Here is a 57,029-nt window from a genome sequence, read left to right on the forward strand (position 1 = left end):
GTCCGCCACGACCGCGGCGTCCGGCTCGCGGGCCCCCAGCGCCCCTCGCGAGGTCTGGATCCGGCGGACGGCGAAGGCGATCGTGTCGCGGCTTCACTACGGCCTGCTGACGACGAGGCGCGGCGCGGTGACCGCCGTGGCGACGCGGGGCCGCACCGGGCGGGCAGGCGCAGGCGGGTGTGCTCCGGGCCGGTGCCGGCCCGGAGCACGCGCCCTACGCACGGAAGCCGGAGGGGCAGGCTCCGGTTCTGTGACGGTCTCCTGTGGTGTGGCCAGGACGGCCGCCAGTACCCGGGTGCGCAGTTCGCCGGGGGCGGGACGGGCGGCGGTGCGGCTGGTCTGTTCGCCGTCCGGCTGACGCTGCGGCCCGGCTGCGGATTGCTGCTCAAGGGGGCGGCAACAACGCCGGGTTGAGGTACGTTTCCACCGCATCGCTCTTTCGCGAGGGGGGCTCGTCCATGAGCGAGGGTCCTGGCAGTGCGGGAACCGGCGGCCCGCTGGGCGGCGGGGACGGCGGACGGCTGCTGGCGGGGCGCTACCGGCTGGTCGACCAAGTGGGCCGGGGCGGCATGGGTGTGGTGTGGCGGGCCCGGGACGAGGTGCTGGCCCGCGAGGTCGCCGTCAAGGAGGTACGGGCGCCGCGCGACCTGACGGGCCGCGAGGAGGAGTTGCTGTACACGCGGCTGGAGCGGGAGGGCCGGGCCGCGGCCCGTATCTCGCACCGCAACGTGGTGACCGTCTTCGACGTGGTGTCCGAGGGCGGGCGGCCGTGGATCGTCATGGAGCTGGTGCGCGGGCTGTCGCTGGCCGAGTCCCTGGGCGCGGAGGGCCCGATGGCGCCCGCCCGGGCCGCGGGCATCGGGGCGCAGGTACTGGCCGCGCTGCGGGTCGCGCACACGGCGGGCGTGCTGCACCGGGACGTGAAGCCGGGCAACGTCCTGCTGTCCAACGACGGCCGGGTGGTGCTGACCGACTTCGGCATCGCGCGGGTGGCGGGCTCCGCCGCGCTGACGCTGACCGGCGAGCTGGTGGGGTCACCGGAGTTCCTGGCGCCGGAGCGGGCGCTGGGCCGGCAGGCGGGTCCGGAGTCGGACCTGTGGTCGCTGGGCGTGACGCTGTACGCGGCGGTGGAGGGGCGTTCGCCGTTCCGCCAGGACACCCCGCTGTCGACCCTGCGCGCGGTGATCGACGAGGAGTTGGCGCCGCCCCGCCGTGCGGGCCCGCTGGCGCCCGTACTGGAAGGGCTGCTGCGCAAGGAGCCGCGGGAGCGCCTGGACGCGTCCGAGGCACAGGGAATGCTGGAGGCGGTGGCGGCCGGCGGTGCCACGCCCACGGTCGTGGTGCCGCCCGGTCAGCCGCCGACGGTCACCGCCGGCCACGCGGCCGCCGGGTACGGGTACGGGCCCGCGACGCCGACGCCCGCGCCGGGCCCACCTGCCGTAACGCCGGGCGGGGACACCACGACGACGACCGCGGTCGACCAGGAGGCCGAGCGGCGCCGGCGGCGCTCGGTCCGGCTGCTGCTGGCGGGGGCGTTGCTCGCCCTGCTGACGGCGGGCGGAGTGGCGTACGCGCTGCTGGACGACAGCGGTACACCGGACCGTACGCCGGGCAGCACGACGGGCGGCGGCTCCGGAGAGAGCACCGGCGACGACGGCGGAGGCGGCGGAACGGGCGGCGGGGCCTCCCCGGGGCAGTCGGCTTCCGGCGGCACGTCGTCCGCCACCACTCCCCCGGCCGCCACGTCTCCCGGCCGTACGTACCCCGGCACCACCTCGCCCGGCCACACCTACCCCACCACCCCTCCCCGTACGACCGGCCGGCCGCCGACGACCGGGCACCCCACCACCACCGCGCCGACCACGTCGGCTCCCACGACCTCCGCCGGCTCGGCCACGGGCGGGACCGCGGACGGCGGGCCGTTCGGCGGAGCGACCGGCACGGGTGGCGACGGCGGCCCGCGGACCTGACGACGGCGGCCCCCGCGCCCCCGGACGTGGAAGAAGCCCCACCCGGCGGGCGGGACTTCTCCTGAGGGGGGGGTGGGGACGGGTCAGGCGGCGGAGCCGAAGACGGGCAGGTAGCCCTTGGACTGGCCATTGGCGGTGGGGTGGTAGGAGTTCTCCACGGGGAGGGTCACACTGTGCAGCCAGGGGGCCGAGGAGCAGATCTCGTGCCCGGCGAAGGTCTTGTTGACGTCCGCGAAGGTGAAGCCGTGGTCGGCGGCGCGCTTGGCGGTGACGGCGTTGATGTCGTCGGCGGCGGCGTTGATCGCCGCGCGGGACTTCTCCGAGAGGCCGACGGAGCAGCCGCCGAGCTTGTAGAAGCGGGGGTAGCCGAGGACGACGACCCGGGCGGCGGGCGCCTTGTTGTCGATGGCGTCGTACACCTGGTCCAGCTTGGCGGGGAGGGTCTGTTTGACGTAGGCACGTGCCGTGGCGACGCGGTTCAGGCAGGCGGTCTCGCCCTGGAGGGCGCAGGTGGTCATGGTGTCGGCGAAGCCCGCGTCGTTGCCGCCGATGGTGATGCTCACCAGGTCCGTGCCGGAGTTGAGCGGGGCGAGCTGATTGGCCAGCACATCGCCCGTACGGGCGCCGGAACAGGCCGTGAAGTGGTAGGACGCGGGTTTGTGGGCGGCGGCCCACAGGGCCGGGTACGCCTTGGTGCTGCGCTTGCAGGAGCCGCTGCCGCTGTCGTAGCCGCCCGCCCCCACACCCGAGGAGTAGGAGTCGCCGAGGGCCACGTAGTCGGTGGCCTTCGGCCGGGGGGCGGACACGGCAGCACTCGCGCCGGAGAGCGCGAGCGCCGTGGTGACGAGGAACGCGGACGCCGTCGCCGCGCGTCGGGACAGTCTCATGGAACCTCCCTGAGCAGGATCTCTGCCATCCCTGATGTAGCAGGACCCATCCGGTACGGGAAGCGTTGACACGAATTCTCACGATCACGGGTGATCTCGATGGACGTGTCACGGCATCGCAATGACGCGTATATGACATACCCACATACCGACAGGCGCACCGGCCGGTGCGCCGGAACCCACCGCCGCGGCCGTCGGGCCGGGCCCGCCTCCGGTGCCCGGCGCCCCTTCCGCGCCACGTGGCGGACGGCGCCCAATCACGCTTCGGACATGGCCCGTTCACACCTTCTTCGTGTCTTGACGCCCCCGCGCCCCCTGCGCGACATTGAAGCCCGGCATCAGGCGGTTCTGGGGGGCAAAGCTGCCCATGCACATCAAGACCATCAACGGCAACACACCGGACGGCGGCAGAGCCGCCGGTGACGGGCCCGCGTACGGCGGTCCGGGAGGCGACGGTCCGGAAGGCCCGGCGCCGGACGCGGACGGCCGGGGCGGCGGTCGGCTGCGCGCGGACTCGGCCCCCGTACTGGCCGGAGCGGCCGTGGCCGTGGGAGGCGTGGGCGCCTTCCTGGCGCTCGCCGACATCGCCTCGCCGCTGCGCGCGCCCTGCACCCTCTTCTTCCTGGTGCTGGCGCCCGCCGCGGCCGCCGCCACCGCGCTGGGCCGGCTCGACCCGCTCAGCAGGGCCGTCGTCGCGGGGGCCGCGGCCGTCGCGGTGGACCTGCTGGTCGCCCAGGCCATGCTCGCGCTGCACATCTGGTCGGCGCGGGGCGGAGTGGTGGCCGTCGCCGTGCTCAGCGGCATCGTGTTCCTAGGGGTCAGCGTGCGGCGCCGGCGTAGCGGCGCCCGTGGACGGGGAAGTCGGACGAACTGACGTGGACATCAGCGTGTACCGCCCGGGTGAACTCAACGGCGCCGACCGGGCGGCGTGGAGCACGGTGCAGTCGCAGGCCCATCTGCTGGGCACACCCCAGTTGGCGAATCCTTTCCTCGCACCCGAGTTCGCCCTCGCCGTGGGCCGCTGCCGGCGCGGGGTGCGCATCGCGGTGATCCGGGAGGACGGCGAACCGGCCGCCTTCCTGCCCTTCCAGCGCTCGGCGCTGGGCGTCGGGCGAGCGATCGGGCTGGGGGTCTCCGACGCCCAGGGCCTGGTGCACCGGCCCGGCTTCCAGTGGGACTGCCGCGAACTGCTGCAGGCGTGCGGGCTGTCGGTGCTGGAGTTCGACCACCTGGTGGAGGGCCAGAAGCCGTTCGAGACGGCGCCGGTGCACAGCTTCCCCTCCCCCGTCATCGACCTGGACCAGGGGTACGAGGCGTACCTGGCGTGGCTGCTGGAGAACTCCCCGAAGTTCACCCGCCGGACCCGGACCAAGGGCCGCAAGCTGGGCCGGGACGTCGGTCCGCTGCGGTACGTGCACGATGAACGGGATCCGGCGGTGCTGCGCCGGCTGCTCGACTGGAAGTCGGCCCAGTACCGCAGGACGGGGCGGAGCGACCGCTTCGCCCACCCCTGGATCGTCCAGCTCGTCGACCAGCTCTTCCACACCCGTACCGGATCCTTCGCCGGCCTGCTGTCGGTGCTCTACGCGGGCGACACGCCGGTCGCCGCGCACTTCGGCATCCGCTCCGAGCGGGTGCTGTCCTGCTGGTTCCCCGCGTACGACCCGGCGTACGCGAAGTTCTCACCCGGCCTGGTGCTGCATCTGCACATGGCCGAGGGGGCCGCCGCCGAAGGGATCTCCTACATCGATCTGGGACGCGGTGAAAAACAGTACAAGGACTGTCTCAAGACGCGCGAACTCACGGTTTCCGAGGGATGGGTGTCACGGCACCGTCATCCGGTCGCGCTCTGCCATCGCGCACACCGGGTCCCGGTGCGGGCCTTGCGCAACACGGTCGTGTCCCGGCCGGAATTGTTCGGGCCGGCCGATCGCCTCCTCAAACGGATGGGCCGAATCCGGTCGCGCGGCTGATCAATGGACCGCTCCATATACGCCAATGACCCAGAACGGGATACGAGGTCGAGGTATTGCCATAGAGTCCCAGTCATCAATACCGTCGTACACCACCCGCACCGGCACGTCATGCAAGGCGGCTCCAGGGGAGGGCTCAAGCGGCCGCGACAGGGCCCGGGGCGGGGCGCGGTAGGGGGGTGCCGTGTCCGATCTTCACATGTCGAGAACCACCGCCGATCATCGGGACACGTGCCGCGCGGCCGGAAACACACATGCCAGCTCACCCTGTTCACCCGGCGAAAGACCTTTGCCGTCCTGAACGGGGTGTGAACCCCCCTTTCGAACCGGATACCCATCCGGGCCGCCCGGGGGTGGGCGGTCCACCGGACGAGAGGGAAAAAGACTCATGAGTTCATTTCTCCACTCCGCGGAAACGGATCCGAAGCCGTTGACGCCGGTGCGCGCGGAGGGGCAATACCGCCCCGTTTCCTCGCACCTGGCCATAGCTCCGCCGGTCAGTGTCGTGATACCCGCGATGAACGAGGCGGAGAATCTCCCGTACGTCTTCAAGACACTTCCGGAGTGGATACACGAAGTCGTCCTGGTGGACGGGAATTCCACCGACGACACGGTCGCGGTCGCCCGGGAACTGCGGCCGGACGTCAAGGTCGTCGAACAGCGTGGCAAGGGCAAGGGGGATGCCCTGATCAGCGGGTTCGCCGCCTGCACCGGCGACATCATCGTGATGGTCGACGCGGACGGCTCGGCGGACGGCGCCGAGATCGTCAGCTATGTCTCCGCGCTGGTGGGGGGCGCGGACTTCGCCAAGGGCTCGCGGTTCGCCAACGGCGGCGGCACCGACGACATGACGCCGGTGCGCAAGCTCGGCAACCGGGTGCTGACCACCGTGGTCAACGCCAAGTTCGGCGCCCGCTACACCGACCTGTGCTACGGCTACAACGCCTTCTGGCGGCACTGCCTGGACCGCATCGCCCTGGACTGCAACGGGTTCGAGGTCGAGACGCTGATGAACATCCGCGTGGTCAAGGCCGGTCTGAAGGTGCAGGAGATTCCCAGCCACGAGTACAACCGCATCCACGGCGTGAGCAACCTGCGGGCCGTACGGGACGGCTTCCGGGTCCTGAAGGTGATACTGCGCGAGCGCAGCACCCGCCACAAGCGCCCCGCCCGCCCGGCCGTGATCACGGGAGAGGCGTCTTGAGCGTCCGCGTCTCCGTGGTCGTCTGCGGATACACCGAGGACCGCTGGGACGACATCCTCGCCGCGGTGGCCTCGGTGCACGACCAGTCCCATCCGGCCCATGAGCTGCTGCTCGTGGTCGACCACAATCCGGTCCTGCTGGACCGGCTGAGGGAACGTTTCACGTCACCCGGGCCGAGCTGCCCGGTACGCGTACTGGCCAACGCCGGACCGCGCGGCCTGTCCGCCGGGCGCAACACCGGCGTCGCGGAGTCCACCGGCGAGGTGATCGCCTTCCTGGACGACGACGCGGTGGCCGAACGCGACTGGCTGCTGCACTTCGCCGAGGACTACGCCGATCCGCGGGTGCTGGCCGTCGGCGGCCGGACCGAACCGGTGTGGGCCTCCGGGCGCCGGCCGGACTGGTTCCCCGAGGAGTTCGACTGGGTGGTGGGCTGCGCGTACCGGGGCCTGTTCCCCGCCGGTACCGGCACCGGGGGCTCGCACACCGTCCGCGTCCGCAACGTCCTGGGCGGCAACGCCTCCTTCCGGCGGGAGGCGTTCGAGATCGCCGGCGGGTTCGCCACCGGCATCGGCCGGGACGCCGGGAAGCGGCCGCTGGGCTGCGAGGAGACCGAGCTGTGCATCCGGCTCGCCCGCGCCGTGCCGGACGCGGTGTTGCTGGTCGACGACCGGTCGGTGATCCACCACCGGGTGCCGGCGGACCGGGAGCGCTTCGCGTACTTCCGTTCCCGTACGTACGCGGAGGGCCTGTCCAAGGCGCTGGTGACGCGCAGCGTGGGCGCGCGGGAAGGGCTGTCGACGGAGCGGCGCTACGCGACCCGGGTGCTCCCGGCGGGCGTCGCGCGCGGCGTGCGCGACGCGCTGCTGCGGCGGCCCGGCGGTGCCGGCCGGGCGGGCGCGATCGTCGCGGGGGCGTCCGCCACCGCGTTCGGCTACGCGCTCGGCAGCCTGCGGGCGCGGCGCGACCGGCGGACGGTGGGTGACAGCGGCTTCGTGGTGGTGCCCGTGCCGGACGGGACGGGAGGTACGGCCCGGGAACCCGCGGGCCCGCACGAACCGCCCGGGGCGACGGCTCCCGCGACCTCCCGGGCGGGCGGCGGGTCCGCCGCCCCGGGGAACGAGGGGGCGGTGGCATGACCACACCGTGCACGGTGCCGATCCTGATGTACCACGCGATCGCGCACGCGCCCTCGCCCGCCGCGCTGGACCTGTCCGTGACACCGCGGGCGTTCGCCGAGCAGATGGCCGTACTGGACGACCGCGGCTTCACCCCGCTGACCACGGCACAACTGGGGACGGCGTGGCGGGGCGGCCGGCCGCTGCCCGAGCGGCCGGTGCTGATCACCTTCGACGACGGCTACGAGGGCGTGCACCGGCACGCCCTGCCCGTGCTGTCCGGACACGGGTTCGCGGCCACCCTGTTCGTCTCGACCGGCTGGCTGCGCGGCCCGTACGACACCGGGGGCGCCCTGGACACCATGCTGGACTGGGACCAGACGCGCGAACTGGCCGCCGCGGGCCTGGAGATCGGCGGCCACAGCCACACCCATCCGCAGCTCGACCAGGTGTCCGACGACCGCCTGTGGTTCGAGGTCACCCGCTGCAAGCACCTCGTCGCCGACGAACTGGGCGCTCCCCCGGTGTCGTTCGCCTATCCCTACGGCCACTCCAGCCGGCGGGTGCGGCGGGCGGTGCGCGGTGCGGGCTTCCGGCAGTCGCTGGCGGTGAACAACGCCCTGGCGGGCCGCTGCCAGGGCCCGTACGCGCTGACCCGGCTGACGGTACGGCGCGACACCGCCACCGAGGAGTTCGCGCGGCTGGTGGAGGGCCGGTCCGTCGGCCGGTACTTCGCCCGGGAGCGGGCGCTCACCAAGGGTTACGCCGTGGTCCGCAGGGCCCGTCAGGCGGCCAAGGCAGTGGGGAAGGTGCACGGAAGCCGTGTCTGACACGACCACCCGGACCGAGCGGCGCACGGAACGGGAACCGGCCGGGGGCGGGCGGCGACGCCTGTTCGGCGGCCTGGTTCCCGGCGGGAAGGGCGGCGGGGGCAGCCAGTTGTTCCGCAACGCCTACGCGCTGATGCTGAACACCGGCATCTCCGGGCTGCTCGGTCTGGGGTTCTGGCTGGTCGCGGCCCGGTACTACACGGAGTCCGCGGTCGGCCAGGGCTCGGCCGCCATCGCCGCGATGAAGCTGCTGGCGGGGCTGACCTCGCTGACGCTGACCGGCGCGCTGGCCCGCTACATCCCGATCGCGGGCCGGGCCACCGGACGGCTGGTCCTCCGTACGTACCTGGGCAGTTCGGTGGTCGTCGCGCTCGCCGCCACCGTCTTCCTCCTCACCCTGAACCTGTGGGGGCCCTCGTACCGCTTCCTGCACGGGCCCGTCCACGGGCTCGGCTTCGTCGTCGCGGTGATCGCCTGGTCGGTGCTGACCCTCCAGGACGGCGTGCTGACCGGGCTGCGCAGCGCGCTGTGGGTGCCGGTCGGCAACCTGGTCTTCTCGACGGTCAAGCTGGCGCTGCTGATCGCGTTCGCCGCGGCGATCCCGACGGCGGGCGTCTTCGTCTCGTGGGTCGCCGCCATCGGTATGTCCGTACTGCCGCTGGGCTGGCTGGTGTTCCGGCGGCTGGTGCCCCGGCACGTCAAGGCCACCGAACGCACCGCCCGGCCGCCGTCCTTGCGCGAGATGGGCCGCTTCCTGGCCGGCGACTACACGGGCTCGCTCTTCTCGCTGGCCGTCGTCTACCTGGTGCCGGTGCTGGTCGCCTCCCAGGTCAGCTCCGCCGACAACGCGTACTTCTACATCACCACCACCATCGGCGGCACGGTCAACCTGCTCGCCATCAACATGGGCGCCTCACTGACCGTGGAGGGTTCGCACGACCCGGCCCGGCTGGCCGAGAACACCCGGGCCGCGCTGCGCCGGATGGCCCGGATCATGATTCCGGTCTGTCTCTTCCTCTTCGTGTGCGCGCCGTACATCCTCGCCGTCTTCGGCCAGGGGTACGCGGACGCCGCCACCCCGCTGCTGCGCTGGTTCGCGGTGGGCGCCGCGCTGCGCGTCGTGATGGAGGTCTACTTCGCGGTGCTGCGCGCCCAGAGCCGTACGTCCGGACTGGCGTACATGCAGGGCCTGCTGTGCGTCCTGGTCCTCGGCCTGACGGTGCTGCTGCTGCCGCGGATGGGCCTGACCGGCGCGGGCGTCGCGGAGATCTCCAGCCTGACGGTGATCGTCTCGATCGCGTCCGTCAAGCTGTACCGCATCCTCAAGGGGCACCCCTCAGCGCCGCTGACGCGGGCACCGGCCGAGGGTCTGGCGCCGGACGGTGACCTGGCCGACCTGGCGGTCAACGGGGACCTGGGGGACGCGCGGGCGCCCGGCCCGGACGCCGCCGTACCGCTGGTGCCGGACCGCACGCGGGAGCCGGCGGACGGCGCGGTGCCGCACCGGCCCAGTTGGGCGCAGCGGACCCTGCGGGACGTGGACACGGTGCCGCTGGGGCTGCACGTGGACTTCGAGCACATGGAACGCAGGCCCGACGTCCGGCCGCCGGCGCCGTCCTGGGCGCAGGACGACGGCGACGGGGGTACGGAGCGGCCGGCGCCCGCCGGGCCCGTGGCGCCCGCAGCGCCCACGAAGATGTACCGGGCGGAACCGGCCGCGGCACCGAGGGCGCCGAAGGCGGACGAGCCGCCGCCGGACCGCTCCGGCCCGGCTCCGGACGCCCCCGCCCCGTCCGCCACCCCGCACCCCACCTCCGCTTCCCTCAAGGCCCGGCTCACGGCGCCCGGCCCGCTCGGCACCCGGCTCACGGCCCGGCTGGGCGACCGCCCCGACCTCGGCATCTGGGCGCTGCTGCTCGCCGCCCTCGCCCTGTTCTGGCTGCCGCTGCGCGGCATGGGCGACGCCGACCTGGACCGGATGGGCGGACTCGGCCTGATCAGCGTGCTGCCCGCGGCGACCCTGCTGGGCGCCGTCCTGCTCGTACTGGCCTTCGCCTCCGCCCTGTGGCTGTCCCGGCCGCGGCGTGCCCTGCTGGCGGCCGTACTGATCCTGACCGTGGTGGCCCTGCACGCGCTGCCCGCCGTCCTGGAGACCGAGCCGCGCTTCCCGACGGCCTGGCAGCATCTGGGCTTCCTGGACCACATCGACCGGACCGGCACCGCCGTGCCGGACCTGGACGCGCGCTGGAGCTGGCCCGGTTTCTTCGCGGCGGTGCAGTTCCTCGCCGAGGCGTGCGGCGTCACGGACTTCACCGAGGTGCTGCGCTGGTGGCCGCTGACCATCCAACTGCTGTACCTGGCGCCGGTTTTCCTGCTGCTGAAGTCCGTACGGGCGGGCTGGCGCGCGAAGTGGAGCGCGGCGTGGCTGTTCGCGCTGTGCGGCTGGGTCGGCCAGGACTACTTCTCCCCGCAGGGCTTCACGTACCTGCTCTATCTGGTCTTCGCGGCGGTCCTGCTGGTGTGGTTCCGCGATCCGCGGGTGCTGCGCGGCAAGCGCTGGCCCGGCGAGGCGGAGGTCGCGCCGGCCGGCCGGGGGCAGCGGGTGGCACTGCTGGCCGTACTGGCCCTGCTGTTCACGGCGTCCGTGGCGGGCCACCAGCTCACGCCGTTCGTGATGCTGGGTGTGCTGACCTTCCTGGTGCTGGTGCGCCGGACGTCCCTGTACGGGCTGCCGCTGCTGTTCGGTGTGGTGGTCGTGGTCTGGGTCGGCTTCCTCGCCGAGCCGTACTGGTCCGGGCACTTCGACGAGCTGTTCGGCGGCGTGGGCGGCATCGGCGGAAATGTCTCCTCGTCCGTCACCGGCCGGATCGGCACCGGCGACAGCACCCACAGGCTGGTGCTGTACAGCCGGGTGGCGCTGGCCGGCGGGGTGCTGGCGCTGGCCTGCTGGGGCGTGCTGCGGCGGCGCGCCGCCGGGTTCTCCGAACGGTCGCTGCTGGTGCTGACCTTCGTGCCGTTCCTCGCCTTCGGGATGCAGTCCTACGGCGGTGAGATGGCACTGCGGGTGTTCATGTTCGCGCTGCCCGGCGCCTGCGTCCTCGGCGCGCTCGCGCTGTTCCCGCGCGCCGCCGGCCCCCGCCGCGGCCTGGGCCCGCTCGCCGCCCTGCTGACCGGCGTGGTGCTGATGACCGGCTTCCTGGTGGCGCGCTGGGGCAACGAACCGTTCGAGCGCGTCCGGCCGGGCGAGGTCGCCGCGATGGACTACGTCTACGCGCACGACCGGCCCACCGCACGGCTGCTCTGGCCGTCCAACGACCCGGTCGACGACGTCACCCCGGCGCTGCCGTGGGGCGCCGAGGACATGGAACGGGTGCAGTACGTGCCCGTCCTCGCCCCGCGTGACCCGGTGCTGACCGACTCGGTCGTCGACGCGCTGCGCGACGCCGGGCCGCGCTCCTACTTCGTGGTCAACCGAGCCCAGGCGGAGTCGCTGCGCCTGGGCTCGGGGTACGCCGCCACCTGGGAGCAGCGGCTGCGTACCGCCCTGGACCAGCGCCCGGAGCTGCGCCGTGTGCTGGGCAACGAGCACGCGGCGCTGTACGAACTCAAGCAGCAGCCGCCGGGGCCGGTGGACGAGCCGGCTCCCGGCCCGGTCGGACCGCGCATCACGTGGACGTCGTGGTCGGTCGTCGGCGCGCTGGCGGCCGGTGCGCTGATCCTGCTGCTCGGGGCCCGTGAGGTGGTGCGGGTGGCGCTGCCGTCGAGCGTCCGCAAGCTGCGGTGGATGCAGAGTTCCTTCTGGTTCACCCTGCCGCTGATGCTGGTGTTCCTGGTCGCTCTCGTCCAGCGGTTCGTGACGATGTCGTGAGCCGCCGGGCGTCCGGCCGGGCCGTGCGCGGTGCCGGGCGCCCGGTGGCTCACGGCCGGGCGGCGGGCCTCAGGAGCGCTTCAGCCACTGGATCCCGTACGCGTCCAGGGTGACGCGCTGTCCGTCCACCGTCGTCCGGACAGGACGGTCACGGACGTTGACGACCAGGGCGTCCTCGTCGTCGGCCAGGACGCGGACGTCCGCCCGGCCGGCCGCGGCCACGTCGACCCGCTCGTAGGACGTACCGGGCGGGAACGCGCGGGAGAAGCGGGACAGCAGGTCCATCATGGGCAGTCGGCCGCCGCCGTCTTGGAGTTCGGTGCTGCGCCACAGGCAGCCGGGGCAGTCGGCGCCCTCGTTCTGCGGGTTCCAGTAGAAGCCGCTGGTGGCGCCGCCCTCGGCCATGGAGATCAGCGCGCTCGCCTGGGTGGCGGTGCGGCGCGGCTCGCTCCAGCCGCGCCGGTCGTCGTTGCGGTCGGCGACCTCGACGTACCACTCCGCCCACCACAGCGGCAGGCCGGTCGTCTTCCGCAGCCAGCGCCCGACGTCGGCGAACTTGCGGGTGGCGGTGAACGCGTCGGGCACGTACCGGTCGTCCTTGGTGTAGCTGGAGCCGTCCACGACGACGAAGTCCGCGCCCGCCTTGTGCTCGTTCCAGTACTCGACGGCGTCGACGGTGCGCCGGTCCAGGCTGCCCCATGGGCCCTTGACGTCGGAGGCGTAGGTGTCGTCGCCGGGCGCGTAGCTGTCCATGACCGCGTACGGGCCGCCCACCAGGTTGTTCCTGTCGGCCTTCTTCAGCTCCCGGTAGACCATGTTGTACAGGCGGGTGTAGCCCTCGTGGTCCCAGCGGTTGCGTGCCTCGTCGAAGAAGCCCTTCAGCTCGTTCCAGACGATGAAGTGCCGGATGTCCGGGTAGCGGCGGGCGATCGTGCCGGCCAGTGCGGCGAAGTCCGCGTAGTGCTCCGGGCTCGGCGCCTTCTCCAGCTCGCTCCAGTCCGTCTCGCCCGCCCTGCCGCCCTTCATCCAGTCCGGGGCGCAGCACAGCGTCAGTACGGGTGTGCCGCCGGTCCGGCGGATCAGGTCGACGCGGCTGTCCAGCTCCGTGAAGTCGTACTTCCCCGGGCTCGGTTCGGGGTTCTGCGCGCCCCAGCCCATGACGTGCTGGTTCTGCGGCATCGGGTCGGCGGACAGCAGCCGGTCGGCGCTCGCGGTGGCCTGCTCCTCGCCGCGGTCCGCGCTGTACTCGGTGTGGGTGAAGCCCCAGCCCACCTGTGCGGCGGGCGAGCCGGCGGCCCGTCCGCCGCGGCCGTCCTCCGGCGGGAACCCGCACATCGCCAGCGCCATGGCCAGCACCGCCACGCCCATCGCGAGCAGGGCGGTGGCCCGGGACCGGTTGCGGAATCTGCGGCCCCGCCCGCCGTCCGGCGCGCCCGACGGGTGCGGCGGCCGCGCCGCTCCCGTACCGCCGTGCCGGCCCCCACCGTGACGTTCCCCATGACGTCCCACAACGGGCCAGCCTAGCCAGCTTCGCGGGCCGGACGGCCGGTTTCCCGTGAAGTGCGCAGGGCCGGTCCGCCTGCGGCCGGACTTCTCGAAGAAAGAGCCGTTGACAGGGGAAATTCCGTGTACGCGTCGGGCGCTGTTGCCGGATCATGGTGGTCATGTGTGCCGACCGCGTCCAGCCGTCCCCCGCCGAGGAGTCCCTCCCGATCCGTCTGAACATGGACGACAGCGATTCGCCGTCCGATGTCGTCGACGCCCTGTTCCTGGGGCGGTTCGCCAGCGGCGAGCAGCCGTACGCGCGCAGCCGCTCGGTGGACCGGGTCAAATCCGGTCTGACGCTGCTGCCGCCCGGCGCCAAGGTGCTGCGCTCGGCCCGCGACGAGGACCGCAGCGCGACCCTCGCCGAGGGCGACGGCTTCACCCTGCTGGTGTCGCGGTGGAACCGCGGTGCCGACGTGACCGTCACGGCCACCACCGACGAGCTGGCCCAGAAGGTGCTGAGCCAGTCCGCCGACGGCGCGGAGGACGAGCCGGAGCCGCAGCCGGAGAACGTCTCGATGGGCTTCTGGTACCTCTCCCCCCGGCGCGGCCCGCACCGCACGACCCGGCAGATCTCCGCCGGCACGTGGGACGAGATCCGCCCCAACTACTCCACGCCGGTGGCCGAGGCCCTGGACCGGCTGATGAAGGTGGCCCCCGAAGAGATCTCCGGGCGGCTGCTGTTGCTGCACGGGCCGCCCGGTACGGGCAAGACCTCCGCGCTGCGCACCCTGGCCCGCTCCTGGCGCGACTGGTGCCAGGTCGACTGCGTCCTGGACCCGGAACGCCTCTTCAACGACATCGGCTACCTGATGGACATCGCCATCGGCGAGGACGACGCGGCGGGCAAGGGACGCTGGCGGCTGCTCCTGCTGGAGGACTGCGACGAACTGATCCGCGGCGAGGCCAAGCACACGGCGGGGCAGGCGCTGTCCCGGCTGCTGAACCTGACGGACGGGCTGCTGGGCCAGGGCCGCAACGTCCTGGTCGGGGTGACGACCAACGAGGACCTGGAGCGGATGCACCCCGCGGTGGTACGGCCCGGCCGCTGCCTGGCCCGTATCGAGGTGGGCCCGCTGAACCGCGCCGAAGCGGTGCGCTGGCTCGGCAAGGAGGACGGCATCGGCCGGGACGGGGCGACCCTGGCGGAGCTGTACGCGCTGCGCCGCGGCACCGGTCCCGCCGCGGTCCCGGCGCAGGACTCGGGCCCGGACGCGGGGCTGTACCTGTAGCGGCGGGGTGCCTGGGGCGGCGGGGCGTCTGTCGCGACGGGGGCGCCGGCCGGTCGACTGATCTGCCCAAAGCCCAGCGGCGCCCCGCGGCGGGGAGGACGATGGGAGACGCGGGGCGGCAACCCGGTGAAGACGCGGTGCGGTGGATGCGCCGGTACAGGAAAGGTTCCGGCATGAGTCAAGGAAGGCCGCGCGGCGGACCGGTCGGCTTGGACCCGCGCCATGTCGGCGTACTGCTGTGCCGGTGCGGCCAGGAGACGGTGAAGCTGCCGGGCCTCGACGAGGCGCTGTGCCTGCGCTGCTACGGGTCGGAACGGACGGCGTACGAGCGGCGGATGGCCAACGGCAACCATCGCGGAGTGGCGGCCGGCATCGCGGGCGACACCTGTATGGCGTGCGAAGGGGACGACGTGGACGCGGACGGCTGCCTGTGGTGGTGCAACCACTGCCATATCGTCACGCGCGTCGCCTACCCGGCCCCGTACCCCGGCCTGCCGCGGCCCAAGGGCCACCCCGCCTGGCTGCGCTGAGCGTCGCGCGGGGCACGGGCCGGGGTGGCGGGCGAGGGCCTACATGCCGGTCACACGGTGCCCTTCTCGTACGCCTGCTGGTCCCCGGGCCGTTCCCGTACGAGACAGAAGGGGTGTCCGGCCGGGTCGGCGTAGACCCGGAAGCCGTGCGGTCCGCCGTCGTGGGTGGCGTCGAGCAGGGTGCCGCCCGCGTCGAGCACCTGCCGGTGCGCGGTTTCCATGTCGTCCACGCCGAGGTCCAGGTGGGACTGCTGGGGGTGCTCCGGGTCCGGCCAGTGGGGCGGGCGGTGGCCGGGGGCGCGCTGGAAGGCGAGGACCGTGCCGCCTTCGGCGTGCAGGGTGACCCAGTCGTCGTCCGTGGTCCAGAGGGAAGTCGGGCGGTTGATCTCGCCGCCGAGCAGCTCGGCGTAGAAGCGGGCGAGCCGCATCGGGTCGGGGCAGTCCAGGGCGGTGCACTGGACGCGGGCGAGGGCGGTCATGCGTCGTCTCCGTAGGTCGCGCGCAGGGCGTCCGTGACAGCGGTGCGGGCGGCGGCGTGGTCCAGGCCGAGGCGGCGGGCGCGCCGGGCGTAGGAGGCGGCGGCCGCCGCCGCTTCCTTGTCGGCGGCCTCGCCGGCCGCCGCGATGAAGGTGCCGTTGCGTCCCCGCGTCTCGATCACGCCGTCCGTCTCCAGGGCCCGGTACGCCTTGGCGACGGTGTTGGCGGCCAGTCCGAGCTGTTCGGCGAGACCGCGTACGGTGGGCAGTTTGCGGCCGACCGGCAGTCCGCCGGCCCGCGCCTGACCGGCGATCTGGGCCCGGACCTGCTCGAACGGCGCGTCCGCCGCGTCCGGGTCGATGGTCAGCCGCAGGGGCGGCGCTTGCTGGACGGCCACGGTGGCGCTCCTGGTACGGGGGTTGCGAGAGTCGCAGGGGTGGGTCGCCCCCATTGTGCGCCAGCGGTGCCCGCCGTGTCCGCAGGGCCGCACATGTCGTGCCGGACGCGCACCGGTCCCCGGCCCGCGGGAGCTGTTCCGGAACGGCCGTGCGGTGGCGTCCCGCCCGGAGATATTCGGAGGCGGCGTCCGGGCGGTGGGCGTACCGTCCCGCTGATGACTATCACCGTGCGGCCCTTCCACCGCTCCGATGCCCGGGACGTCAGCGAGGTGCGGCGCCGGGTGCTGCCCTACGGGATCTCGACGCCGCAGTCCGTCGCCTGGGAGGTCGCCGAGGCGCCTGCCGCCCGGCGGTTGAAGGTGCTCGTCGCGGAGGCCGGCGGCCGGGTCGTCGGCGTGGTGAAGGCGAGTGTCCGGCACGACAGCAGTACGGCCGGGCAGGGCGTCGTCGCGCCGCTGGTGGATCCCGGCTACCGCGGGCTGGGCACGGGCCGCGCCCTGCTCGACGCGGCGGAGGAGCACCTGGCCGGTCTCGGTGCCACCCATCTGCACGCCTACCCGCAGGACGACCCCCGCTCGCTGGCTTTCGCCGAACGCCGCGGCTACCGCCGCCTGCGCGTGGCCCGCTACCTCCGCCTCGACCTCGCCCACGCCGCCCTGCCACCGCTGCCCGCGAGCCTTCCGCCCGGTACGGAGCTGCGTACCGCCGCCGACTTCGGCGCCGATCCCCGCCCGCTGTTCGCGGCGGACGCCGAGGTCACGGCGGACGAGCCGGACGACCTGACCGTCGACGCGATGACGTACGAGGACTGGATCGTCCACACCTGGGAGCACCCGGACACCGACCTGGACCTGACGACGGTGGTGACGGTCGACGGCGAGGTCGCGGCGTTCAGCCTGGCCGTCACGGACGGGCAGGGCCGCTACGGCTCGGAGATGACCGGCACCCGCCGCGCCTACCGGGCCCGGGGGCTGGCCAGGCTGGCCAAGACCGACTCCCTGCGCCGGGCCCGGGACGCCTGCTGCACGGAGGCGTTCACGTCCAACGACGCCGAGAACGCCCCGATGCTCGCCGTCAACGCCGCGCTGGGCTACCGCCCGTTCGCCGCCGAGTGGCACTGCGTCCGCGCACTGCGCCGCGCGCGCCCCACGGGTGCGCCCGCCGATGCCCCTTCGCCCGTGTAGTGGAAGGCCGGCGGCGGGTGCATGAGGAAGTCGTGGTGCGAGATGTTCCAGGCGTACGCGCCGGCCAGTGCGAAGGCGACCCGGTCTCCGGCCCGCAGGTGGGCGACGGGAACCCGGCGCGCCAGGACGTCCTTGGGGGTGCACAACTGCCCGGCGAGGGTGACCTCCTGCCCGTGTGCGCCCGGGCGCGGCCAGGGGCGGGTCCACTCGTCGACGGGCAGGACGACGAAGGGGTGGTCGTGTCCTTTGGCCACCGGGGTGCGCAGGTGGTGGGTTCCTCCGCGCAGTACGGCGAAGGCTTCGCCGTGGCTGTGCTTGACGTCCAGGACTTCGGTCACGTACCAGCCGCAGTAGGCGGTCAGTGCCCGGCCCGGCTCGATGCGCAGGGTGAACTCGGGGTAGCGGTCGGCCAGCTCGGCGAGCCCGGTGCCGTACTCCGTCCAGTCGAAGCGGGTGTCCGGGCGCGTGTAGTCGACGGCCATGCCGCCGCCGAGGCCGACCTCGCAGAGGGAGTGGCCGTGCCGGGCGGCGAAGTGCCGGGCCCATTCGGTGATGCGGGCGGCGAGGGCGAGCTGGGCGGGCGCTTCCAGGCCGCTGGCCAGGTGGGCGTGGATGCCGCGCAGCCGTAGCGGCCCGTCGCAGAGCAGCGGCAGGCAGTGTTCCGCGCGCGCCGGGTCGAGGCCGAAGGGGGTGGCCCGGCCGCCCATCGCGAGCGCGGCGCCTGCCGTCACGCCCGCGCCGAGCGGCAGGTTGACGCGGAGGAGCACGTCGGCGGTCCGGCCGGTCTCCCCGGCGAGGGCGGAGAGCATCCGCAGTTCGTGCTCGCTCTCCAGGTGGAAGCGTTCGACGCCCAGGTCGAGGGCGGCGCGCAGTTCCGCTTCCGTCTTGCCCGGCCCGCCGAAGGCCAGCGGCAGCGCGGGCACGGCCGCGCGCACATGGGCGGCCTCGCCCGCCGAGGAGACCTCGCAGCCGTCGGTGTACGGGGCCAGGGTCCGCAGCAGACGCGGGTCCGGGTTGGCCTTGGCCGCGTAGTACAGCTCGACGGCGGGCGGCAGCGCGGCCCGTACGGAGGCCGCGTGGGCGTCCAGGTCGGCCAGGTCGTAGACGTAGGCGGGCAGCGGTCCGTCGAGTGCGCTGCCGGGGCCCGGGTGTCCGGCCGTGAGGAGGTCCACCTGGCGCGCGGCCAGCTCGGTGATCATGAGGTGCTCCGGGGGCGGGGAAAGGCGGCGCGGGATGCGGCCCGGGATGCGGCGCGCGTGCGGGGCGCTGCCAGGCCGTCGGACACCGTACCGTTCGCCGTGCCGGGGCCGACGGGCGAGGTGATGTGCACGTACCCCGCCTCCCGGTCCGCCGCGCGTCCCCACCGGGTCAGCAGGTTGGCCTTGGCAGGCAGGGGCGCGCCGGCCAGCAGGGCACGCAGTTCGGCCGGTTCGCCGTGTGCGGCGCTCCGTTCGCGCAGCACTCCGCGTACGGCGCGCCACAGTTCGCCCTCCAGCCCCGGGTGCCGGTCGGCGACGGCGGCGGCCAGCTCGGCGAGGTGGTTGACCAGCAGGCAGTAGACGACCCGGTCCCAGCCGCGCTGCGGCGCGTAGACGAGGGGACGGGCCACGTCCTGCGGCAGACTGCCGAGGAACGCGGTGTGCGGGCCGGGCAGCAGCTTGGTGCCCTCCAGGTCGCGGAGGAGTGCCTGGACGGGCATGCCGAGGGCGTCGACACCGAGGACGACGTTCTGGAGGTGCGGTTCGAGGACCACTCCGTGGTCGAAGTAGGCGGCCAGCACGGGCGGGACGAGCAGCGAGAGGTACGCGTCCCACCAGCCCAGCGCCGCCACCGGGTCGGCACCGCGCAGCAGCTCGCCGAACTGGGCGTCGCTCGACGGGTGTTCGTCGGCGACGGCGGCGGCCAGCAGCGGGGTGACGCCGGGCCGCAGCCGCGCGCCCAGTCCTTCCCTGACGATGACGCCGAGCCCTTCGGCCAGCTCCCGGTCGCCCATGTCGACGGTGCGGTAGCCGGGCTCCCGCAGCAGGTCGCAGCCGGGGAAGCGGGCGGTGAGGGCGGTGGCGACGGGTTCCAGGTGGCGGGTGAGGGCGACGGCGCCGCGCAGTTCGTAGTCGGCGTTCTTGCGTACGCAGTTGGTGATGCGGGTGTTGAGGCTGAACTTGAGGAAGTTCCGGCCGTCGTAGAGCGTGCGGACGGACGCGGTGGGCGCGAAGGCGTCGCCGCGCTCCCCCAGGTCGAGCACGTCGCCGCGCCGTACGGCGTCCCGCAGGGCGGGGTGCGCCCGGAGCATGGCGTACTGCCAGGGGTGGGCGGGCAGCAGCCGGTAGCCGTCGGGCACCTCGCCCTGCCGGTCCAGCGCGGTCAGGGCTGCGGGGGTGGCGGCCTCCTCGCGGATCCGGTCGGCGCGTACGGCGAGGTGGCGCAGCGGGAAGCGGGCCCCGGCCTCGGGCGCGTAGCGGGCCCAGTCGGCGGCGCTGCCGGTGCGGGACTTGGGCGTCGGGTGGAAGCGGTGGCCGAACAGCAGCGACTGTTCGGAGCGCACGTAACGGGCGTGCGGACCGGTGTCCCGGCTGCCCGCCCGGCCGGGGGCGGTGGCGTGTTCCAGGGCGGCGGTGACACCCGCGTGGCTCGCCGCGACCTGCGCCCGGAACTCCTCGTTCCGTACGCCCGTCCGCAGCTCCAGCTCCCGCTGCGCGCACGCGGCCAGTTCCTCCCAGCCCAGTTCGTGCCAGCCGCCGTCGCACCACCGCCCGGCCGGGCCGGTGAAGCGGTGCGCCCCGGTGAGCGAGATGCGGCGCAGGCCGACCCGCAGGAGTTCGCCGCAGCGCGGCAGCCGGAGCAGCAGGTGCGTACCGGCCACGGCGGTCTGCCGTTCCGGGCCGCAGACCTCGCGCAGCAGGCAGTTCAGGAGGGTGTGGGCCACGGGCTCGTCGGCCGTGAGCGGGACCGTGCGGCCGTCCGTGCCGGTGGTGCGGTAGGGGGCGAGGGGCATTGCGGGGACTCCAACAGGGGGGGTGGGGAGCGGATGCCTGGGGGGGGCTGGGCCGGGCCGTGGGGGGCTCCGGGGCCTTCGGGCCCGGAAGCCCGGGGTCCTCGGGCCCGGAACGCGTCAGCGGGCCCGGACGGGCGTCACGCGGGGCGGCACGGAACCGGGGAAGCGGTCACCGGCCCGGCGCCAGGTAGTTCGGCCCGGTGACGTAGAACTTGTTGATGTCCGACGCCCCCGACCGGCGTTTCGACAGCAGGCTGCCGGCCGTGACCATGGCCTTGACCGGCAGCCGGTCGGCGTCCAGGACGCGGTGGCGCAGCACGGCGGCGGCAGCTCCGGGTGCGGCCTCCAGCCGGTCGACGGCCTCCGTGAGCCGCGCTCTGAGCTGCCCGAGCAGGACCGGCAGCGGCGCGCGGCCGAGCCGGGCCAGTTCGAAGGCGAGGGCCCCGGCGCACAGGTGGACGGTGATGGTGGCGAAGACGTCGGCCACCGGGGCGTCACCGCCCACCAGGATGCGCCGGTCGTCGAATCCGCACAGGTCGGCGGCGTCCCCGCCCAGGACGGCGGCCAGCCGTACGGTGTTCACCCGCGGCCCGTCGTTGTCCTTGAGCAGCAGCCGCAGACGCGGGCGTCCGGCCACCTCGTCCAGGACGAGGGAGGTGTTCTGCTGGTGCGACTCCAGCGCGATGCCGTACGCGAAGAGGGTGGTGTGCCAGTCCAGGAGGAGTGTCAGGTAGGCGTCGAGGAGGGCGAGCAGGTCGCCGCCGTAGAAGCGGCGGGCGAGGTCGTCGGCGACCAGTGAGCCGTCCGGCATCCGGGCGGCGAGCGCGGCCAGCGGCACCACCCGGGCGCCGCGCAGCCCGCTGGACCCGCGCAGGCCGCGCAGGCTCCGCGCCCCCTTCAGCCCGTCGGCGCTGCCGCACACCGCCGCCGTGCCGCCACTGCCCTTGGGGAAGCGGCGCACCAGGGTGGCCAGCAGGTCGTGTCCGGCGTCCAGATGGGTGGTCTCGTCGGCGAGCAGCACGGTCTCGGCGAAGCGCGGGTGCCGGTCGACGACGGTCTCCAGCAGCCGCTGGCCCACCGCGCCGTCCACGAGCGTGCCGGGTTTCATGCCGCGCCGGTTGAGGCGGCCCAGGGTGGCGGTGGCGAGCGGGAGTTTGAGGTGGGTGTACGGGTCGTCGGTGACGGCGACGGTCCGCATCGACAGGGTGGGCCGTACCCGCAGCCAGGCGCGGTCGGCGAGCCGCGCGCCGTCTTCGAGGCCGCGGGCGCGCAGCGCTTCGGCCAGCGGGCCTTCGGCGGTGAGCGGGTGGACGGGCAGGGCGAGATGGCTGCCGTCCAGCCGGGGCAGGCCCAGGTCACCGGGGGCGGGCCACCAGGCGGGCAGCGCCGCCGGGTCGCCGTTGACGGCCTCGCGCGGGAGGGCCAGCCAGCGCAGCGCGAAGCCGGGGGCGAACTCCGGCGCGTAGGCGCGGATCTGGGTCTCGTCCAGGCCGAGGCGGGCCCGGCCGGTGGGGTAGACGGGGTGGTCGCGGTACGCGGCGAGCGTGTCGTAGTCGAGTGCGCCGCCGGGGCCGCACCAGGCGCGGTCGCCGTCGTACGCGCCGGCCGCCGCGCCGCGGGCTCCGCCGGCCGTCGCGCCGTTGTTCCCGCCGTACGCGCCGCCGCCCGCGTGCGGGCCGAGGCGGGCGATCACCGCCGCGCGCTCGGCGGCCTGCATCCGGGCGGTGGCCAGCGCCTGGTGGCACTCGCCGGTGAAGGCGTCGAAGCCCGGCCGGTCCTCGGGCGCCACGGCGGTGCGCAGCACGCCCATGATGCCGTCCACCCCGGTCACCCGCGTGCCGTCGGCGCGCGCCAGCTCTCCCCTGCTGGCGGCGGTCTCGCACTGGAAGCCGTCGGCCTCGACCGGGACCAGGACCGGCCCGTCCGGGAGGCCCAGCCGCAGCCAGTCGCCGTCCGGGCGGCGCACCGTCCCCGCGCGGCGGCGCAGCCCGTACGCGTCCTCGCGCAGCAGCGCGCTCAGCACGCGCCGCATCAGGTCCTCTTCCGCTCCGCCCGGCGCGGCCCCACCCTCCGGGGCCACTCCTCCCGTCGCCCCCCGCAGTGTGTCCGGTACGCCGTCTCCCGCCACCGCCGTCACGGCACGATCTCCCAACAGTGTGCGGCCAGGAACTCCCGTACGGCCGCGTCGATACGCCCTTCGTCGCGGCCGGTCGCCCGCAGCACCCCGAGGAAGTCCCGGTTGGTGCGGTACAGCGGGTGCCGCTCGCCCGTCTCACGTAAGGGCCGGTAGTCGAGGCGGACGCCGTCCGCCTCCTGTACGTGCGCCTCCGGCGCGGCCTTCAGCGTTCCGTCCCGGTCGGCGCACACGTACTCCATGCGCACCCTTGTGCCGCGCCGCACGGCCAGGGCGTCCGGCAGCGGCTCCCCCAGGTGCGTACGGAGGATCAGCTCGAAGAGCGGGAGGTCCAGGGCTTCGGCGAGGGCGAGGTCGCACCGGTCGCCGATGGCCCGGTAGTTGACCTCGATGATCCGGGCCCGGCCGCCCTGGTCCACGTACTCGGTGTGGCAGGCGCCGAATCCGACACCCAGCGCGTGCAATTGCTCCAGCACCTGGCGGGTGCAGGGGCCGGGCGGTTCGGGGAGCAGGGTCAGCCGCTCCTCGATGAAGTGCGGCGGCGAGGTGTCCGTGCGGAACGAGGCCATCGGGTGCAGTACGTGACCGTCGCCGAGGGTCTCCAGAGTGTGCAGCGGGCCGTCCAGGTACTCCTCCAGGACCAGCGCGGCGCCGGGCCGCCGTGCCCGGATCTCGCCGCACCGCGCGGCCAGTTCCGCGTCGTCCGCCACCAGGAAGACGTCCTCGCCGGCCACCCCTTCGCGCGGCTTGAGCACACAGGGGTACGGGACGCCGTGCCCGGCCGGGGCGTCGCCCGGCGCCAGTTCGGCGGAGTTGACGGTGTCCAGCCCGGCGGCGGCCAGGCCGCGCCGCAGTTCGGCCTTGTTCTTCGTACGGAGCGCGGCCCGCCAGTCCTTACCGGGCAGTCCGGAGTACTCGGCGGCCAGGGCTGCCTGGGCCTGGAGGTGGTCACTGTTGGTGAAAACCGCGGCAGGAGCCCCAACCCGCCCCGTCTGCGCGGAGGTTCGCGCGATCACGGCGCGGAAGTCCTGCACGTCGCACGGTACGATCTCCAGCCTGCCGGGCAGCGCTCCCGCCGACGGCCCGTCCCCGCACCGTTCGCGCGTGTACCGCTCGTACGCCGCGCGGTGGGCGTCCGGCTGGTCGGTCAGCAGCGTCACGGCGAGGCCGAGGCGGGCCGCGGCCGGCAGGAAACCTTCCGTGACGGAGTCGGTGGGGTTGCGGGCCAGGAGGATCAGGCCCGCACAGGCGTCGTTCGGGGTTGCGGCCTCGTTCACCCGCGCAAGATTAGGTTAGGCATACCTAACCTTGTCAACTCGTGGCGTCCGCCGCCGTGTCGCCCCCTCCGCCTGCCCCTCCCCCGCACCGCCCCGCCCCCGCTGCCACCCTCGCGCCCCCTCACCCCGGCCCCGGACGCCCCTGGCCTTAATCCCTCCTCAGCTCTTTCTTAAGCCGGCCATAAAGATCACCGCGAACCGGCTTCCGGACCGAAATGCGCTGCTCAGCGGGGTTAGCGTGCTGATCGCACCGCCCGGACCGAGCGTTCGTGCGGTGCCGCTCCCCCGATCCGACGAAGGAGACCCCCACGATGACCGCTCGCCGCACGGCAGCCGGGATCGCGCTGACCGGCATCGCCCCGCTGGCGCTCACCGCGCTCACCGCGACCCCGGCCGTCGCCCACGGCTCGATGACCGACCCGGTCAGCCGGATCTCCGCCTGCTTCGCCGAGGGCCCCGAGCACCCGAAGTCCGCGGCCTGCAAGGCGATGGTCGCGGCCGGCGGCACCCAGGCCCTGTACGACTGGAACGGCGTACGGGACGGCAACGCGGGCGGCCGGTCCAAGAAGCGCATCCCGGACGGCAAACTGTGCAGCGCCAACGCCCCCGAGTACAAGGGCCTGGACCTGCCGCGGGCCGACTGGCCGGCCACGAACCTCAAGGCCGGCAACCACACCTTCCGGTACAAGGCGACCGCCCCGCACCGCGGCTCCTTCGAGCTGTACATCACCAAGGACGGCTACGACCCCGCCAAGCCGCTCAAGTGGTCGGACCTGGAGGCGAAACCGTTCGCCAAGGTCACCAACCCCCCGCTGACCAGCGGCGACTACGTCTTCGGCGGCAAGGTGCCCGCCAAGACCGGCCGCCACCTGATCTACAGCATCTGGCAGCGCTCGGACAGCCCCGAGGCGTTCTACACCTGCTCCGACGTCGTCTTCGGCAAGGGCGGTACGAGCGGCGGCGCGGCGGCCTCGGCCCCGGCCGCCGCGGCGCCGGGCGACCAGCAGATCGCCGCCGAGGCGAGCAAGTCGACCATCGACCACACGCACCACGGCAGTCACGGCGCACACGGCGACGCCCAGGCTGCCGGGGACACCGGCAAGGCATCGGACACCTCCACGGGGAACGCGGCGCACCCCGACGGCGGCGCGGCCAAGGAGGTGGACCCGAAGCAGGCCGGTGCCCAGCAGGCGGCCGGCAGCCACCTCGCGGAGACCGGCGGCGACAGCTCGACCGCACCGATGGCCGTCGGCGGCGCGGCCGTCCTGGCGCTGGGCGCCTCGGTCCTGTTCGCGAGCACCCGCCGCAAGGCGGCCCGACAGCGCGGCTGACCCGCACACTTCCTCCCCAGGGCCCTTCCCCCCACACAGGGCCCGACTCTGTGAGGCCATCCCCCACTGGCCCCGCAGGCCCCGCGAGGCCATCCCCCACTGGCCTCGCGGGGCCCCCACACCGGCGCCGCCGCCCCCTTTTCCTTCACCTCAGGGGGCGGCGGCGCCTCGCGCGCCCCGCTGCCGCGCCGCACTCCCCTGTGGTGCGGCGTGACAGCACGGCAGGCGCGCGCGGCCGTGGCGCTTCCCACGTCGTGTCATCTCTCAGCGACGGGCGGCCCTGCGGAGATTCCCGTTCCGCCGGAGGAATCCCGGAAATTCGCCGCTTCAGGCGGTTGTCAGTGGTGTCCCGTACAGTCACGGGAGTTGACCTTGACGACGAGGAGAGCAGCGTGACGACGAAGGAGTGGGCAGGGGCCGACGGGGCCCGGCAGGTCACGGAGGTCGTGTCCGAGCGCGAGTTGCGGGAGTTGGTCGGTGAGCCGAGCGACCACGCGCTGTACAAGGTGCGCGACCGGCTGCACGACCTCGACCGGCAGTGGCTGGCGAGCTCGCCGTTCTGCTACGTCGCCACCTCGGACGCCGAGGGCCGGTGCGACGTCTCCCCCAAGGGCGACCCCGCCGGTTTCACGACGGTGCTGGACGACACCACGATCGCGATACCGGACCGCCCCGGCAACAAGCGCGTGGACGGCTTCCGCAACATCCTCGCCAACCCGCGGGTCGGACTGAACTACGTCCTCCCGGGCCGCGGCGACACCCTGCGCATCAACGGCCGCGCCCGCATCCTGCGCGACGCCCCGTTCTTCGACGCCATGGTCGTCCGGGGCAACCGCCCCCGGCTGGTGCTGCTCGTCGAGATAGACGAGGTCTTCTACCACTGCTCCAAGGCGTTCCTGCGCTCCCGGATGTGGCAGCCGGAGAGCTGGCGGCCCGACGCGCTGCCCTCACGGGCCCGCATGGCCAAGGATGTCGAGGTCCCCGACATCCCGCTGGAGCAACTGGAGGAGCACTACGGCCCGCGGTACGCGGAGCGGCTGTACGGCTGAGCGAGCTTCGCCGCGGGCCGGGCCGCCGCCTCGCCGAAGCGCTCCCGCGCCCGGTCCACGGCGGCCTCGATGCGGCGCGCCTTGTCCTCGGCCGGGTCGAACGTCAGTTGCCGGGCGGCGTGTTCGGCGCGGCACAGGTCCTCCGCCCGCAGCGACACGGACCGTACGCGGGCCCGTTGCAGCCCGAGTGCCGCGTGCAGTGTGTACGCCGCGTCCGTCAGCGCGGGCCCGTGCGCGGTCGGTTCGGGCAGCCGCCGGGTGCGCGTCGTCGTGGAACGGTCGGCGTAGCGGACGGTGAGGGTGAGCGCGCGGGCCGCCCGGCCGCTGCCGCGCAGCCTGGCGCCGAGGTCGTCCGCGAGCGAGAGCAGCGCGCGCCGCCGCCGGTCCGGGTCCAGTTCGTCGTGTGCGAAGCGGTGTTCGGCGCCGATCGAGCGGGCGGCGGCGTTCGGGGTGACCGGGCTCGGGTCGATCCCGCGGGCCTTGTCGTACACCGCCCGGCCCGCCTTCGCGCCGAGGATGCGCTGGAGGGTCGCGGGCGGCGCGGCGGCGATCCGGCCGACGCTGTCCAGCCCGTACGCGCACAGGGCGCGTGCGGTCGCCGGCCCGACGCCGTGCAGGGCGGCGGCCGGTTTGCGGTCGAGGAAGTCCGCGACGGCGTCCCCGGGGACCCGGCGCACCTCGCCGGGCGCGGCACCCTGCGCCGCCATCCGCGCGAGCAGCGGGTTGCCGGCGACACCGATGGTGCACCGCACCCCGTACCAGGCCAGCGCCCGCAGCCGGATCAGCTCGGCGATGCCGGCGGCGTCCCGTTCGAAGTAGCGCAGCGCTCCCCGTACGTCGGCCAGCGCGGCGTCCGGCGGCAGCGCCTCGATCACCGGCGTGAACTGGCCCAGCAGCCGCAGGAGTTGTTCGTAGGTCTCCTCGCCGGGCGGGGCTTCCCGGTCTCCGTCCGTGCCGCCGTCACCGGCGGCGCGGAACCGTACGTACAGCATCTCGGCAGGAGCCCCGGCCCCGGCGGGCGTCCCGCTCCGGCCGGTCATCCCGCGCTCCCCGGGCTGGCGTGCCACAGCTTGCGTCCGGTGGCGGTGCCTTCGCCCGCCGGGCGGAGGTCGGCCCAGGGGTGCAGCTCGTAGCCGGTCTCCAGCCGGATGGTACGGCCGGCCGGTGCGGCCGCCGGGTCCGCTCCGGACGCGGCGGCCGGAGCCCGGTCCGCCGCCCAGGTCGCCTCGACCGCCGCCGAGCCCGCGCGGCCCGGTTCGCTGTGCACCCGGCGCGGCACCCCGCCGTCGACCGGCCCGCCACCCGCCGGCCCGGCCGGTTCCGCCGCCGTCCGGCTCTCTTCGGCGAGGCGCGCGGTGACCGCTTCCAGCCCGCCCTCGCGGCGCAGTTCGGCCAGCTCGGCGAGGTTCCAGGCGGCGGCGCCGACCACGCTGAAGCTGCGCGGCCCGCGCCGCTGGACCGTGCCCCGTACGAGCAGCAGCCAGGAGTGGAAGACGGTGTGCGCGCACGCCTCGTGCGAATCGTCGAAGAAGGCGCAGTCGACCAGGCCCGTGCTGTCGTCGAGGGTGGTGAAGATGACCCGGCGGCCGGAGCGGATCGGCGGGGTCTGGGTGGCCGCCTTGGCCCCGGCGACCAGCACCGTCTCCCCGTCCGCGGCGTCCCGCAGCCGCTTGGCGGGCAGCGCGCCCAGCTCCGCGAGGAACTCCCGGTGGTCGCTCATCAGGTGCCGGGTGGTGTCCATGCCGAGGACGCCCAGTTCGGCACTGAGCCTTTCGACGTCGGTCAGGTCGGGCAGCCCGGCCGGTTCGACCGCCTCGACGGGCGCGGCGGCACCGTCCCCCGCGTCCAGGGGCAGTTGCCCCTCGGCCACGCCCCGCCGGCGGCCGTGCAGTTCGGCCAGGTGCAGCAGCAGGTCGCGCCGGTTGGCGCCGAAGGCGTCCAGCGCGCCCACGCGCGCGAGGCGTTCGGCCACCGGGCGGCTGGGGCGGGCCCGCTGCCACAGGTCGGGGAGCGAGGAGTAGGGCTGCCCGTCCTCGATGCGCCGGGCCTCGGCCTCGCTCATGCCGTGCACGTCGGCGAGGGCGAGCCGCAGGCCCCAGACCGCGGGGGCGGCTCCGTCTCCGGACCTGGCGGCCGGACCACCCCCGTCCCCCACATCCGCACCCGCACCCGCACCCGCACCCGCACCCGCACTACCGGACACCAGTTCGATTCGATGAGCGACCGCCGACCGGTTCACGTCCAGCGGCAGCACCGGCACCCCACGCCGCCGCGCGTCCGCCAGCAGCAGCCGCTTCGGGTACATCCCCGGGTCGTGGGTGAGCAGCCCGGCGTAGAAGGCCGCCGGGTGGTGCGCCTTGAGCCAGGCGGACTGATACGTCGGCACCGCGAAGGCGACCGCGTGCGCCTTGCAGAAGCCGTACGAGCCGAACGCCTCGACGATCTCCCAGGTGCGTTCGATCACCTCGGGGGTGTACCCCCGCCGCCCGGTCCGCTCCACGAACCAGGCGCGCACCTGCCCCTGCACCTCCGGCTTGGACAGCGCGCGCCGCTTCTCGTCCGCCTCGCCCCGGTCGCAGCCGGTCATGATCCGCAGGATTTCGATGATCTGCTCGTGGAAGACGACCACACCGTAGGTCTCGCTCAGCGGCCCCTCCAGGTCCGGGTGCGGGTAGCGGGCGGGCCTGCGGCCGTGCCGGGCCTCGATGAAGGGCCGCACCATGTCGGCCGAGACCGGCCCGGGGCGGAACAGCGAGATGTCGACCACCAGGTCGTGAAAGGTGGCGGGCTGGAGCCGGCCGACCAGGTCGCGCTGGCCGGGCGACTCGATCTGGAAGCAGCCGAGCGTCTCGGTGGAGCGGATCAGGCCGTACGTGGCGGGGTCGCCGGGCGGCACCTGCGCCGGGTCGTCGAGGTCGACGCTGCGGCCGGTGGCCCGCCCGATCTCGGCGGTCGCGTGCGCCATCGCGGACTGCATCCGTACACCCAGCACGTCCAGTTTGAGCAGCCCCATCTCCTCCACGTCCTCCTTGTCGAACTGCGACATCGGCAGCGGGGAGCCGCCCACGCCGTCACGGTGGGGGATCTCGCTGCGGGTCGGTACGACGGGGGTGCGGTCCAGCAGCGAGGCGTCCGAGAGCAGCACTCCGCACGGGTGCATGGCGATACCGCGCGGCAGCGCGTCCAGCGCCTCGACCAGGTCCCACATCGGCCCGTACCGGTCCGCGTCCACGCCGCGCAGCTCCGGCAGCTCGGCGAGGGCCGCGCGGGCGTCGCGCGCCCGGATGTGCGGGAAGGCCTTGGCCAGCCGGTCCACCTCGGCCGGGTCCATGCCCAGGGCGGCGCCCACGTCCCGTACGGCGTGCCGGACCCGGTAGGTCTCGGGCATGGCGACGGTGGCGACCCGCTCGGTGCCGAACCGGTCGAAGATCGCGCGGTAGACCTCCAGGCGGCGCGCGGACTCCACGTCGATGTCGATGTCGGGCAGCACCGCGCGGCGCTTGGACAGGAAGCGCTCCATCAGCAGCCGCTGTTCGACCGGGTCGGCGTGTGCGATGCCCAGCAGGTGGTTGACCAGCGAGCCCGCGCCGGAGCCACGCGCGGTGACCCGGATGCCGAGGCCCCTGGTGTCCTCGACGACCTGGGCGACGGTGAGGAAGTACGAGGCGAAGCCGTGGTGTTCGATGATGTCCAGTTCGTGCTCCATCCGCTCCCAGTACGCACGGCGCCGGTCGTAGCCGCGCAGCACCATCCCGGCGGCGCAGCGGGAGCGCAGCACCCGTCCGGCGGTGCGGCGCGCGGCGCCGACCAGGCGGGGTTCGGGGAAGTGCACGGTGCCCAGCCCGATGTCGTCCTCCGGATCGACCCGGCACCGCGCGGCCGTCTCCTCGGTCATCTCCAGCAGCCGCTGCGCGGTGCCGCGCCCGAGGCCGGCCGCCTCGGCGACCCGCTCGGCGGCGCGGGCCATCGCGTTCGCGTCCTTGAGCCACCGTTCGCCGCTGTCCCGGGCCTCCGGGCGGTGCCGGTCCACCGGCACCAGGCGGCGGGCGGAGTCCAGGACGTCGGCGACCGGGCCCTGGCCGGGGTCGGCGTAGCGGACGGCGTTGGTCAGTACGGCCCGGACACCGTGTTCGACGGCGAAGCCGAGGGTACGGGCGGCGAGGCGCAGCGAGCCGGGTCCGGTGCCGGTACGGCCGTGGTCGACGACCTCCAGGCGCAGCGCGTCGCCGAACAGTTCGCGCCAGGGGGCGAGGAGCCGGGCGGCGCGGTCGGGGCGCCCGGCGGCCAGCGCACGGCCGGGTTCGGAGTCGGGCCCGAGCAGGACGGTGACCGCGTCCGGCGCCCCGGCGCGCACCGCTTCGGTGAGGGCGGCCCAGGTCAGGACGGGCCGGGTCGAATCGCCCGGCAGGGAGGCCGCGTGCGCGGCCGAGACCAGGCGGCACAGCACGGCCCATCCGGCGGCGCCGTCCCGGGCCAGGAAGACGGCGCGGGCCGCCGACTCGTCGACGAACGCGCCGCCGCGCACCGGACCGCGCCGCCGGGCCGCCCCCGGGGCGGCGCCCGGTACCGTACGGCCGTCCTCGGGCGGGGCCACCGCCAGCTCGGTGCCGAACAGTGGACGGACGCCGGCCGAGGCCGCCGCCTTGGCGAAGCGGACGGCTCCGGCCAGGCCGTCCCGGTCGGTCAGCGCGAGGGCGTCCATGCCGCGCTCGGCGGCGCGCTCGGCGAGCCGTTCCGGGTGGGCGGCGCCGTACCGCAGGGAGAACCCCGAGGCGGTGTGCAGATGCGTGAACCGTGGCATCCGCGCCTCCTGCCGCTCGTACACCCCCTGACCGTTGCTGCGTCCCCCGTCGCGGTTCCACCATAACTCTTTTCTCGAACAACCGTACGAAATTCGAACAGGGCCCACCTCCGTCCGCTCCGAACGCGCCGCCGCCCCGATCAGCTCGCCCGGCCTGCAAAGATCCGTAATACGCCGGAAGATATGGGGCAAAAGGTCTGGGAACGAGAGACCTACCTGAGAACGAAAGACCCACTCGGCACGGCAGGGCGAGGGAGCGGCGCATGGCCACGGCGGACGACGGCACCCGCGGCATCCGGGACCAGGACACCCGGGACAGGAGCTTCCTCGAGGAGGTGAAGGACGCGATCTCGGGGCGGGCCGCCCTGCTGATGATCGGCGTACTGGCCCTGACGGCCCTGTTCATCGCCTCGTACGCGGGCGCCTTCCACTCTCCGAAGCCGAAGGACGTACCGCTCGCGGTCGTCGCGCCCCAGCAGATGAGCGGACGGCTCGTCGAACGGCTCGACAAGCTGCCGGGCTCCCCGCTCGACCCTCGTACGGCCTCCTCCGAGGCGGACGCGGCGCGGCAGATCAAGGAGCGGGACATCGACGGCGCACTGATCGTCGACCCGCGCGGCACCACCGACAAGCTGCTGGTGGCCAGCGGTTCCGGGGCCTCGCTCTCCCAGGCCGTCGAACAGGTCGTCACCCAGGCCGAGAAGGCGCAGAAACGCACCGTACAGGTCCAGGACATCGCCCCCGCCGACAAGGACGACACCCGCGGCCTGTCCTCGTTCTACCTGGTGGTCGGCTGGTGCGTGGGCGGCTACCTGTGCGCCGCGATCCTCGCGATCAGCTTCGGCGCCCGCCCCGTCAACCTCAAGCGGGCGGTCATCCGGCTGGGCGCGCTCGCCGTCTACTCGATCCTCACCGGCCTGGCCGGCGCCGTCGTCATCGGCCCCGTCCTGGGAGCCATGCCCGGCAGCCTGTACGGACTGTGGGGCCTCGGCGCGCTGATCGTGTTCGCGGTGGGCGCCACCACCTTCGCCTTCCAGGCGATCGCCGGGATCATCGGCATCGGCCTGACCATCCTCGTGGTGGTGATCGCCGGCAATCCCAGCGCGGGCGGCGCCTACCCGTACCCCCTGCTGCCGGACTTCTGGCGCGTGATCGGCCCCGCGCTGCCGCCCGGGGCGGGTACCTGGGTGGCCCGCTCCATCGCGTACTTCCACGGCAACGCGGTGACCGGCCCCCTCCTGGTGCTCTCCGCATGGGCCGTCGCCGGTACCGCCCTGACCCTGATCTTCTCCGCCCTCACCAAGGGCCGGACGGTGATCAACCGCAGCGAGGTGCGGCAGTGACGGCGGAACGCTTCCGGACGGGGCGGACGGAGTGCGTGATCATGCGTCGTCGGATCTGATTGCCGCGCTCAGCGCCTGCACGGCGTCACGGTATCGGTTCCGGTCGAACCGAAATGGGCCGAACGCCGTGTAGTCGCGTTCCGGGCGGTGGGATTGCTCGAAGGAGTCCCAGATCACGAGATCACCCGTCACGGTGATGCGGGCCGTGAGCGGCCAGCAGCCCGGCTCGCCGCATTCACAGCCGAGCAGGAGTGTCATCCCCCATGTATCGGCGGATCGCCCATGGAAGTGGTCTTCCATCGGACCGTACGGGAAAAGCTGCGGGAAAATACCACCGTAGGCATCGCCTGCGGGCTGCATCCCGGCTCCGGTCTCGAACCTGTCGATCAGGTCGGTGAGCGGCATTCCGTCGATGCAGGGGATGACCTCGAGCCCGTCGCCGTAATCGTCGCGGCGCTGACAGTCGAACCGGATCTCATTGCTGGTCATCCCCTGATTGTCCCAGCGCCCCCACTACGTGAAGGACGGCCACCGATCGGCGGCCCGCTCGGCCCCAGCGAGTACGGAAAAGCCCCCGCGTCTCACATGTGCGTACCACCGTCGATACGTATCTCCGTACCGGTGATGAACGCGCCGTCCTCGGAAGCCAGCATCGCGATGACGCCCGCGACCGTCTCCGGGGGTGCGAAGCCCTCACCGATGGCCGGCAGCAGCTTTCCGAACAGGCTCATGTCGGCGTCTGCCGGCAGGCCCGGGTCGTCGGTCATGCCGGAGCGCACCGACCCCGGCGCCACACACACCGCGCGCAGCCCCTGCTTGGCGTACTCGCTCGCGATGGCGTGTGTCATGGACTGGATGCCACCCTTGCTGGCCGCGTACGCCGCCATGTAGGGGTGCGCGAACGCGGCGGAGGTGGAGCTGAAGTTGACCACCACCGGCGCCCGGCCGCGCAGCAGCGCGGGCAGTGCCTCGCGGATCATCAGGAAGGTGCCGGTCAGGTTGACCGCGATGATCCGGTTGAAGGCGTCCAGGCTGGTCTCGTGGGTGTGTGAGGCGCGCAGGATCCCCGCGGCGTTGACCAGGGCGTCCAGTCCGCCGAGTTCCTCCACCGCGGCGGCGACGCCCGCGCGCGCCGCGGTCTCGTCCGCGATGTCCAGGACCGCGGTGCTCAGCCGGTCGCCGTGACCGTCCGCCGCGGCCCGTTCGGCGGTGGCCTTCAGCCCGGCTTCGCTGATGTCGGCGGCCACCACCCGGCCGCCTTCGGCCAGGATCCGGTGGACGGTGGCCTGCCCGATGCCCGATCCGGCTCCGGTGATCAGCACGCGGCGTCCGTCGAAGCGCTCCATGTGGCTCTCTCCTGCCTTCGGTGTCCGCGTCCGCCGCGGACGACACCGGCACCGTACGCCCAGGTGGCACAATGTGCCACATCGGCATGGAGTGCCACTTCGACGTACGGGCGACGTAAGCTCGCCCCATGCCCACCGCACCCCTGCCGCCCGCCGCCGCCTCCCTGACCGAGCGGCGCAAGGCGGAGACCCAGTTGGAGATCGCGCGTACCGCGGCGGCCCTGTTCGCCGAGCGGGGCAGCGCCGTCACCGCCGACGACATCGCCCGGTCCGCCGGTGTCGCCCTGCGCACCTTCTACCGGTACTTCCGCACCAAGGAGGACGCGGTCGCGCCGCTGCTGGCCGTCGGCGTACGGCAGTGGCTCGCGGACCTGCGCCGACTGGCGGCGGAGGCGGAGACGCAGGAGGACGGCCGGTCCGTACGGGACGTGCTGGAGCGGGCGGCCCGGCAGGCGCTGACGCCGTCCGACGAGCGGGCCGCCGAGGCACTGCGGTGGACCCGCGGACTGCTGCGGGTGATGCGGGACGATCCGGCGCTGCGTTCGGTCTGGCACCGGGTGCACCACGACTGCGAGGAGGCGCTGATCCCCGTCCTCGCCGGGCTGACGGACGGCGGTCCGGCGGAGGTGCGGCTCGCGGCGGCGGCCGCGAACACCGCGATGCGGGTCGCGGTGGAGACATGGGCGGCGGACGAGGCGCCGGAAGGGCGGGCGGACGACCCTGCCGAACTGGTGGTGCGGGGCATGCGCGCGCTGACGGCCGGCCTGTCCGGGCTGGACCGGCGCCGGACATGACACTGCCGCCGGGCCCGTGAAGGACCCGGCGGCAGTCTTACGGGACGAGCCTTGCCGACGCGCCTACAGCGCGCGCTCCAGCCGCTCCGCCACCAGCTTGGTGAAGCGTGCCGGGTCGCTCAGTTCGCCGCCCTCGGCGAGCAGCGCCATGCCGTGCAGCAGTTCGGCCGTACCGGCGAGGTCCGCGTCGTCGGGACGCTCGGCCTGGGCCTTGCGCAGCCCCTCGACCAGCGGGTGGCCCGGGTTGAGCTCCAGGATGCGCTTGGCCTCGGGCAGTTCCTGGCCCATGGCGCGGTACATGTTCCGCAGCGCCGGGGTCACGTCGTCGGTGTCCGAGACGACGCAGGCGGGCGAGACGGTCAGCCGGGAGGACAGCCGCACCTCCTTGACCTCGTCGCCGAGGCGCTCCGTCATCCAGGACAGCAGCCCGGCGAAGTCCTCCTGCCGCTTGGCCCGCTCGGCCTTGTCCTCCTCGGACTCCTCCTTCGCGAGGTCCGCCTCGCCCTTGGCGATCGACCGCAGCTCCTTGCCGTCGAACTCGGGGACGGTCTCGACCCACACCTCGTCGACCGGGTCGGTCAGCAGCAGCACCTCGTAGCCCTTGTCCCGGAAGGCCTCCATGTGCGGCGAGTTCTCGATGGCGGTGCGGGACTCGCCGGTCATGAAGTAGATGTGCTCCTGGCCCTCCTTCATGCGCTCGACGTACTGCTGGAGGGTGGCCGGCTTCTCCTGGTCGTGGGTGGTGGGGAACGAGGCGATGCGCAGGATGGCGTCGCGGTTCTCGTGGTCGCTGAGCAGGCCCTCCTTGACGACCCGGCCGAACTCGCCCCAGAACGTGGCGTAGTTCTCCGGACGCTGCGTCATCATCTCCTTGACGGTGGACAGCACCTTCTTCACCAGCCTGCGGTGCATGAGCTGGATCTGGCGGTCCTGCTGGAGGATCTCGCGGGAGACGTTGAGCGAGAGGTCCTGGGCGTCGACGACACCCTTGACGAAGCGCAGGTACTCGGGCAGCAGCGCTTCGCAGTGGTCCATGATGAAGACGCGCTTGACGTAGAGCTGCACCCCGCGCCGGTGCTCGCGCGCGAACAGGTCCTGGGGCGCGCGGGACGGCAGGAACAGCAGCGCCTGGTACTCGAACGTGCCTTCCGCCTGCATCCGGAGGGTTTCGAGCGGGTCGGACCAGTCGTGGCTGATGTGCTTGTACAGCTCGTGGTACTCCTCGTCGCTCACATCGTCCCGGGAGCGCGCCCACAGCGCCTTCATCGAGTTGAGCGTCTCGGGCTCGGACGCCTTGCCGTCCTCGGCGTCCTCCCCCTGTTCCTCGGCCGCCGGGGCCTCGGGGGCCATCCGGACCGGCCAGGTGATGAAGTCGGAGTACCGCTTGACGATCTCCCTGATCTTCCAGCGGGAGGTGTAGTCGAAGAGCTGGTCCTCCTGGTCCACCGGCTTGAGCCGCAGGGTCACCGCGGTGCCCTGCGGCGCGTCCTCGACCGGCTCGACGGTGTACGTGCCCTCGCCGGTCGACGACCAGCGGGTGCCCTCGCTCTGGCCGGCGCGGCGGGTGACCAGCGTGACCTCGTCGGCCACCATGAACGCGGCGTAGAAGCCGACGCCGAACTGGCCGATCAGCCCCTCGGCGGTGGCCGCGTCCTTGGCCTGCTTCAGTTCCTGGAGGAACTTCGCGGTGCCGGAGTTGGCGATCGTCCCGATGAGCTGGACCACCTCGTCGTGCGACATGCCGATGCCGTTGTCGCGGACGGTCAGCGTCCGGGCCTCACCATCGGTCTCGATGGCGATGTGGAGGTCGGAGACATCGGCGTCGAGCGACTCGTCGCGCAGCGCTTCGAGGCGCAGCTTGTCCAACGCGTCGGAGGCGTTGGAGATCAGCTCGCGCAGAAAAACGTCCTTGTTCGAGTAGATCGAGTGGATCATCATCTGCAGGAGCTGGCGTGCTTCTACCTGGAACTCGAACGTCTCGGTCGGCATATGTGTCAATTCCTTCTTTGTGTCACCAGGTGGCGGACCGTCCTGAGAACTGTAGATGAGCCGGTCAGGAGCTACGCGCGCTTCCCCTGCACAGCCCGTACGGGCAGCGGCGCGGACCGCCGTGCGAGCCGCGGTACGGGCGACGGTCCGCACGGTGGGCGCGGACCGACCCTCGCGCGCCGACCGACGCCTCCTCACGCCCCGCCACGCCCCCGACACACTCCGTCGGCACCACACTTCGGCCATTAGCGGCGAACCCCCACGAGCCCCCTGCACCCCCATGAACAACGGGAGTTGGCCGCTTTTCGCCGCGCACCCGACCCGGCCGGAACCCCACGCCCCCGACGTTCTGGCTGACCGCGCGGCATAGCACACATCACGTACCGAAACGCCCGTCACATCACTTCACGCCACCACACAGCGTTTTCAACCAACGACTGGAAGTCACCGATCGATGTGCTTTCCTGTCGCGCCTCGGCCAGACTCCTCACCGTCCGGCATACGAGACGACAACCGAAGGAGAGTTCGAAAATGCGGTACATCACTGGGGGGATCGCGCTCGGCGCGGCGCTCGTGCTCGGCGGCCTGGCCACCACGGCCCAGGCGCAGCCCGCGACGCCGAAGAGCCTGTACGCACCCTCGGAGTTGGTCCTCACCGTGGGGTACGGGGACAACGCCGCTACGGCCTCCATCCAGCGCGCCGTGTCGCTGAGCTGTAGCTCGTCCGGAACCGGTACGCACCCGATGGCGCGTGCCGCCTGCGCTCAGCTGCGCACCGCGAACGGCGACTTCGACGCGATCACCAAGTCCGCGGCGGACCGTATGTGCACCAAGGAGTGGAACCCCGTCACGGTCACCGCGAACGGTGTCTGGCAGGGACGCCGCGTCACCTACGAGCACACCTTCGCCAACCCCTGCACGATGGAGGGCGGCAAGGGGCTGGTCTTCGAGTTCTGACGGCCCCGACCGGGCGGTGACCCGCTGAAACGGTGCGGCCACCCTCTCGCCGCGCAGGCCGGCCGGCCCCCGGGCATCTTCACGGATGCCCGGGGGCCGGCCGCTGCCGTTGCTCCGCGCGCGGCCCGCGCACCGTGCCGCCGCCCCGCCCCCTCCACGGGACGGCAGCACGGAAGCCCTCGCACCACCCGCCGGAACGGCACGGCGCGCGGCTCACCGGCTGCTCGCCGGATTCTTTTCGGCCACGGGGCTGATGCCTCATTAGAGCCAGCCGCAACGGGCTTGGCAAATCCGTTCCGACCGTCGAACGGGAAAAGCCGGAAGTGCATTTCGGCAAAGGACTCCCGACTTCCTGAAGTCGTCGCGCACCGCACCGACGAAACACCCCCATACCGGACATTTGGCGGTCGCTTTCCGAGAATGCGGCCGCCTTGAGAGGTGCCTCACACCCCTTCGAATGGGCGGGTCACATGACATTCGCGTCAACATTTCAACGGGTCGCACATCGTCACGAAAACGATTCCCTGGGCGCTGGGGCTCACTGCCGCCGGAAGCCCCGGCACCGGGTGCCGTACGCCGCCCGACCTACACCCATCGGACCGGCAGTATTTACGCAGCCTTCTTTCCTATTCTTTTGCCGACCGCCGGCGGCGCGTCCACACCGTCCGTACGCACCGTCGGAAAACGGCAAACGTCCCCCGGCGGCAATTGCCGCCGGGGGACGTTCCGCTACCGAATGGCCGCGCTCAGGACACCGATCGCACGATCGGCCGGTGGCACGGCCGGCCGTCAGCCGATCTCCGCGCCGACCGCCTTCAGGGCCGCCGGGACCGGCTGGAAGTAGGTCTCGCCGCCCGAAGAGCAGTTGCCGCTGCCGCCCGAGGTCAGGCCCAGCGCGGAATCGCCGGCGTACAGCGCGCCGCCGCTGTCGCCGGGCTCGGCGCAGACATCGGTCTGGATCAGCCCTTCGACCGTTCCCTCCTGGTAGTTGACGCTCGCGTTGAGCGCCTTGACCGTGCCGTCGTGCACCTGGGTGGTGCTGCCGCTGCGCGTGACCTTCTGGCCGACGGTCGCCTCGGCGGCCTTGGTGATCTTCTGCGGGCTGCCGCCGTAGGTGTTCACCTCGCTCGGGTGCGCGATGTCCGCGGTGTACTTGGCGATGGCGTAGTCACTGCCCGGGAACTTGGAGTCCTCGGTGCTCGCGATCTCCTGGCCGCCCTGCTTGTCCGACCACGACTTGACGGCGTTGCCGCAGTGCCCGGCGGTCAGGAAGTAGGGCTGGCCGCCCTTGGTGACGTTGAAGCCGAGCGAGCAGCGGGAGCTGCTGCCCCAGATCGCGTCACCGCCGGCGATGAACGGGGTGAACGCGCTCTTGCTGTGCCGGAGCGTGGCCTTGCTGCCCAGGCTCTTGACGACCTTGTTCAGTTTGTCGAGCTTCGCGCCCGAGACCGTGCGGTCGGCGGTGACGACGACCTTGTTGGTCCGCGGGTCCATCGCCCAGGCCGTACCGGGGATGGTGGCCTGCCGCTTGAGCGTCTGCCGGGCCGCGTCGAGCTGGGCGAGGCTGTGCCGGACCATTCTGGCCTCGGCGCCCTGGGCCCGTACGGCGTCGGCCGCCGCCCGGTCCACGACGTTGACGACCAGCTTCTTCGCCGCCGCGTCGTAGTACGAACCGGCCGCGTGGCCGCTGAGCTGGGACGCGAGCGCGGTGGCCGCGGCGGGGGTGAGCTGCTTCGCGGTCGGCCCGTCCGCCGCGTTGGCGTTGGCCAGGGTGAGCGTCGCGGTGGCCGCGAGGGCCAGCGCGCCCGCGCCGGCCAGGACTGCGCGCCGCTGAGTATTCCGTCGGTGCTTCAACTCAAAGCCTCCCGTGGGGGGACGGGCAGCGGTATGTGGGGGGCCGCGTGCCCGGAGGGTGTTGAGGAACAGACACGGAACGGGAGTTGCCCGCGCAGCCTGCCGCAGGAAGTCGCGTCCATGCCAATGCGCGGTTTCGAGTATTCCGATTAACGGGGCTCGCGCACAAGAACGAGATCCGGTCTGGAGAACGGAACGCGCCCGACCGGTCGTTCGTCCCGCGTTCCGATATCCGCGCACGTCGTTTCCCTGGGCGGACACCAAACGAACACTTTGGAGTGGTACGGAACGGGCCTCGGGCGCGGTCTACACCTGTCTGAAAACCGACGCTCCAGGCCGGACTTCACCCACCGGCACCGGAACGCCGCACCGGAGATTCAGCCCAGCGGGGGACTTCCTTCGCACACCAGGACAGCTCTTCCACCTCCGGGAACCGCCGCTCCCGTGTCAGGGGAGCTGCTCCGCCTCCGGCAACTCCTCCAGCCCGGCCGCCGCTTCGGCACCCGGCGCGGTTCCGGACAGCGGGGCGGACTGCGGCGCGGATTGCGGCGCGGATTGCGGGGCCGTCGGGGACGCGGACGGCGGCCCGGCCGCCGCCCCACTCCGCTCGTACGCCTCCGTCCGGGCCTGCGCCTGGAGGCCGGAGCGCTCCAGGAAGCGCAGCAGCTCCACCGGGAACGGCAGCACCAGCGTGGAGTTCTTCTCGGCGGCGACCGCCACCACCGTTTGCAGGAGCCGCAGTTGCAGCGCGGCGGGCTGGTCGGACATCGCCTGGGCCGCCTCGGCCAGCTTCTTGGACGCCTGGAGTTCGGCGTCGGCGTTGATGACCCGGGCCCGCCGGTCGCGGGTGGCCTCCGCCTGGCGGGCCATCGACCGCTTCATGGTCTCCGGCAGCGACACGTCCTTGATCTCCACCCGGTCGATCTGCACGCCCCAGCCCAGCGCCGGGCTGTCGATCATCACTTCCAGCCCCTGGTTGAGCTTCTCCCGGTTGGAGAGCAGGTCGTCGAGGTCGCTCTTGCCGATGATGGAACGCAGTGAGGTCTGGGCGACCTGGGAGACCGCGAAGCGGTAGTCCTCGACCTTGACCACCGCGTCGGCGGCGTCCACGACCTTGAAGTAGACCACCGCGTCCACCCGTACCGTCACGTTGTCGTGGGTGATGCCCTCCTGGGCGGGCACCGGCATCGTGACGATCTGCATGTTGACCTTACGCATCCGGTCGACACCTGGGACGATCATGGTGAAGCCCGGCTCGCGTGCGGCCGGCATCAGTTTGCCCAGCCGCAGGACGACGCCCCGCTCGTACTGCTTGACCACCCGCGCCGCCGCCGACACGTACAGCGCGCCCGCCGAAGCCAGCGCGATCCCGGCCGCCACCAGTTCCTCGACCATCACGGCCCCCTGCCGTATGCGCCCATGTCCGAGTTCGGGCGTCCTCACCACGGTATGACCGGCCCCGGGAACGGTCGAGGGTGCGCGTCGGCCTTGCCCGCGCGCCGCCGACGGGCCCCCGACCGCGGGTGCGGACGGGGGCCCGGGAGCTGCCGGCTGCGTGGGGGTGCGTGTGCGGAGGCCGTCCGGGCGCGGTGCGCCGGGACCGGACGGCTCCGGGCGTCAGTAGATGCTGACCCCGTACGCGCTGATCGCTTCGGTGACCGGCTGGAAGTACGTGGTGCCGCCGGAGGAGCAGTTGCCGCTGCCGCCGGAGGTCAGGCCGAGCGCCGTGCTCCCGGCGTACAGGGGGCCGCCGCTGTCGCCGGGCTCGGCGCACACGGTGGTCTTGATCATGCCGTAGACGACGTCGCCGTTGCCGTAGTTGACGGTGGCGTTCAGGCCGGTGACCTTGCCGCTGTGGGTGCCGGTGGTGGAGCCGCGGCGGGTGACGTTCTGGCCGACGGTCGCGTTGCCGGCCTTGGTGATGTCCTGGCCGCCGACCGTGCCCTCGTGCGGAACACCGGTGTTGCTGTACCGGACCAGGCCGTAGTCGTTGACGGGGAAGCTGGAACCGGCGGTCGGGCCGATGCTCGTGCTGTGCGAGGAGTTGGTGTACCAGGGCGGGTTGCCGTCGGTGCAGTGGCCCGCCGTCAGCAGGTAGTACGTGCTGCCCTTCTTGACGTTGAAGCCGAGGGAGCAGCGCCAGCTGGTCGCGTAGATGGCGTCGCCGCCGGAGATCAGCTTGCGCAGCACGCCGGGTATGCGCTCCACCTTCAGCGCACCGGCGTTGGCACCCGCGGCCTGCTTGATCTTGTCGAGCTGGGCCGGGGTCACCCGGCTGTCGGCCTGGACGACCACCTTGCCGGTCTTCGGGTCGACGACCCAGGCGGTGCCCGCGACGTCCGCGGAGCGTACGGCGTCGCTCACGGCGGCGAGCTGGGACGCGCTGAACGTGGTGGGCGGGGCGGGTTCGCCCGCGTGGGCGGTCGGCAGGGCCATGGCGCCGATCGCGGCCAGCCCGGACGCGACGGCGATCAGCCGTCCGCGTCTCGCGATGCCGCTCCGGGGGGTAGTGCGCTCGAACCTCACTGCTACCTCCGAGGGGATCGGAAGAACCTGCCGGCGGGCAGGTCCGTGTGACGCTGCCCGGCGGGCCCGCGGAACTCCGCACGTCCTTCCGGTGCGGGCCCCGGACAGCGCTGCTCGGGAGTTTCGAGGGCCCGGCCCGCCCGCGCAAGGGTGCCTTTCGGACGCCCGCCCGAAGCCCGTACGCACACACGTCCGGCAGCAACTCTCGCTGCCGGGACGGTGGTTGACCCCCTCGGTCCGGGTTTCGACGGTTCAGCGCACGATGCGGTTCCGCTCCCCCGCGCGCAGCGCGAAGGGCAGGGTGTTGCCGGGCGGCGGGAAGGGGCAGATGAAGTGGTCGGCGAAGGCGCAGGGCGGCAGCAGGGTGCGGTTGAGGTCCACCGGCACGGTGCCGTCGGCCGCGGGGGCCGGCGTGCGCAGGAAGCGGAAGCGGTAGCTGTCCGTGCCGCTGGTGGCGTCGGCGAGGACGGCCCACAGGCTGCCGTCGGCCTCGACCGCGACCTGGAGGGTGTGCTCGTCGCCGTCGAGGGTGAAGGCGAGTTCACCGGCGAGGCCCAGGCCCCGTTCCCGCCCGTCGGCGTTGGCCACCTGGACCGTGCGCCCCGCGCCGTACGGCCGGAACAGCCCGGGGCGCACCCAGCGCTCGTCGTAGGGGAAGACGTCGATGCCGCCGAAGGCGCGCCGGGCCGCGGAGCCGGGGTCGAAGATCCGTACGGCCCATTCCCCGTCGCGGCGCAGCACCGGCAGCCGACGGCCGTCGTGCGCGACCCGGGCGGTCGCGGGGGTGCCGTCCGCGCCGAGCCGTACGGTGCCGGCCGGCGGCGCCCCGTCGACGGTCAGCCCGTCGGCGGCGGCCGCGCGCAGGAGCACCGCGTCGCCGCCCGCGCTCCAGTGGCCCGGTACGCCGTCGAGGCGGCCGTCGGGGAAGTCGGCGAGCCAGTGCGTGGCGGTCAGGGCGAGCGGGCCGTACGGGAGGGCGATCTCGGCGGCGCGCTGCTCGTGCCAGGTCTGCCAGTGCTGCTCGGCCTGGGTGCCGGTGCTGCTCGTGGTGCTCATACGGTCAGTCCTTCCCTACGGGACGTACCGGGTCCGGCAGCCCCAAGTGAGAGCGCAGGGTCGTGCCCGCGTATTCCGTCCGCAGCACGCCGCGCTCCTGGAGCAGCGGCACCACCCGGTCGACGAAGTCGTCCAGACCGCCGGGGGTCAGGTGCGGTACGAGGATGAAGCCGTCCGCGGCACGGGCCGCCACGTAGGCGGCCATCTCCTCGGCGACGGCGGCGGGCGTGCCGACGAAGGACTGCCGCCCGGTCGTCTCGATCACGGTCTCCCGGATGGACAGGCCCTTGGCCTCGGACAGCGCCCGCCAGCGGTCGGCGACCGCCTTCGGGTCGGCGATCCGGACGCGGCCCTGGGCGAGCTGGGAGCCGGGGTCCGGGTCGATGTCCGGCAGCGGCCCGTCCGGGTCGTACCCGGACAGGTCGACGCCCCAGACCTGTTCCAGGGCCAGCAGGGCGTTCTGCGGCGAGACCTGCTGCCGGCGGATCGTGGCGGCCCGCTCCTGGGCGTCGGCCGCGGTGTCGCCGAGGACGAAGGTGACGCCGGGCATGATCTTCAGGGAGTCGGCGGTACGGCCGTGGGCGGCCAGCCGGCCTTTGACGTCGGCGTAGAACTCCTGGCCGGCCGCGAGGGTGCTGTGCCGGGTGAAGACCACGTCGGCGGTGGCGGCGGCGAAGGCGCGGCCCTCCGCGGAGTCGCCCGCCTGGATGACGACGGGGTGGCCCTGCGGGCTGCGCGGGAGGGTGAAGGCGCCCCGGACGCGGAAGTGCGGGCCCTGGTGGGTGACCGGCCGCGGCACGCCCCCGGCCGTCCAGGAGTCCCACAGTTCGCGGGCGATGGCGACGAACTCGGCGGCGCGGGTGTAGCGGTCGGCGTGGTCGAGGTAGCCGCCGCGGCGGAAGTTCTCGCCGGTGAACGCGTCGGAGGTGGTGACCACGTTCCAGGCGGCGCGGCCGGCGCTGAGGTGGTCCAGGGTCGCCAGCCGCCGGGCGAGCTCGTAGGGCTCGTTGAAGGTGGTGTTGACGGTGGCGGCCAGGCCCAGCCGGTCGGTGACGGCCGCCAGCGCGTTCAGTACGGTGATCGACTCCGGGCGGCCCAGCACGTCGAGGTCGTGGATGCGTCCCTTGTGCTCGCGCAGCCGCAGCCCCTCGGCGAGGAAGAAGAAGTCGAAGCGCCCGCGCTCGGCGGTACGGGCGAGGTGCTCGAAGGAGGCGAAGTCGATCTGCGAGCCGGCCCCCGGGTCGTCCCAGACGGTGGTGTTGTTGACGCCGGGGAAGTGGGCCGCCAGGTGCAGGCGCCGGAGGCCGGGCGCGACGGTCGCGACGGGCGCCGCGGGGGTGGGCGCCGTACGCGTCGATGTACTGGACCCGGTCACGAGGAGACCTTCCGGGCCGGGGCGTAGCGGTTGGCCGGGCGCGGCAGGCCGAGGTGCTCGCGCAGCGTCGTGCCCGGGTAGAAGCGGCGGAGCAGGCAGCGGTGCTGGAGCACCGGCACGGTGCCGTCGACGAGCAGCGCGAGGTCCCGCGCGGGGTCGGCGGGCCGCAGGTGGAAGCCGTCGCCCGCGCCGTCCGCGTGCCAGTCGCCGAGCAGGTCGGCGAGTCCGACGGCATCGCCGGAGCAGTACAGCTCGACCGGCAGCGAGGCGAGGACCAGCAGCCGGTCCGGGTCACGTCCCAGAGAGCGGGCGCGCTCGCGCAGGTCGGCGCGGGCGGCGGCCGCCGTGGCGGGGTCCTCCACCCGGACGAACGCGACGTCCGCGTGCGCCGCGGCCACCTGCCGCGCGGGCCGGGCGGTGGCATCGACGGCGACGACCGGGCGGCCCTGCGGCGGCCTGGGGGTGATGGACGGTCCGCGTACGGAGAAGGAGGTGCCGCGGAAGTCGACGTGGTGGAGCTTGTCGCGGTCGACGAACCGGCCCGTCGCGGTGTCGCGGATCTCCGCGTCGTCCTCCCAGCTGTCCCACAGCCGGGCGGCCACGTCGGCGACCTCGCCCGCCTCCCGCCACAGCGCGTCGGCGGGCGCGGCGTCCCGGCGGCCGAAGAGGCGGGCCTCGGCGGGGGTGCCGGACACCTCCACGGTCCAGCCCGCCCGGCCGCGGCTGACCCAGTCCAGGGTGTTCACGGCGGTCGAGACGTGGAACGGCTCGGTGTGGGTGGTGGTGACGGCCGGGACCAGGCCGAGGCGGCCGGTGCGCGGCGCGACCCGGGCGAGGACGGCGAGCGCGTCCGGGCCCGGCCGGGCGAAGGAGTCGCCGAGGGTGACGAAGTCCAGGGTGCCGCGCTCGGCGAGCCGGGCCAGGCGGACGTAGTGCTCCGGGTCGTAGAGCTCGGGGGCGCGGCGGGCCCGGCGGGGCGGCCCGTCGAGTGCGAAGGCGAGGTGCAGGGGGCGCAGGGAGCAGGAGGGCTGGGGCATGGGACGGCCTTTCGTCGCTGGGCACGGGGAGGTGGCGGATGCCGTGGTGCTGCTCAGCCGGGTGGGCACCGGGCCGGCTCCGGTACGGCGTGCGCGCGCAGGAACCGCAGCAGGGCGCGTGCGGTGGCGTCGTTCTGCCGGAAGGCGGGGGCGTTGGTACGGGGCCGGGCGAAGGCGCCGGAGGCGCGGGCGTCGGTGTGCGGGCCGAGCGCGAAGCGGCGCGGGTGCGGCTGCCCGGCACGGTCCAGCACCCGGCCGTCGCCGGGGTCGACGGCGAGCAGGCCGCTGCTGGTCGCGGCGGCCCCGTCGTCGTACAGGCCGCGCAGCAGCGGGTCCTTCGTGTCCGTCACGGTGGGCTGCGGGAGCCGCGCCTCCACCAGCGCCCGGGCCTCGACGCGTACGTCCGGCACGCTCGCGCTCGTGGCCGAGAACACGCCGCGCTCCGGGTCGGGGGTGACGGTGGTGCCGGCGCCGAGGAAGCGCACCGCTCCGGCGCGGGACAGCGCGAGCAGTTGCCGCAGGCGGGGGCCGGGCGGCCCGGAGGCGAGGTGGCTGAAGAAGCCGTGCCACCACGGGCCGTGGTCGCCGAGCCGTACGAGCTGCCCGTACACCGACAGCAGGGCGAGGAAGACGGCCAGGTCGGGGCTGTGGGCGGGGTCGTGCCGCCGGGCGAGGTCGGCCTCGATGTATGCGCGCAGGCCGTCCTGGAAGGCGTCCGCGCCGGGGAAGCGGACACCTTCCAGCGGCCGGTCGAGGGCGTCCAGGTCGAGGCGGTCGGCGGGGTCGGGGACGGCGGCGGCGACCAGCGCCCGCACTTGCGGGCCGAGCGGTCCGGCGGCCGCGTACCGCTCCTCGAAGGCGGCCCGGTCGCCGCGGACCCGTTCCGGGTGCGCGGTGAACAGCCGGTGGTAGTGGGCGTGGCCCAGTTCCTTGGCGATGAGCGGCCAGACGTCGCGCCGGAAGTCGTAGCCGCCGGGCCGGGCGAGCAGGTCGTCCACCTGCGCGGGGCCGAAGAAGCGCGGCAGCGGCGGCCGTTCGCCCTGCCAGGTGTAGCCGATCTTGGAGTGGTACGGGACGCCGCGCCGCGACCCGACGTACAGGACCGGCTCCTTCCCCGACGGCCGGTACACCGGCTCCCCGTCCGGCCCGGCCTCGTACGCGCCGCCGCGCCCCTCGGTGAGCAGCGCCATCAGGTCGACGAAGGCGAGCCCGAAGCCGCGCACGAGCACCGGCTCGCCGGGGACCAGGGCGTCCAGGCCCGCGTCGGCGGTGAAGTCGGACGGCAGGTAGGTCAGGTGGTGGCGCGCGGCGAAGGCGGCCAGGGCCCGCTGTTCCGGCGGCGGCTGGGCGTCGAGGTGGCCGAGGGCGAGGACGACGAGGTCGGCGACGAGCGGGGTGGGCCTGTCCGCCAGCCACACCTGCTGCCGGCCGCCGCGCGGGCCCGTGACCCGCACCGCGCGGCAGCGGTGCCCGTGCACGGCGACGCCCGGCGGCAGCGCGGCCACCGCCTGCTCGTACACCCATTCCAGGTAGGCGCTCTGCACCTGCCGCCCGGCGAACCCCTGCGGCCCCAACCCGCCCACCGCCGCCGCCAGTTCGCCGGGTACGGGGAACTCGCCCGCGCGCACCCCGGCGGCCCACTCGGCGAGCGAGGGCCCGGGGCGTACCGGTCCCCGCAGCTCGACGGACGCGTCGGTGAACATGGTGACGTCCTCGGCCGTCGAGTTCATCCACAGCAGCGGGGACTGGTCGCGGCGCCAGACGCGCCCGCCGCCCGGCGGGTACGGGTCGACCAGGTGCAGGTCCAGGGGCGCGGCGCCGTACAGCTCGGGGGCGTTGGCGGCGATGCGCTCGATCAGGCCGGTGCCGCGCGGGCCCGCGCCGACAAGGACGACGGACGGGCGGGCCGGGGCGGGGGACGGGGGGTGGAGGGGCCGCGCGGACGGCGCGGGGTACGGCGCGTTGTCGGTCGCAGACATGCGTGAAGGCTCCGTGGACGCAGTGATCCCACTGGGAGTTGAGCGTCTTCACACACGGGGCCCGGGGCCGCCACCGGACCGCGCCCCTCAGCACGGCCGATCCTTGAGGCTATGCGCCCGGGACGCCCCGCTGTCAAGGCTGTCCGGACTGTGAGCAACGGAGCACGTCATGGTTGACGGGGAACCGGAAGCCTGTTCCACTTGGCCGCATGGACTCACGGCAGTGGCTGGTCACCCGCGACCACATCGACTTCGGTCGTGTGTGGTCGGCGTCCTGTTGAGCTGACCCGCTGCCCGCCCGCCGCCGTCCCGGCCGGGCCTTTCGCGGCTTCTCCTCCCGTCCGCCGCGCCTTCACACGCCCGCGCCCCGTCGGCGCGCCCCTCCCCTCGTAGCTCCACCCTCGTCTGCCGTTCCACGCTTCACCCTCGCTCCACGCCTGCCCCGTCCGGCCCCGGTAACGCATTGTCGACAAAGTTCGGCAGCCGCGCCGCCGGGCCGCCGGCGCGGCCCCGGGTCAACGCCACGCCTCACACCTGCGGCCGGCCGGGTTCACCTGACCCCCCGTACGGGGTGGAACGGGACACCGCCCGCACTCGGGCGGTTCGCATTCCGTCCGGTTTGAATGCAAGAACGATCGGGTACCGGTCGGCCACTGGACGTTCCGACACTCGATGTGACAGCCTTCACACGGTCAGTTCCCGCGACTCTTCCCAGTTCTGACGCCATGCCACCCTCTTTGCACCAGATGTGTCACGAACCCCCCGTGCGGCGGCTATCCACTTGGCAGAGCATCCGCATCATGGACGACGATAGAGGTGCGGACACACAGACCGCGGGTGAGAGGAGGCGTCAATGGGATCGGTACGCAAGGCAAGCGCCTGGCTGGGCCTCGTCGACGACAACGATGACGAGCGCTACTACGACGACGACTACGCCGAGGGGTCCGAGCCCGGCAGCACCGGTAACACCCCCTGGGTGACCGACCCGCGCGTCCAGGTCGCCGACGAGAGCGCCCAGGACCAGAGCACCCGCATCGCCACCGTCACCCCGGAGGGCTTCGGGGACGCCCGCGGCATCGGGGAACTGTTCCGGGACGGCATTCCCGTCATCGTCAACCTGACCGCGATGGACTCCTCCGACGCCAAGCGCGTGGTGGACTTCGCGGCCGGGCTGACCTTCGGGCTGCGCGGCTCCATCGAGCGGGTCGCCACGCGCGTCTTCCTGCTCACCCCGGCCGACTACCGCATCCTCAGCGGTGAGCCCGGCCGGCGCCGCCCCGAGGGCGGCTTCTTCAACCAGAGCTGAGCGCCGGGGCCGGGGCGGCCGACGCCCCCCGGCCGACGCCCTCGGCCGCCGGCCGGGTCCGCTCAGCGGAACGCGTCGAGGCCGGTGAGCGCCTTGCCCAGCACGAGCTGGTGCATCTCGACGGTGCCCTCGTAGGTGAGCACCGATTCCAGGTTCGTCGCGTGCCGCATGACCGGGTACTCCAGCGAGATCCCGTTCGCGCCGAGGACCGTACGGGCCGTACGGCAGATCTCGATCGCCTCCCGTACGTTGTTGAGCTTGCCGAAACTGATCTGTTCCGGCCGCAGCCGCCCCGCGTCGAAGCGCCGCCCCAGGTGGTGGGCGAGCAGGATGCCCTTGTGCAGTTCCACGGCCATGTCGGCCAGCTTGGCCTGGGTGAGCTGGAAGCCGCCGATGGCCTTGCCGAACTGCTCGCGGGTACGGGAGTACTCCAGCGCGGCCTCGAAACTGGCGCGCGCGGCACCCATCGCGCCCCACACGATGCCGTACCGGGCGTGGCCCAGGCAGCGCAGCGGGCCGCCCAGCCCCTTGGCGTCGGGGAGCACCGCGTCGGCCGGCAGTCGTACCCCGTCCAGGACCAGTTCGCTGGTGACCGAGGCGCGCAGCGACCACTTGTGCCGGATCTCGGGCGCGCTGAAGCCGGGGGTGCCGGCCGGGACGAGGAAGCCGCGGATGCCGTCGTCGGTCTGTGCCCAGACCACCGCGACGCCGGCCACCGACCCGTTGGTGATCCACATCTTGCGGCCGGTGAGCACCCAGTCGCCGCCGTCCCGTCTGGCGTGGGTGCGCATGTCGCCGGGGTCGGAGCCGTGGTCCGGCTCGGTCAGGCCGAAGCAGCCGATGGTCTCGCCGGACGCCATGTCCGGCAGCCAGCGCCGCTTCTGCTCCTCGGAGCCGAAGCGCCAGATCGCGTACATGGCGAGCGAGCCCTGTACGGAGACCAGCGAGCGGATGCCCGAGTCGGCCGCCTCCAGCTCCAGGCAGGCCAGGCCGTACTGGACGTGCGAGGCGCCCGCGCAGCCGTACCCGGTCAGCGCCATGCCGAGGGCGCCGAGGGAGCCCAGTTCGCGGGCCAGGTCCCGGATGCCGGGCAGTTCGCCCTGCTCGTACCACTCGGCGATGTGCGGCAGGACCCGGTCGCCGGCCCACTGACGGACGGTGGCGCGTACCGCCCGGTCCTCGTCGGAGAGCAGGTCGTCGAGGCCCAGCGGGTCTTCCGCGTCGAAGGGCGGGAGCTTCGGGGACGGGGATGCGGACATGGCGGGGCCTCCGGTAGCTGCGCGCGCACAAAAACTAGCGGTGTTAGTTATCCAGGTCCGACGTTACGGGCGGCCGCGGCACGGCGGCAAGGGCCCCGCCGTGGGCACAGCCCCTGCCCGGCCGCCCCGCCCCGTACGCAAAGCCCCCGCTCAGCGCCGTACTCCCCGCGCCGCAGCCCCCGTCCCCCTTGGTTCCGCTACCGTCCTTGTTCCGTTTCCGCCCGGTGGTTCCCGCTACCGTCCGGTGTTCGCGCGCGCCGGCTCCGAGCCGCAGTGCGTCCCGTCGCTGTCGGTCCGGTCCCCCGCGTCCGCGGCCCGCCGCGGCAGTCGCAGCGCGATCACCGCGCCGACCAGCAGCAGCACGGCGCTGGTGACGAGCGTGACGTGCAGCCCGTGCACGAAGGAGCCCTGCGCGGCGTCGCGCAGCACCGACTTCGCCGTGTCGCCGAGCGAGGAGGCGACCTTGTACGCCTCCCCCAGCGAGTGCGCGGCCGAGGCGGACGCCCGGTCCGGGACGCCGTCCACGTGGGCCAGCCCCGGGGCGTAGGCGGCGTTCATGACACTGCCGAGCAGGGCCACGCCGATGCCCGCGCCGAGCTGGTAGGAGGTCTCACCGATGGCCGCCGCGCCGCCCGCCTGGTCGGCGGGGGCCTCGCTGAGCATCGACTCGTAGGCGCCGAAGAGGGTGCTCTGGAAGCCGAAGCCGAGCAGTACGAATCCCAGCACGAGCAGCCAGGGCCGGTCCGTCTCGTCCATCGCGGTCAGGCAGAGCACCGCGGCCGCGGTGAGCACGAAGCCCAGCGAGACCATCACCTTGGGGCCGATGGCCTGCAGCACCTTCGAGCCGGTGAGCCCGGCGGCCATCGCGGCGAAGACCAGCGGCAGCATCCGCAGCCCGGTCTCCAGCGGGCTCAGGCCGAGGACGAGCTGGAGGTACTGCACGGCTATGAGCTGCAGCCCGACGAGGGCGAGCATCGCCAGCACGATGCAGCCCACGGAGGTGCCGAAGGCCGGGCGGGCGAACAGCCGCATGTCGATGAGCGGATGCTCGCGCTGGCGCTGGCGCCGTACGAAGACGATCAGCAGCAGGACACCGACGAGGAGGGAGCCCAGCGTGGTCGGGCCGAGCAGTGCCTCGCCGCTGCCGATGCGCTTGACGCCGAGGACGACACCGAGCACACCGAGCGCCGCGACGACGGCGCCGACGGTGTCCCAGGGCCCGTTGCGCTCGCCCCGGGACTCCGGCAGCAGCCAGCGTCCTATCAGGGCCATGACCGCCATCATCGGGATGTTGATGAGGAAGACCGAGCCCCACCAGAAGTTCTCGACGAGGAAACCGCCGAGGACCGGTCCGACCGCGGCGCCGACGGCGGCCACCGCGCTCCACACGCCGATGGCGACCGCCCGCTCGCGCCGGTCGGGGAAGACCTGGCGCAGGATCGACAGCGTCGCCGGCATGATCATCGCGCCGCCGATGCCGAGCAGGGCCCGGGCGATCATCAGCGTCTGCGGGTTGGGCGCCAGTGCGGCGGCGGCCGAGGCCGCGCCGAACAGGCCGTACCCCATGAGCAGGATGCGGCGGCGGCCCACCCGGTCGCCGAGCGTGCCGAAGAGGATGAGCAGGGACGCCGCGATCAGCGGATAGATGTCCACGATCCACAGCAGTTCCACCGGCCCGGGACGCAGGTCCTCGGTGACCGACGGCACCGCCACGTACAGGATGGTGGTGTCCAGCGCGACGAACAGCAGGCTGACGCAGAGCACGACCAGTACGGTCCAGCGGTTGGCGCCGCCACCTCCATGCCGGGGAACCCCCGCCGTCCGCTCGCTGCCGGACGTGGTAGTCCCGGACATTCGCGTACCTCCTGTCATGCTCTCGCGGCCGCGTGCCGGGGCGCGGGAGGCGCTCCGGCGGAACCGGCGGACGGGCGAGTTGAGACGTCAGACTACGCGAGTCGCGTGACGTGACGCGTGGCTCACCCCACGATGAGACGCTCGTCGCAGGGCCCGGCGGTTCCCATACCCGTTGACGGACGGCGGACTCCGGCCACGGGATAATCGGCCGGATGAACGATCTTGCCCCCTTTCGCGGCCCGGAGCGGAACGGACCCGGCCGGACGGACCGGCCGCGCTCCGCGCTGCGCCGGGCCGCCCCCGCCCTGCTGGTGTACGCCGCGATCCGGGCGCTGGGGCTCGTCGTCCTGGCGGCCTGGTCCGCCGCGCACGGCAAGAGCTGGCACACCCTGCTCACCGCCCGCTGGGACGCGCTCTGGTACACCCGGGTCGCCGAGCAGGGGTACGGCTACAGCGTCCAGCTTGCCAACGGGGACGTGCATTCGAACCTGGCGTTCTTCCCGCTGCTGCCGTGGCTGGAGCGCGGGCTCTCCGCCGTGACGTCGCTGTCCGCCGCCGACGCCGGTCTGGCGGTGTCCTGGCTCGCGTCGCTCGCCGCCGCCTGGGCGCTGTATCTGACCGGCGAGCGGCTGCACGGGCCGCGGGCCGGTGTCGCGCTGGCGGCGCTGTGGGCGGCGCTGCCGGTGGGGATCGTGCAGTCGATGGCGTACTCGGAGTCGCTGTTCACCGCGCTCGCGGCGTGGGGGGTGTACTGCGTACTGACCGGGCGGTGGGTGACCGCGGGGGTGCTGGCCTCGCTGGCGGGACTGACCCGGCCGGTGGGGGCCGCGGTGGTCGCGGCGGTGTGGATCACCGCGGTGGTGACGCTGTGGCGGGACCGCGCACCGGGCGGCGGACCGGCGGACGGCGGGCCGGGCGGCGGACTGCGTCTGCGCCGGCACCGGCGGATGCTGCTGGGCGTGCTGCTGGCGCCGCTCGGCTGGTGCGGCTATTTCCTCTGGGTGGGTGTCCGGGAAGGCGGTATCACCGCGTATCTGGACGTCCAGGGCGGCTGGGGCAACGGTTTCGACGGTGGCGTGGCCTTCGCCTCGTTCCTGTGGGACCTCGGTTTCCCGGCGGGCCTCGGACTGCTGGCCGGTGTCGCTCTGGTGGTCTGGCTCTACGTCCGGGGCGCGCGCCAGGGGCAGCCGCTGCCGCTGCTCGTCTACGGCGGGGTCGTCCTGCTGCTGGCGCTGACGGCCAAGGGGTACTTCGGCTCCAAGCCGCGCCTGATGATGCCCGCCTATCCGCTGCTGCTGCCGCTCGCCGCCGGGCTGGCGCGGTGGCGTCCGGCGGTGTCCTGGACGGTGACGGCCCTGGTCAGCGTGGGGTCGGCGGTGTACGGGGCGTTCTGGCTGAACGGTTCGGGCCCGCCGTGAACGGAGGATTCCCCTCCGTGAACGCCCCTGCGGGGAAACGGACCGCGACACCCGCACGAATCGGCGATAAACTCCTCCGGCGAATTGGAAAGAAGCCGCTCGGGGCCTCCGCCGACACCCCTCCCGGAGGCAATCCGACGGCCGGTGAATTCCTTCCGAAATCCCTTGGCCAAAGTCACCTTTGAGACAGATTGCACATCACATCGTCATTACAAAGCTCACAGTTTGACCAAGCACCGACATCACACGCGGTAACGTCGATTGAGTGCGTACCGATGACAAGCTCGACCAGATGGAGGAGCACCCGCCCGACCGCCCGCCGTCACGCATGACCCGGACCCGCTGGTGGCTGTTCGGGGGCACGCTCGCGGTGTACGTGGCGATCGTGGCCGGTGTGCTCGCCACCTCATGGCTGGTCACCTTCGACTGGCAGGCCATGCTCTTCCGGCCGTACAAGCAGTGGCCGGAGATCCACGCCTTCCTCGACTACTTCGTGGTCCTGGGCCAGCGCGGCCCCACCGCGGTCGCCGTGGCGGCCTGGCTGGGCTGGCGCTGCTGGCGGACCAAGAACCTCCACCCGCTGCTGGTGCTGGGCACCTCGCTGCTGCTGCTCAACATCACCGCGGGCGCCGCCAAGCTGGGCATGGGCCGGCTCGGCCCGCACTACGCGACCACCATCGGCGCCAACGAGATGTGGCTGGGCGGCGATATATTTCCTTCCGGTCACACCGCGAACGCCGTCGTCACCTGGGGCGTCCTGGCCTATCTGGCGACCACTCCGCTGCGCCGCCGCGCACTCTCGGTGATCGCCGCGCTCGGCGCCCTGGGTGTCGGCATGACCACCGTCTACCTCGGTACCCACTGGGTCAGCGATGTGCTGCTGGGCTGGGCCGCCGGGCTGCTGGTGCTGCTGGCGCTGCCCTGGTTCGAGCCCGGAGTGGAGTGGGCCGAGTCCCGGCTGACGGCCCTGTGGCAGCAGTTGCGCACCCGCTGGCTGCCGGCGCCTGCGCCGCTCACCCCGGCGCACGCCCGTACCGGTCTGTCCGCGCCGCGGCCGGCGCCGGAGGAAGAGGTGCTGGTCCGGGACGCGATGGGCGTCGCCAGGCCGGGCACCGCCACCCGCGCCGCGGACAGCCGCCCGCACCACCCGCCGCGGCCGCACACGGTCCGCTCGGAGCGCACCCCGGTCACCCCGACCGGCAGCCGGCGCCCGCCGCACGCGGACCGCGCGCCGCGCACCGCGCCGCTGACCCCGGCCCCGGTCCGCGGCCGCACCGGCGGGAGCTGACCGCCACCCGACCCGCGGGGACGGTACGCACAGCCTCTCCCCCGCGCGGCCGACGGCCCCGGCCGCTCCTGTCGGAGCGCCGGGGCCGTCGCCTTGTCCGGGTCCGCCGCCGGCCGCTCAGCCTTTCCAGCTACGGGTCACCGAGCCGCCCTCGACCTCGAAGTTCAGGCGGCCGCCCAGGTACTCCATGGTGATGATCGTGCCCGGCGCCAGGGACCGGACCGTGGTCCAGCCGTGCGCGCGGGCGCGCTCCTCGGCGGCCTGCTGCGCCAGCCCGACGTAGGTCTCGGGGTCGTCGTCGGGTTCGGAAGGGGAGTTCGGTACGGGTGCCATGGCAGCCACCGTAGGCGTACCGCGCAGCAGGTGGAAGGGCCGGGGTGCCATACGCGCGTACCTGCCCGGTCCCCCCTTGGTCACACTTCTGTCACAGCATGACAGCGCGTGTTTGCCCTCTTTTCCGTCACCCGTACGAGCCGGGCACTGCACCAACCGGGTGGGAAACGACGTCGGTCTGATTTCAGCCTTGATCGCCCGTCGGAGGCCGGCTCCGGACCCTCCGGGAGCGGCCGGAATTAATTCCCCGTCAGCAGCCTTTTATTCCTTCCTTTTTACGGTGTCCGACATCCCGGAAATGAACCGACGGCACGCCGCCGCAGCATATTTCGCAAGCATCGGTGCCGGTCGGCGGGTTTGACTCCACCGCCGTGCGGTACTCGCTGATGCCGAGGAGCCCATGGGAGACAACACAGCGAACACACCGGACAAGAGCAACAACCACCGAGCGGCGTCCGCCCGCCCCAGCGCACCGGAACTCCTGCGGTCGGCACGGGAACAGCTCGCCGAGCTGACCGGCATGAACCCCGAGACCGTGTCCCGGTTCGAGAAGACCGAGGACGGCTGGGTCCTGGAGACCGAGGTGCTGGAGCTCGCCCGGGTACCCGAGACGATGAGCCTCATGGCGTTGTACGAGGTCACGCTCGACCCGGACGGAATGCTCACGGGCTACCGGCGCGTCAGCCGCTACGAGCGTGCGAGAGGAAGACCACAGTCATGACCGTTGTCCCGGCACAACAGCAGTCCGGGGGCGGGGGCGGCACCAGTGGCCTCTACGACGTCCTGGAGCTGATCCTCGACCGCGGCCTGGTGATCGACGCGTTCGTCCGCGTCTCACTGGTCGGTATCGAGATTCTCAAGATCGATGTCCGTGTGGTGGTGGCCAGCGTCGACACCTATCTGCGTTTCGCCGAAGCCTGCAACCGTCTCGACCTGGAGACCGGCGCCAACAAGAGCCCCGGCCTGCCCGACGTCGTCGGCCAGGTCACCGAGTCCGGCGCCAAGGGCAAGTCCAAGGGAGCGCTCTCCGGCGCGGCCGAGACCTTCGCCGAGGCGATCGGCTCGGGGCGGGACAAGGCCGAGAGCGAGGGCGAACCGCAGCGCAGGCCGCGGCGCACCACCTCCCGTAAGAAGGAGGAGAGCGAGTGAGCACGTACGTCTACGGCATCGCCCGCGCCGACCACCCGAAGCCCGAGCAGGAGATCCTGGGCATCGGCGACCCGCCGCGCCCGGTCCGCATCGTCCGCCAGGGCGACCTGGCCGCGATCGTCAGCGACTGTCCCGACAAGCTGCGGCCCAAGCGCCGTGACCTCCTCGCCCACCAGCACGTACTGACCGAGGCCGGCGCGGACGGAGCGGTGCTGCCGCTGCGTTTCGGCTCGCTCTCCGACGACGACGAGGCGGTCCAGGACGTCCTGGCCGAACACGCCGAGCACTACAAGGCGCAGTTGGACGACCTCAACGGGCGGGTCGAGTACAACGTCAAGGCCGCCCACCGCGAAGAGGACGTCCTGCGGCGGGTGCTGACGGAGGAGCCGGAGATCCGCGCCCTCAACGAGGCCAACCAGGCCGCAGGCGGCGGCGCGTACCAGCAGAAGCTGCGGCTCGGCGAACTGGTCGCCAACGCCGTACGGGCCCGTGAGGTCGCCGACGCGCACACCGTGGAAGCGGCGCTGGTGCCGAAGGCGGAGCAGTCCTGCCCCGGTCCCGAGGGCTCCGGCTGGCTGGTGAACCTGTCCTTCCTGATGCGGCGCGAGGACGCGGCCGCGTTCCTGGACGCCGCCGACCGGCTCGGCGCCGACCACCCGCACCTGGAGCTGCTGGTCAACGGGCCGCTCCCGCCGTACAGCTTCGTCCGCCCCCTAGAGTCCGCCGCCGCGGAGTGACCGATGGGCCTGATCAAGGAGCTGCTGCTGCTCCCGGCCGCCCCTGTACGGGGGACGGGCTGGGTGCTGCGGCAGGTCCTCACCGAGGCCGAGCGGCAGTACTACGACCCGGCCGTGGTCCAGCGCGAACTGCGGGAACTGGCGGAGCAACTGGACAGCGGGCAGATCGACGAGGCCGAGTTCGACCGGCGCGAGGACGCGCTGCTGGACCGGCTGGAAGAGCTGCGGCAGCGGCAGGCCGGGGCGTGAGGAAGGTCTTCCGGACCGCCCCGGCCCCCGTGCCGCTCCCCCGGAGCGGCAACCCGTAGCGCGAAGACATCACCGAACCGGACAGTACGAGATCCCCGGAGAGCGTCGTGCCGGACGTCCGAGCCCTGGAACGGGACGGCGGACGAGCGCGACCCGACATGGAGGAGATCCCCGACATGAAGAACCGGCCGGCACTGGTGCTGGCCGTCGCCGGAGGCTATCTGCTCGGCCGCACCAAGAAGGCCAAGCTCGCCATCGGTATCGGCAGCATGGTCCTGGGCAAGCGCCTGAATCTGAGCCCGCAGCAACTGGTCTCTCTGGTCAACGACCAGATAGCCGCCAACCCGCAGCTCAAGGAGTTGCGCGAGCAACTGCGCGGC

Annotated in this window: 46 protein-coding genes (1 of these 46 only partly in view); 23 read left to right on the forward strand and 23 right to left on the reverse strand. The window is 73.2% G+C overall.

Translation table 11 applies throughout. The features are described from left to right. Window positions 1-458 precede the first annotated feature (458 nt). A complete protein-coding gene (locus AB0A97_RS25990; protein WP_361154320.1) occupies window positions 459-1,970 on the forward strand; it encodes a serine/threonine-protein kinase in 1,512 nt (503 codons plus the stop codon). Between the two features lie 83 nt (window positions 1,971-2,053). Here AB0A97_RS25990 and AB0A97_RS25995 read toward each other — a convergent pair whose 3' ends face one another. Next, on the reverse strand, window positions 2,054-2,857 hold the full coding sequence (locus AB0A97_RS25995; protein ID WP_361154322.1) for an SGNH/GDSL hydrolase family protein: 804 nt from the start codon (window positions 2,855-2,857) through the stop codon (window positions 2,054-2,056). Window positions 2,858-3,224: 367 nt separating this feature from the next. Here AB0A97_RS25995 and AB0A97_RS26000 point away from each other — a divergent pair, with 367 nt between their 5' ends. The 6 genes from AB0A97_RS26000 (at window position 3,225) to AB0A97_RS26025 (ending at window position 11,850) form a co-directional block, all read left to right on the forward strand. Then, window positions 3,225-3,731, forward strand: coding sequence for a hypothetical protein (locus AB0A97_RS26000; protein ID WP_361154325.1), 507 nt, complete (start codon window positions 3,225-3,227; stop codon window positions 3,729-3,731). A gap of 1 nt (window position 3,732) precedes the next feature. Then, on the forward strand, window positions 3,733-4,830 hold the full coding sequence (locus AB0A97_RS26005) for a GNAT family N-acetyltransferase (protein ID WP_361154328.1): 1,098 nt from the start codon (window positions 3,733-3,735) through the stop codon (window positions 4,828-4,830). 388 nt (window positions 4,831-5,218) lie between these two features. After that, window positions 5,219-6,034: a glycosyltransferase family 2 protein gene (locus AB0A97_RS26010; protein WP_361154330.1), complete on the forward strand. Its 816-nt coding sequence runs from the start codon at window positions 5,219-5,221 to the stop codon at window positions 6,032-6,034. Beyond that, window positions 6,031-7,173 carry a glycosyltransferase family 2 protein gene (locus AB0A97_RS26015; RefSeq protein WP_361154333.1) on the forward strand — a complete coding sequence of 381 codons (1,143 nt, stop codon included), beginning with the start codon at window positions 6,031-6,033 and terminating at the stop codon, window positions 7,171-7,173. The genes AB0A97_RS26010 and AB0A97_RS26015 overlap by 4 nt, the downstream gene beginning before the upstream one ends. Then, the gene (locus tag AB0A97_RS26020; RefSeq protein WP_361154338.1) at window positions 7,170-7,982 is read left to right on the forward strand and encodes a polysaccharide deacetylase family protein; all 813 of its coding nucleotides are present in this window, start codon (window positions 7,170-7,172) and stop codon (window positions 7,980-7,982) included. The genes AB0A97_RS26015 and AB0A97_RS26020 overlap by 4 nt, the downstream gene beginning before the upstream one ends. Window positions 7,983-8,115: 133 nt before the next feature. Further along, window positions 8,116-11,850: a lipopolysaccharide biosynthesis protein gene (locus tag AB0A97_RS26025; RefSeq protein ID WP_361154600.1), complete on the forward strand. Its 3,735-nt coding sequence runs from the start codon at window positions 8,116-8,118 to the stop codon at window positions 11,848-11,850. A 69-nt stretch (window positions 11,851-11,919) separates the two neighbouring features. Here AB0A97_RS26025 and AB0A97_RS26030 read toward each other — a convergent pair whose 3' ends face one another. Next, window positions 11,920-13,359: a xylan 1,4-beta-xylosidase gene (locus tag AB0A97_RS26030; protein ID WP_361154341.1), complete on the reverse strand. Its 1,440-nt coding sequence runs from the start codon at window positions 13,357-13,359 to the stop codon at window positions 11,920-11,922. Between the two features lie 155 nt (window positions 13,360-13,514). Here AB0A97_RS26030 and AB0A97_RS26035 point away from each other — a divergent pair, with 155 nt between their 5' ends. Together AB0A97_RS26035 and AB0A97_RS26040 are read left to right on the forward strand one after the other, a co-directional pair. Beyond that, window positions 13,515-14,627: a DUF5925 domain-containing protein gene (locus AB0A97_RS26035; RefSeq protein WP_361154343.1), complete on the forward strand. Its 1,113-nt coding sequence runs from the start codon at window positions 13,515-13,517 to the stop codon at window positions 14,625-14,627. A gap of 173 nt (window positions 14,628-14,800) precedes the next feature. After that, a complete protein-coding gene (locus AB0A97_RS26040) occupies window positions 14,801-15,157 on the forward strand; it encodes a hypothetical protein (RefSeq protein WP_361154346.1) in 357 nt (118 codons plus the stop codon). Window positions 15,158-15,207: 50 nt separating this feature from the next. Here the strand turns inward: AB0A97_RS26040 and AB0A97_RS26045 are convergent, their stop codons facing one another. Both AB0A97_RS26045 and AB0A97_RS26050 read right to left on the reverse strand, forming a co-directional pair. Then, window positions 15,208-15,636, reverse strand: coding sequence for a VOC family protein (locus AB0A97_RS26045; RefSeq protein WP_361154348.1), 429 nt, complete (start codon window positions 15,634-15,636; stop codon window positions 15,208-15,210). Then, window positions 15,633-16,031, reverse strand: coding sequence for a GntR family transcriptional regulator (locus tag AB0A97_RS26050; protein WP_361154351.1), 399 nt, complete (start codon window positions 16,029-16,031; stop codon window positions 15,633-15,635). The genes AB0A97_RS26045 and AB0A97_RS26050 overlap by 4 nt, the downstream gene beginning before the upstream one ends. Before the next feature lie 216 nt (window positions 16,032-16,247). Between AB0A97_RS26050 and AB0A97_RS26055 the strand changes: the two genes are divergently transcribed. Then, on the forward strand, window positions 16,248-17,216 hold the full coding sequence (locus AB0A97_RS26055; protein WP_361154354.1) for a GNAT family N-acetyltransferase: 969 nt from the start codon (window positions 16,248-16,250) through the stop codon (window positions 17,214-17,216). On the opposite strand, the gene AB0A97_RS26060 is transcribed toward AB0A97_RS26055, so the two are convergent. The 4 genes from AB0A97_RS26060 to AB0A97_RS26075 form a co-directional block, all read right to left on the reverse strand. Continuing rightward, the gene (locus AB0A97_RS26060; RefSeq protein ID WP_361154357.1) at window positions 17,123-18,415 is read right to left on the reverse strand and encodes a type III PLP-dependent enzyme; all 1,293 of its coding nucleotides are present in this window, start codon (window positions 18,413-18,415) and stop codon (window positions 17,123-17,125) included. The two genes, AB0A97_RS26055 and AB0A97_RS26060, sit on opposite strands and share 94 nt — an antisense overlap. Continuing rightward, complete coding sequence (locus tag AB0A97_RS26065; protein WP_361154360.1) at window positions 18,412-20,208, reverse strand: IucA/IucC family protein; 1,797 nt, start codon at window positions 20,206-20,208, stop codon at window positions 18,412-18,414. Before AB0A97_RS26065 ends, AB0A97_RS26060 begins: the two co-directional genes overlap by 4 nt. 169 nt (window positions 20,209-20,377) lie before the next feature. After that, entirely contained in the window at window positions 20,378-22,240 is a 1,863-nt protein-coding gene (locus AB0A97_RS26070) for an IucA/IucC family protein (RefSeq protein ID WP_361154363.1), read from the reverse strand. 101 nt (window positions 22,241-22,341) lie between these two features. Further along, complete coding sequence (locus tag AB0A97_RS26075) at window positions 22,342-23,619, reverse strand: siderophore biosynthesis protein (RefSeq protein ID WP_361154366.1); 1,278 nt, start codon at window positions 23,617-23,619, stop codon at window positions 22,342-22,344. Window positions 23,620-23,930: 311 nt separating this feature from the next. Here AB0A97_RS26075 and AB0A97_RS26080 point away from each other — a divergent pair, with 311 nt between their 5' ends. Both AB0A97_RS26080 and AB0A97_RS26085 read left to right on the forward strand, forming a co-directional pair. Further along, window positions 23,931-24,950 carry a lytic polysaccharide monooxygenase gene (locus AB0A97_RS26080; RefSeq protein WP_361154369.1) on the forward strand — a complete coding sequence of 340 codons (1,020 nt, stop codon included), beginning with the start codon at window positions 23,931-23,933 and terminating at the stop codon, window positions 24,948-24,950. Window positions 24,951-25,342: 392 nt separating this feature from the next. Then, window positions 25,343-25,999 carry a pyridoxamine 5'-phosphate oxidase family protein gene (locus AB0A97_RS26085; RefSeq protein ID WP_361154371.1) on the forward strand — a complete coding sequence of 219 codons (657 nt, stop codon included), beginning with the start codon at window positions 25,343-25,345 and terminating at the stop codon, window positions 25,997-25,999. Here the strand turns inward: AB0A97_RS26085 and AB0A97_RS26090 are convergent. Both AB0A97_RS26090 and AB0A97_RS26095 read right to left on the reverse strand, forming a co-directional pair. Continuing rightward, window positions 25,963-27,039 carry a helix-hairpin-helix domain-containing protein gene (locus AB0A97_RS26090; RefSeq protein ID WP_361154374.1) on the reverse strand — a complete coding sequence of 359 codons (1,077 nt, stop codon included), beginning with the start codon at window positions 27,037-27,039 and terminating at the stop codon, window positions 25,963-25,965. The two genes, AB0A97_RS26085 and AB0A97_RS26090, sit on opposite strands and share 37 nt — an antisense overlap. Beyond that, complete coding sequence (locus AB0A97_RS26095) at window positions 27,036-30,800, reverse strand: DNA polymerase III subunit alpha (protein WP_361154376.1); 3,765 nt, start codon at window positions 30,798-30,800, stop codon at window positions 27,036-27,038. Before AB0A97_RS26095 ends, AB0A97_RS26090 begins: the two co-directional genes overlap by 4 nt. Window positions 30,801-31,063: 263 nt before the next feature. On the opposite strand from AB0A97_RS26095, the gene AB0A97_RS26100 reads away from it, so the two are divergent. Next, complete coding sequence (locus tag AB0A97_RS26100; protein WP_361154379.1) at window positions 31,064-32,143, forward strand: ABC transporter permease; 1,080 nt, start codon at window positions 31,064-31,066, stop codon at window positions 32,141-32,143. A gap of 39 nt (window positions 32,144-32,182) precedes the next feature. On the opposite strand, the gene AB0A97_RS26105 is transcribed toward AB0A97_RS26100, so the two are convergent. Together AB0A97_RS26105 and AB0A97_RS26110 are read right to left on the reverse strand one after the other, a co-directional pair. Beyond that, entirely contained in the window at window positions 32,183-32,632 is a 450-nt protein-coding gene (locus AB0A97_RS26105) for a hypothetical protein (protein ID WP_361154382.1), read from the reverse strand. Window positions 32,633-32,724: 92 nt separating this feature from the next. Continuing rightward, entirely contained in the window at window positions 32,725-33,489 is a 765-nt protein-coding gene (locus AB0A97_RS26110) for an SDR family oxidoreductase (protein ID WP_361154385.1), read from the reverse strand. 128 nt (window positions 33,490-33,617) lie between these two features. Between AB0A97_RS26110 and AB0A97_RS26115 the strand changes: the two genes are divergently transcribed. Next, window positions 33,618-34,283, forward strand: a complete 666-nt coding sequence (locus tag AB0A97_RS26115) for a TetR family transcriptional regulator (protein WP_361154388.1) — start codon at window positions 33,618-33,620, stop codon at window positions 34,281-34,283. A 63-nt stretch (window positions 34,284-34,346) separates the two neighbouring features. On the opposite strand, the gene htpG is transcribed toward AB0A97_RS26115, so the two are convergent. After that, a complete protein-coding gene (gene htpG, locus AB0A97_RS26120; protein WP_361154391.1) occupies window positions 34,347-36,272 on the reverse strand; it encodes a molecular chaperone HtpG in 1,926 nt (641 codons plus the stop codon). A gap of 531 nt (window positions 36,273-36,803) precedes the next feature. On the opposite strand from htpG, the gene AB0A97_RS26125 reads away from it, so the two are divergent. Continuing rightward, a complete protein-coding gene (locus AB0A97_RS26125) occupies window positions 36,804-37,229 on the forward strand; it encodes a subtilase-type protease inhibitor (protein WP_361154395.1) in 426 nt (141 codons plus the stop codon). 789 nt (window positions 37,230-38,018) lie between these two features. On the opposite strand, the gene AB0A97_RS26130 is transcribed toward AB0A97_RS26125, so the two are convergent. The 7 genes from AB0A97_RS26130 to AB0A97_RS26160 all read right to left on the reverse strand — a co-directional run bounded on the left by AB0A97_RS26130 (window position 38,019) and on the right by AB0A97_RS26160 (window position 47,056). Beyond that, on the reverse strand, window positions 38,019-39,083 hold the full coding sequence (locus tag AB0A97_RS26130; RefSeq protein ID WP_361154397.1) for a S1 family peptidase: 1,065 nt from the start codon (window positions 39,081-39,083) through the stop codon (window positions 38,019-38,021). Window positions 39,084-39,530: 447 nt separating this feature from the next. Further along, entirely contained in the window at window positions 39,531-40,478 is a 948-nt protein-coding gene (locus tag AB0A97_RS26135) for a slipin family protein (protein WP_361154399.1), read from the reverse strand. Between the two features lie 222 nt (window positions 40,479-40,700). Then, window positions 40,701-41,609 carry a S1 family peptidase gene (locus tag AB0A97_RS26140; protein ID WP_361154402.1) on the reverse strand — a complete coding sequence of 303 codons (909 nt, stop codon included), beginning with the start codon at window positions 41,607-41,609 and terminating at the stop codon, window positions 40,701-40,703. Between the two features lie 252 nt (window positions 41,610-41,861). After that, the gene (locus AB0A97_RS26145) at window positions 41,862-42,665 is read right to left on the reverse strand and encodes a DUF1684 domain-containing protein (protein ID WP_361154404.1); all 804 of its coding nucleotides are present in this window, start codon (window positions 42,663-42,665) and stop codon (window positions 41,862-41,864) included. Window positions 42,666-42,669: 4 nt separating this feature from the next. Continuing rightward, complete coding sequence (locus tag AB0A97_RS26150) at window positions 42,670-43,959, reverse strand: NtaA/DmoA family FMN-dependent monooxygenase (RefSeq protein WP_361154602.1); 1,290 nt, start codon at window positions 43,957-43,959, stop codon at window positions 42,670-42,672. A 77-nt stretch (window positions 43,960-44,036) separates the two neighbouring features. Next, window positions 44,037-45,077 (reverse strand): LLM class flavin-dependent oxidoreductase, encoded by a 1,041-nt coding sequence (locus tag AB0A97_RS26155; RefSeq protein ID WP_361154406.1) that lies wholly within the window; start codon window positions 45,075-45,077, stop codon window positions 44,037-44,039. A gap of 53 nt (window positions 45,078-45,130) precedes the next feature. After that, on the reverse strand, window positions 45,131-47,056 hold the full coding sequence (locus AB0A97_RS26160) for an FAD/NAD(P)-binding protein (protein WP_361154408.1): 1,926 nt from the start codon (window positions 47,054-47,056) through the stop codon (window positions 45,131-45,133). An 853-nt stretch (window positions 47,057-47,909) separates the two neighbouring features. Here AB0A97_RS26160 and AB0A97_RS26165 point away from each other — a divergent pair. Beyond that, a complete protein-coding gene (locus AB0A97_RS26165) occupies window positions 47,910-48,362 on the forward strand; it encodes a cell division protein SepF (protein ID WP_361154411.1) in 453 nt (150 codons plus the stop codon). 62 nt (window positions 48,363-48,424) lie between these two features. Here AB0A97_RS26165 and AB0A97_RS26170 read toward each other — a convergent pair whose 3' ends face one another. Both AB0A97_RS26170 and AB0A97_RS26175 read right to left on the reverse strand, forming a co-directional pair. Beyond that, window positions 48,425-49,621, reverse strand: a complete 1,197-nt coding sequence (locus AB0A97_RS26170) for an acyl-CoA dehydrogenase family protein (RefSeq protein WP_361154414.1) — start codon at window positions 49,619-49,621, stop codon at window positions 48,425-48,427. A gap of 234 nt (window positions 49,622-49,855) precedes the next feature. Beyond that, window positions 49,856-51,475, reverse strand: coding sequence for an MFS transporter (locus AB0A97_RS26175; RefSeq protein ID WP_361154417.1), 1,620 nt, complete (start codon window positions 51,473-51,475; stop codon window positions 49,856-49,858). Window positions 51,476-51,687: 212 nt separating this feature from the next. Between AB0A97_RS26175 and AB0A97_RS26180 the strand changes: the two genes are divergently transcribed. Together AB0A97_RS26180 and AB0A97_RS26185 are read left to right on the forward strand one after the other, a co-directional pair. Next, a complete protein-coding gene (locus tag AB0A97_RS26180) occupies window positions 51,688-52,893 on the forward strand; it encodes a hypothetical protein (RefSeq protein ID WP_361154420.1) in 1,206 nt (401 codons plus the stop codon). Between the two features lie 265 nt (window positions 52,894-53,158). Then, window positions 53,159-54,181 (forward strand): phosphatase PAP2 family protein, encoded by a 1,023-nt coding sequence (locus AB0A97_RS26185; protein WP_361154422.1) that lies wholly within the window; start codon window positions 53,159-53,161, stop codon window positions 54,179-54,181. A 117-nt stretch (window positions 54,182-54,298) separates the two neighbouring features. Here the strand turns inward: AB0A97_RS26185 and AB0A97_RS26190 are convergent, their stop codons facing one another. Further along, on the reverse strand, window positions 54,299-54,514 hold the full coding sequence (locus AB0A97_RS26190) for an I78 family peptidase inhibitor (protein ID WP_361154425.1): 216 nt from the start codon (window positions 54,512-54,514) through the stop codon (window positions 54,299-54,301). A 400-nt stretch (window positions 54,515-54,914) separates the two neighbouring features. Here AB0A97_RS26190 and AB0A97_RS26195 point away from each other — a divergent pair, with 400 nt between their 5' ends. The 5 genes from AB0A97_RS26195 to AB0A97_RS26215 all read left to right on the forward strand — a co-directional run. After that, entirely contained in the window at window positions 54,915-55,235 is a 321-nt protein-coding gene (locus AB0A97_RS26195; protein ID WP_361154428.1) for a gas vesicle protein, read from the forward strand. Beyond that, a complete protein-coding gene (locus tag AB0A97_RS26200) occupies window positions 55,232-55,663 on the forward strand; it encodes a gas vesicle structural protein GvpA (protein WP_030019468.1) in 432 nt (143 codons plus the stop codon). Before AB0A97_RS26195 ends, AB0A97_RS26200 begins: the two co-directional genes overlap by 4 nt. Further along, window positions 55,660-56,400, forward strand: coding sequence for a GvpL/GvpF family gas vesicle protein (locus tag AB0A97_RS26205; RefSeq protein WP_361154431.1), 741 nt, complete (start codon window positions 55,660-55,662; stop codon window positions 56,398-56,400). The genes AB0A97_RS26200 and AB0A97_RS26205 overlap by 4 nt, the downstream gene beginning before the upstream one ends. Window positions 56,401-56,403: 3 nt before the next feature. Next, complete coding sequence (locus AB0A97_RS26210; RefSeq protein WP_361154433.1) at window positions 56,404-56,649, forward strand: gas vesicle protein GvpG; 246 nt, start codon at window positions 56,404-56,406, stop codon at window positions 56,647-56,649. 107 nt (window positions 56,650-56,756) lie between these two features. Next, window positions 56,757-57,029, forward strand: the 5' end (the start) of a protein-coding gene (locus AB0A97_RS26215; protein WP_361154436.1) for a hypothetical protein. It continues 471 nt past the right edge of the window; only the first 273 of its 744 coding nucleotides appear in the window; it begins with the start codon at window positions 56,757-56,759; its stop codon lies beyond the right edge, outside the window.

This window comes from Streptomyces sp. NPDC045470 (genome assembly GCF_040646595.1).
Classification (GTDB): Bacteria; Actinomycetota; Actinomycetes; order Streptomycetales; family Streptomycetaceae; genus Streptomyces.

Excerpts from the sequence above, each read along its gene's own strand:
- AB0A97_RS26100 (WP_361154379.1), top strand. The coding sequence starts at position 31,064 with ATGGCCACGGCGGACGACGGCACCCGCGGCATCCGGGACCAGGACACC.
- AB0A97_RS26040 (WP_361154346.1), top strand. The coding sequence starts at position 14,801 with ATGAGTCAAGGAAGGCCGCGCGGCGGACCGGTCGGCTTGGACCCGCGC.
- AB0A97_RS26195 (WP_361154428.1), top strand. The coding sequence starts at position 54,915 with ATGGGAGACAACACAGCGAACACACCGGACAAGAGCAACAACCACCGA.
- AB0A97_RS26010 (WP_361154330.1), top strand. The coding sequence starts at position 5,219 with ATGAGTTCATTTCTCCACTCCGCGGAAACGGATCCGAAGCCGTTGACG.
- AB0A97_RS26135 (WP_361154399.1), bottom strand. The coding sequence starts at position 40,478 with ATGGTCGAGGAACTGGTGGCGGCCGGGATCGCGCTGGCTTCGGCGGGC.
- AB0A97_RS25990 (WP_361154320.1), top strand. The coding sequence starts at position 459 with ATGAGCGAGGGTCCTGGCAGTGCGGGAACCGGCGGCCCGCTGGGCGGC.
- AB0A97_RS26065 (WP_361154360.1), bottom strand. The coding sequence starts at position 20,208 with ATGCCCCTCGCCCCCTACCGCACCACCGGCACGGACGGCCGCACGGTC.
- AB0A97_RS26160 (WP_361154408.1), bottom strand. The coding sequence starts at position 47,056 with ATGTCTGCGACCGACAACGCGCCGTACCCCGCGCCGTCCGCGCGGCCC.
- AB0A97_RS26000 (WP_361154325.1), top strand. The coding sequence starts at position 3,225 with ATGCACATCAAGACCATCAACGGCAACACACCGGACGGCGGCAGAGCC.
- AB0A97_RS26115 (WP_361154388.1), top strand. The coding sequence starts at position 33,618 with ATGCCCACCGCACCCCTGCCGCCCGCCGCCGCCTCCCTGACCGAGCGG.
- AB0A97_RS26155 (WP_361154406.1), bottom strand. The coding sequence starts at position 45,077 with ATGCCCCAGCCCTCCTGCTCCCTGCGCCCCCTGCACCTCGCCTTCGCA.
- AB0A97_RS26070 (WP_361154363.1), bottom strand. The coding sequence starts at position 22,240 with ATGCGGCGCGTGCTGAGCGCGCTGCTGCGCGAGGACGCGTACGGGCTG.
- AB0A97_RS26190 (WP_361154425.1), bottom strand. The coding sequence starts at position 54,514 with ATGGCACCCGTACCGAACTCCCCTTCCGAACCCGACGACGACCCCGAG.
- AB0A97_RS26165 (WP_361154411.1), top strand. The coding sequence starts at position 47,910 with ATGGGATCGGTACGCAAGGCAAGCGCCTGGCTGGGCCTCGTCGACGAC.
- AB0A97_RS26095 (WP_361154376.1), bottom strand. The coding sequence starts at position 30,800 with ATGCCACGGTTCACGCATCTGCACACCGCCTCGGGGTTCTCCCTGCGG.
- AB0A97_RS26045 (WP_361154348.1), bottom strand. The coding sequence starts at position 15,636 with ATGACCGCCCTCGCCCGCGTCCAGTGCACCGCCCTGGACTGCCCCGAC.
- AB0A97_RS25995 (WP_361154322.1), bottom strand. The coding sequence starts at position 2,857 with ATGAGACTGTCCCGACGCGCGGCGACGGCGTCCGCGTTCCTCGTCACC.
- AB0A97_RS26090 (WP_361154374.1), bottom strand. The coding sequence starts at position 27,039 with ATGACCGGCCGGAGCGGGACGCCCGCCGGGGCCGGGGCTCCTGCCGAG.
- AB0A97_RS26210 (WP_361154433.1), top strand. The coding sequence starts at position 56,404 with ATGGGCCTGATCAAGGAGCTGCTGCTGCTCCCGGCCGCCCCTGTACGG.
- AB0A97_RS26110 (WP_361154385.1), bottom strand. The coding sequence starts at position 33,489 with ATGGAGCGCTTCGACGGACGCCGCGTGCTGATCACCGGAGCCGGATCG.
- AB0A97_RS26035 (WP_361154343.1), top strand. The coding sequence starts at position 13,515 with ATGTGTGCCGACCGCGTCCAGCCGTCCCCCGCCGAGGAGTCCCTCCCG.
- AB0A97_RS26175 (WP_361154417.1), bottom strand. The coding sequence starts at position 51,475 with ATGTCCGGGACTACCACGTCCGGCAGCGAGCGGACGGCGGGGGTTCCC.
- AB0A97_RS26180 (WP_361154420.1), top strand. The coding sequence starts at position 51,688 with ATGAACGATCTTGCCCCCTTTCGCGGCCCGGAGCGGAACGGACCCGGC.
- AB0A97_RS26060 (WP_361154357.1), bottom strand. The coding sequence starts at position 18,415 with ATGATCACCGAGCTGGCCGCGCGCCAGGTGGACCTCCTCACGGCCGGA.
- htpG (WP_361154391.1), bottom strand. The coding sequence starts at position 36,272 with ATGCCGACCGAGACGTTCGAGTTCCAGGTAGAAGCACGCCAGCTCCTG.
- AB0A97_RS26170 (WP_361154414.1), bottom strand. The coding sequence starts at position 49,621 with ATGTCCGCATCCCCGTCCCCGAAGCTCCCGCCCTTCGACGCGGAAGAC.
- AB0A97_RS26020 (WP_361154338.1), top strand. The coding sequence starts at position 7,170 with ATGACCACACCGTGCACGGTGCCGATCCTGATGTACCACGCGATCGCG.
- AB0A97_RS26200 (WP_030019468.1), top strand. The coding sequence starts at position 55,232 with ATGACCGTTGTCCCGGCACAACAGCAGTCCGGGGGCGGGGGCGGCACC.
- AB0A97_RS26125 (WP_361154395.1), top strand. The coding sequence starts at position 36,804 with ATGCGGTACATCACTGGGGGGATCGCGCTCGGCGCGGCGCTCGTGCTC.
- AB0A97_RS26025 (WP_361154600.1), top strand. The coding sequence starts at position 8,116 with ATGCTGAACACCGGCATCTCCGGGCTGCTCGGTCTGGGGTTCTGGCTG.
- AB0A97_RS26145 (WP_361154404.1), bottom strand. The coding sequence starts at position 42,665 with ATGAGCACCACGAGCAGCACCGGCACCCAGGCCGAGCAGCACTGGCAG.
- AB0A97_RS26055 (WP_361154354.1), top strand. The coding sequence starts at position 16,248 with ATGACTATCACCGTGCGGCCCTTCCACCGCTCCGATGCCCGGGACGTC.
- AB0A97_RS26105 (WP_361154382.1), bottom strand. The coding sequence starts at position 32,632 with ATGACCAGCAATGAGATCCGGTTCGACTGTCAGCGCCGCGACGATTAC.
- AB0A97_RS26080 (WP_361154369.1), top strand. The coding sequence starts at position 23,931 with ATGACCGCTCGCCGCACGGCAGCCGGGATCGCGCTGACCGGCATCGCC.